Source organism: Azospirillum oleiclasticum (assembly GCF_013423485.1).
GTDB classification, from domain to species: domain Bacteria; phylum Pseudomonadota; class Alphaproteobacteria; order Azospirillales; family Azospirillaceae; genus Azospirillum; species Azospirillum oleiclasticum.
In genome coordinates, this window is the sequence record NZ_JABFFR010000054.1 from 1 (window position 1) to 56,422 (window position 56,422).

Below are 56,422 nucleotides of genomic sequence, written 5' to 3' on the forward strand. Positions count from 1 at the left end.
GAGCCCGAGGCCCTTGCGTTCCTCGACGCGCTGGCGCGTTCCTACCAGTTGCCCTTCACGCCGGAGGACGGCCAGCGCTTGGTGGCGGCGATCGGCTGGCCGCAGCCCTATTACCTCCAGCTCGCCTTCCAGAACATCCGGAGCCTGCACCGGGACGGCCAACCGGTCGGCGGGCTCATCGACACGGCCGTCGATGCCCTGATCCGGCCGGGCGCAGACAACGACCTCCACCATTGGGAAGAACGGCTCCACCTCCAGCTCGCTCCGGACGACGCGGCACTCGCCGTTGCTCTTCTAAATCTCGCCTGCCGCGAGCGGAGCGGCGCCACCGCCACCGCGCTGTTCGCGGAAACCCAGCGGCTCCGGCCCGCCCTCACCGAGGACCAGCAGAGGCGGGCCTTCACCCGCCTGCGTGACATCCTGATCCGCGACGCCTATTGGTGCGCCGACGATGCCACCGGCCCACGCCGCTACCGCTTTCTGCTCGAGCCGCTGCGCCGCTGGTGGGAGCGCAACGGCAGCCTGTGAGGACCCCGGCCATGACGCAGCCCGCCCCGTCCGCCGCCCCGCTCTTCTACAACCCCGACTGGGTCGGTGACGACCGGCTGGTGGCGGGCTTCGTCGCCCGGCTCGACCTCTACGCCTTCCTGCGCGGGGAGCTGGCGCGGACACCGCTGCACAGCACCGCCCAGCATGTGCTGCTGGTGGGGCCGCGCGGGGCCGGCAAGACCACCATGCTGAAACGGCTGGCGGTGGCGATCCGGAACGACGCCGACCTGTCCGGCCACCTGATCGCCCTGTCCTTCCAGGAGGAGCTGTACCAGCTCAAGAATCTCGCCGATTTCTGGTGGGCGGCCTGCGACGCCCTGTGCGACGAGCTGGAGCGGCAGGGCCGGCAGGCCGAGGCCGACGCGCTGGGCGACGCCATCGACCGCACCCGCCCCATGGGACCGCGCAGCGATCCGCAGGACGCGGCGGGGCTGCGGCTGCTGCTGGAGACCTGCGCGCGGCTGGAGCGGCGGCCGGTGCTGCTGGTCGACAACATCGACATGGTCATGCAGCGCATCGACACCCGCGGCCGCACCCGCAAGGACCCGCTGTCCCCCGCCTATTGGGCGCTGCGCGAGGCGCTGTCGACGGCCGTGTCGCCGGTGGTGATCGGCGGCGCGGTGCGGCTGGACGGCCCCTTCGCCGGCTACGACAAAGCCTTCTACGACTTCTTCGCGGTCCGGCGCCTGTCCAGCCTGTCGCTGGAGGAGGTGGAGGCGATCCTGGCCCGCCTCGCCCACGCCCACGGCACGCCGGATTGGGAAGCGCGGCTGCGGGCGCGGCGCGGGCGCATCCAGGCGCTCCACGAGATGACCGGCGGCAACCCCCGCGCGCTGGGCCTGCTGTTCGACCTGCTGCGCCAGGGCACCACCGGCCGCGCCGTGGAGGATTTCGAGCGGCTGATGGACCTCACCACCCCCTACTACAAGGCGCTGATGGAGGCGCTGTCGGAGCAGGCGCAGGTGATCGTGCACGCCATGGCCCAGCTCCGCCGCTGGATGCCGGCGGCCGACATCGCCCGCCAAGCCGGGCTGGAGACCCGCACCGTCTCCGCCCAGCTCGAGCTTCTCGCCAACGACGGGGTGGTGGAGAAGAAGCCGGGGAAGAAGACGCTCTACATCATCGCCGAACAGCTCTTCCGCATCTGGCTGCAGATGCGCAGCTCCCGCCGCCTGCGCCAGCGGGTGGCCTATCTGACCGAGTTCCTGGAGGCGCTCTACGACCGGGAGGAGCTGGACGGGCTGCTGGCCCCCGGCGGCGCCCTGGCGGAACGGCTGCGCACCGACGCCCTGCGCGACTTCGCGCTCGCCGAATGGCAGGGCGACGGCAGCGCCATCGCCCGCGCGCTGAAGGCCCGCGCCGCCCGCGCCCTGCTGGGCGGATCGGACGAAGCACCACCCTGCGGCCCCGGCGACTTCGACGTTGACCTGGAAGCCCTGGCCCATTGCCGCGCCGCGCTGGACGGCCACCGCAAGAACCTCGGCGGGCTGGACCCCGACCAGATCCTGGGTTCCCTCACCCTGAGCAGGGAGGAGCGCTGCGCCAGCGCCGACCGCCTGTGCAACCCCGCGACCGCCGCCGCCGAACGCGACCGCCTGCGGCCGATCCTGGCGGCGGAGCGGGCGGAACTGGAGCGGATCGGGCTGACCGGGGCGGAGATCGGGCGACTGTACGACCTGCGCGCCGGGGGATTGTGGCGGCTGCCAAGCCTGACGGTCGAGGAGGTGGAGGCGGAGGTGCGGCTCGACCCCGGCCGTGCGGCGCTGTATCGCCACCTTGCCTGGACGCTGCTGGGCGCCGGACGGATTGCCGTGCCTTTGGAGGGGGAGGCGCGGGGTTGGCTGACGTTCGGGCGGGAGCGGCTGGCGGGAGCGACGTCCGACGAGTGGGCCAAGGTTGCTAAAACTTTCCGCGACGGCGGTTTCCTTGAGGCGGCAACCGAAGCGGTGGGGGAAGCGCTTCGACGGGGAGACTCCTGCCGCGCATGGCGCGAGCAGGGCGTCTTGCTCACCGAACATTTCAAACGCTTCAGCGAAGCCGAAATCGCTTTCCGCAAAGCCATCGTTCTCGATCCGTCGGATGGTAGTTCCTGGTTCAACAGAGGGAGGCTGCTGACCAATCACCTCGCCCGTTTCGACGAGGCCGAGGCCGCTTTCCACAAGACAACCCGCCTCTATCCATCGATTGCCGAGCTTTGGTTTTTCTTGGGCGAGGTGCTTGCAGACCATCATGGCCGGATCGCTGAAGCCGAATCGGCGTTCCGTACGGCCATCATACTCGACCCATCCATGATCTTGGTTTGGCGTGATCTAGGAACATTGTTGGACCGCCCAGGACGTTCCGATGAAGCCGAAGCCGCTTTCCGAAGAGTGCTCGCCCTCGACCCGTCCGATGCCTGGTCCTGGACACGGCTCGGAACCCTTCTGGTGGCAGACCATGCGCGCTTCAACGAGGCCACGGCCGCCTTTCAAAAAGCCGTCTGTCTCGATCCATCAACAGGAAGGTCGTGGGCCGGTCTGGGCATTCCTCTGCTTTGGCTCAATCCCCTTGAAGCCCTGACCGTATACCGCCGGGCCTTCACCCTGGATCCCGATACCGCCGAATTTCGAGAGGCATGGAATGCCCTGCATTACCCACAACTCGCCGCCCCCGTCTCCCAAGCCATAGCCGCCGAGAACTGGGGCATCGTGCGCGAGCATCTGCAACGCTGGCTGGACGATCCGCAGCTCGGGGCGGAGCTGTGGAGCAGCATTGCGCTGGCCCGGCGTGTGGCGGGGCAGGCGGTGCGGCTCGGGCATGGGGAGAGGCTGCTGGGGATCCTGCGCGAGCTGGGGATCGACAAGCGGGCGCTGCCGCTGGTGCTGGCGCTGGAGGCGGCGGTGGCCGGCTCGCCCGACGGGCTCGCCACCGTCGAGCCGGAGGCGCGGGCGGCGGCGGAGCTCCTGTACCGGCGGATCATGGAGCCGCCCGCCCCCGTGACATCCCCGCCGCCGGCCCGTTGACAGGGGATACCCCCCTCAACAGCCGCGACGAGGCCCTCCCATGATGGCGCGCGCCATGATCGCCACCCACCCCGACGTGAAAGGGAGCGTCAACGACGCCCTGATCCGCTGCATCGAGGACTGCTATTCCTGCGCCCAGGCCTGCACGGCCTGCGCCGACGCCTGTCTGGCCGAGGACATGGTCGCCGAACTCCGCCAATGCATCCGCCTCAACCTCGACTGCGCGGACCTCTGCACGGCGACCGGTTCCATCGCCACCCGCCGCACCGGGTCGAACGAGGCGGTGATCCGCTTGACCGTCCAGGCCTGCACCGAGGCCTGCCGGATCTGCGCGGAGGAATGCGAACGCCACGCCGCCATGCATGAGCATTGCCGGATCTGCGCCGAGTCCTGCCGCCGCTGCGAGACGGCCTGCCGGGAGGCGCTGGACAGCTTGGCGTGAGGCTCAGAACACCTCCGACGCCGACAGGTGGCTGCTCTTTTCCAGTTCGGCGGTGCCGCGGAGCGCCCAGCCCAGCAGGGAGCGGCGGAAGCCGGTCCGGCGCTTGAAGGCGGGGTAGGGCAGGGCGGCGGGGTCGTAGCCCTCCTTCCACACGCGCTGCGGGCTGATGTAGCGCAGCACCGCGTGCTCGTAGACGACCGCCCGGCGGTTGGCGCCGCGGGCCAGCGGGTCGGCGGTGTTGGCGAGCAGCCGCACGCCGGCCTCCGCGCACTGCCGGCGGAGACCGGCCACCCCCGCCTCGTAGGCCGGCAGGGAGCGGGCCAGATCCTTGTCGGTGTAGGCGGTGTTGCCGAGATCGGTGATGATCGGGCGGATCTGGATGGTGCGCGGGCGGTAGGCGGCGAAGGCCGTCAGGATCTCCGGGATCTGGGCGACATTGTCGTTGTTGGCGGTGAAGTTCAGCCGCAGCGCCGGCCCCGCGGCATCTCCCTTGGCCCCTCCGGCCTCCCGCCGCACCGTCTCCAGCAGGGCGAGGTTGTCGTGCAGCCGCTGCCAGCGGGCACCCGTCATCAGCCGCTCGTAGGTGGCGGCGTCGGTGCCGTGGACGGAGACGGTGATCTCGTCGAGCCCGTACGCCACCAGCCGCTCCAGCTCCGGCCGGCGCAGGAGTTGGGCGTTGGTGACCAGCGACACGAAGGGCACGCCGCGCGCCTTCGCCATCTCCACGATGGCCGGGTAATCCTTCCACATGGTCGGCTCCGACCCGCAGCCGATGTAGAGCTGGAGCGCTTCCCCGAAGAAGGCGTCGGCGACGGCGCGGATCTGGTCGGGGGTGAAGCGCGGGCCGGCGTTGCCGGCGTACCAGTCCGGGTCGCTGTAGTAGCACATGGCGCAGCGCAGGTTGCAGGCGACCGCCGGGTCCAGCCGCACCACGCTGTAGCGCAGCCCCGCCAGATCGGCCGCCAGCACGCCCAGGAACTTGAGCCGGTTGCTGCGCACCAGCGCGTTCAGGGCGAGAAGGGTGGCGCTGTCGACCTTAAGCATCCTTAGGTCATCCCGTGCGGCGGCGGCGGCAGTCTAGGCAAGCGGCGGGGGCGGCACAACCACCGGTCTTTCGCGGGCCGGTCCTTCGAGGGTCGGTCATCGCTCCGTCACCATCCGCCACACGCGCTCCGCCACCACCTCCAGCCGGTAGTCGCGCTCGACCACGCGGCGGGCGGCGGCGGCCATGGCCGCCAGCTCGTCCGGGGCCAGAGCCAGGGCGCGGCGTATGGCGGCGCGGGCGCTCTGCGGGTCGGGGTCGAAGAGCAGGCCGGCGCCCTCGGCCTCCAGCCCGTCCCAGGCCATGCCGCGGTTGACCAGCGCCGGCCGCCCGGTGGCCATGCCCTCGATCACCGCATAGCCGAAATTCTCCCGCACCCCGCCCTCGCCCAGCCCCGAGGGCAGCACCACCAGGTCGCTGCGCGCCAGCGCGTCCAGCAGACCGGCGTGGTCGACATAGCCGCAAAGCTCCACGGCACCATCGGCGTCCGCGGCCAGCCGCTCCACCGCGGCGCCGTATTCCCCGCCGCCGGAGCCGGCGACGATCAGCCGGTCGCGCGGCCCCCGCTCCTCCAGCCACAGCCGCAGGAAGGGCAGGATGCCCTTTTCCGGCGACAGCCGGCCGATGTAGCAGAGCACCCGCCCGCCGTCGGGCGTGCGCGGCGGCAGCGGCGGCCAGTCCGCCGGGTCGAGCGCGTTGGGGATGTCGACCACCCGCGCGCCGGGCAGCAGCGCGCGCACCCCGTCCGCCTCCACCGCGGCGGTGGCGTGCACCGCGCGGGCGGCCCGCAGGCCGGGCAGGGTGATCAGCCGGTAGAACAGCCATTTCAACGGCTTGCGCCGGCGGATGTGGTCGACATGGCCGGGCATCAGCCCGCCATGCACCGCCACCGCATAAGGGCGCCCCAGCCACCGGCAGACCAGCACCGCCAGGCTGGTGGGCCAGGTGGCGACGCCGTTGACGTACACCCGCTCGGCGTCGCGGCAGGCGCGGTAGAGCGCCGGCAGCGCCCCCGGCCCGAAGCCCCAGCGCTTCCAGCCCCAGGCGCGGTAGAGATGGATCGGCACCTCCGCTTCCCCACCCGGCCCCCCGCCTGACGGCAGCCCCAGATGGCGCGCCACGGCCGCGGCGGTGAGGGACGGCCCCTCCGACCCGTCGCTGACGCACAGCGCGAAGGGGCGCCCGGCCGCCGCCCAGGCGCGCGCCAGCCGCGCCGTGTTCTCGGCGATGCCGCCCCAGCCGAGCGCCGGGGCCGTGTGGGTGGCGACGAGGCAGACGCGCGGTTCCTGCTGACCGTCGGGCATCATGCACCGCGATGTTGCGAAGTGTTGCGGGGAAGGGCCTGGATAAGTAGTTTCACGCCCCGGAATTTGCAACCATTCCGCCATGGGCCGGCAACGGCGGCAACATTCCGGGTTCGGCGACGGGGCCATCGGGCATGATCCGCAAACACCTTCCGGCGGTCCTTCTCTGCGGCCTGCTGACCGCCCTGGCCCTGCCCGCGATCCTGCTGGACATCCGGCTCGACACCGGGGTCGCCGCCGATTCCGTGCAGGTCCATGTGCCGCAGATGAATCTGTTCGTCGCGGACCCCTTCGCGCCGCTGGACCACAAGGCGTACGTCGCCTCGATTCCCCTCTACCACATGGCCTTCGCGGCGGCGGCGCGGGCGATGGGCATCGGCACGATCGAGCACGGCATGACCGGGCTGCGGCTGCTGAACGGGGGGCTGGGCCTGCTGCTCATCCTTTGCGCCGTCCGGCTGCTCGGCCGGACGGAGGACCCGCTGCGGCCGCTGCTGCTGCTGCCCCTGACGGTGTCCTGGTTCACCGTGCAATCGACCGCCTATTTCGGAACCGACGTGGCCGGGCTGCTGATGCTGGCGCTGTTCCTGCTGGCCGTCCGCAGCGGGCTGGCGGGACGCGGTCTGGCGGGGCGGGGGGCGGCGGGTCTGGCGATGGTCGGCACCCGGCACCTGCTGGCGCCGACCCTGTTCGCCCCCACCCTGGCCCGCGCCTTCACCCGCGACGGGCGCCGCTTCAGCCCTAGGGAGACCGCCGCCGAGCTGCTGCCAGCGCTCGCCCTGCTGGCGGTCCATGCCGTGGCCTGGGGCGGTCTGGTCCCGCCGGGGATCACGCCGGACATGAACGCCGCCGGGCTGTTCCCCGCCGCCGGGCTGCATGCGCTGGCCTATCTGGGTGTCATGGCCTTCATCTTCGGGCCGGTGCGCGCGGCCGACCTGCGCCGCTTCCTCGGCGGGGCGCAGACACGGCGGCTGGTCATCGCCGCGCTGGCCGCCGGTGCGGTGGTCTGGCTGGCGGTGCCCTCCTCCTTCGATCCGGCGGCGGGGCGCTGGGGATCGGTGGTCTGGTCCATCGCACGTTACAGCCCCAGCCTCCTGGACCGCTCGCTGCCGCTGCTGCCGCTGGTGCTGGCCGGGGCGCTGCTGGCCGCCTATGTGCTGGAGACGTGCCGGCGGATGGGCGGGATGCCGCTGGAGATCGCAGCACTCCTCTGCTGCCTGGGCGGGCTGGTCTTCGTCTCGCCGGCCTACCAGCGCTACCCCGAACCGGTGGCCCTGCTGACGCTCGCCCTGTTCTTCGGCCGCTTGCCAAGCCCGGAGTCGGGGCCAGATCGGGGGCGGGCGCCGGCCATCGGCTACCTGCCCCTGCTGCTGTTCTCCGCCGCCTACATCGCGGCCGATGCGGCGAAGCTGTATCTGTCGTAGCGGCGGACCGGCGTCACCAGTAGGCGGCGTTCTCCACCAGGGCGCAGCGCTCCGGCGTCTCCTCCGGCAGCGGGCGGACCCAGTGGGCGTTCATCAGGGGGGCGATGTGCGCCTCCGCCTCGAAGCGGCGGCCGCGGATGCCGAACAGCACCTGGGTCGCCCCGCCGGTGTGGATGCCGATGCGCCCCAGCGCCTTGGCGTGCGCGCACAGCGGAATCGACAACGCCCCGGCGCCGATCAGCGCCACGTCGAAGGGCTCCCGCTCCAGCCGCTCCTCCAGCATCGCGAGACGGGCGAACCAGTCGGGCTCGGCGGGCGGCACCAGCGCCGGGCCGAAGGGGACCTCCACCACCCGCAGGTCGAAGTCCGGCAGGACGCCGGCCCCGCCCCAGATCTCCCGGCCCCAAATCTCATGACGGCGGGCGTACTGGGCCAGCACCGTGCGCGGGAAGGGGGTGACCACCGCCACCCGCCGTCCGGCCAGCGCCCGCGTCCAGGGCCAGGCCAGCCGGTAGGGCTCCAGCGCCGCGAACTCGGTGAAGACGGCGGCCGGGCCGTGGGCGCGCAGGATGTCCGCCTCGCCCCGGTTGTGCCAGACCGCCAGCAGATCGACCGCCCGCAGCCGCTCCACCCACAGGGCGGCGGCCCGCGCCAGGGTGGCGTTGTCGGCGGGGAACAGGCCGGGGCCGACCATCGCCTCCTCGCGCAGCCAGCCGGGAAAGCGCGGTTCCCGCCCCCGCCGCGCCGCGCGCCACCAGCGGACCAGCAGCCGCAGCTCCGAATTGCCGATCTTGCCGACGGCGGACGGGGTGCCGTCCCCGATCCGCCGGGCGATGAGGGCGCCGGCCTCGGCCGCCGTCAGCACGCGGTGGGCGGCGCGGAAGCGCCGCGCCCGCAGCCGCTGCGGCAGGCGGCGCAGCCGCCGCCCGGGGTCCAGGACGTTGGCGAGCCGGCGCAGCCGGTTGCGCAGCCCGTTCCCCAACAGCGCGCGCGGCCCGTCCCCGCTCATCCACCGTCCCCCCAGCCATCGCCCCCGCCGGGCAGCGGCTGGACGGGCTGGAGCAGACGGCGCAGCCGCCAGACGGCGGCGTCCGGGTTGCAGCCCCATTTCAGGGCCCGCGCCGCCAGCCGCCGCAGCCCGTCGCCGGGGGCGGGCCCGCGGCCCATCAGCCGGGCGAACAGGCGGGCCTCGTCCTGCCGGTACTGCGCCTCCAGCCGGCCGGTGCCGGAGATGGAGCGGCCGTGCAGGGTGAAGACCGCCAGCGGCGCGTCGATGCGGGTGAAGCGCGCCCCGGCCAGCGCCAGCCCGGCCAGCAGCTCGCCATCCCAGCAGGTGCGGTTGGCCGGGTTGAAGCCGCCGGCCGCGCGCACCGCGGCGGTGCGGAAGAAGGTGCCCTGCTGCAGGGTGGCCACACCGCCGAAGGCGAGCGCCCAGGGCCGCACCGGCGGCCGGCTGACGTTCACCCGGTAGCGGTGCCCGCACCGCAGATCCTCGATGTAGCCGTGCCCGCAGGCGACGTCGGCCAGGGGATCGCGGGCGAAGGCGGCGGCGACGCGGGCCAGCGCCCCCGGCAGCAGCCGGTCGTCGGCGTTGATGTAGCCGAACAGCGTGCCGGTGGCGGCGGCCAGCCCGCGGTTCAGCCCGTCGGCCGGGCCGTCGTCGGGGTCCAGGATCACCCGCGCCAGCCGGTGGCGGTGGCGCTCGATGATGGCGCGGCTGCCGTCGGTGGAGCCGGGATCGACGACGATGTACTCCAGGTCGGGATGGTCCTGGTCGAGCACGGAGCGCATGGCCCGCTCCAGGAACTCCCCCTGGTCGAAGCTGAGGGTGACGATGCTGATCCTCACGGCAGCGCCCCCGGCCGCTCCCGGTGCGCGATCGGGGAATGGGGGGGCGGCCGGCGGGGGACAAGGTCGGCGCGGGTGCGGGCGTCAAGCCGCAGCACCGTCACCGCGACGACGATGGCGAAGCAGCCGAACACCCGGTTGCTCAGGCCGTAGGGGGAGAAGAAGACCGCCCACAGCAGGTTCATCAGGGTGAACACCAGCACCGGGTCGGCAACCGCACCGTTGCGCACCATGGCGACGAAGGCCCGCGCCAGCAGCAGCAGGACGTAGAACCAGAACAGCGCCCCGAAGACGCCGGCCTCCACCCAGGCACCCATCAGGTGCGAGTGCGAGGGGATCAGGTCGCTGGCCTCGAACGGGATGTCGTCCAGATGAAAGCCGGACATCTCCCAGATGCGGATGGCGTAATGCTCGTTGGCGGCCCAGGAGCCGTGACCGAGCAGGGGGCGCTCCATCACCGCCTCCAGCGCCACCGGGAACTCGGCCCGGCCGGACAGCAGCACCCCGCGCTCGTCCACCTGCTGGAAATACTTCTCCTGCTCCTCCAGGCCGAGCAGGCCGCTCTGCGCCGCCTCGGCGTAGAGCTCGATCATCCCGGCACCGCCCGCCGCCAGCACCGTGAAGATCACCACCACCTGGAGCGTCGAGGTGCCGCGGCTGCGCTCGCCGAGCAGCGTCGACAGGCCGAGCAGCAGCCCGGTCATCACCGCCATGCCCGCCATGCTGCGGAAACCCATGAACAGGTTCAGGATGCCGGCCAGCACGCAGATCCCGATGGCGACGGAGCGCATTCCCCAGGCCCAGGCCAGACCGGCAACGGCGACGATCAGCATGGTGGTGCCGCTGCCATAGCCGAACTTCCAGCTGTCGGCTTCGAAATAGTCGGACGGGTTGACACGGGCGCCGATCAGCAACCCCACGGCGAAGGCCAGATAGATGGCGTGCAGGTTGCGTGGCCGGTCCCCGGCCAAGGCGAAGAAACCCAGCAGCAGGAAGGCGGTGACGAGCGCGCGGGCGGCCCCGCGCAGCATGTTGTCCGCCGTGGTCTCGTTGGCGATGTCGCTGACGAACTGGGCGACCAGCCAGACCAGCGCCAGCACGATCAGCGTCCGCATCGGCCCGGCGAGCGCCGGCACACGCCCGTGCAGCAGCAGCACCGGCAGCAGCACCAGCACCACCAGCTCGGTGCCGGTGACGCGCCCGATCAGCTCGACATCCAGCCCGATGGGCAGGCCGGCCACGACGCAGGCCAGCAGGCCCGAACCGAACCGGTCGGCGGCGGCCGGACCCGGCGGGGAGGAGACGGCCGTCATGCCAGCGCCCCCCCGGCGGGTGCGGCCGGCGGCAACCCCAGCGCCCGGCGCAGGCCGCGCACATCCGCCTCGCAGTCCCAGCCGTCGATGATCTCGCGGCTGCGCCGTCCCATGCGCCGGGCACGTTCGGGATCGGCCAGGATCGCCGACAGGGCCGCGGCCAGCGCGCCCACATCCCCGGCGGGGACCACGAAGCCGTTCTCGCCATCGCGGACCAGATCGTACCCGCTGCCCACCTGATCGCTCACCACCACCGGCCGGCCCAGGTTCATCGCCTCGTTCACCACCAGCCCCCAGGGCTCGTGCACCGACGGCAGCACGAACACGTCGCACAGATCGTAGAATCGCCGCATCGCCCGCTGGCCCTGGAAGCCGGCGAAATGGACGCCGCCGAGCCCGGCGGCGGCGGCGCGCAGGGGGGCGGCCATCTCGCCCTCGCCCACGAAGACCAGATGCGGGTCGCGCGCCGCCGCCGCCGGGGACAGGCTCCGGAAGGCATCCAGCACCAGGTCGGGGAGCTTGCGCCGCTGCAGCCGCGAGGCGTAGAGGATCACCGGGCTGTCCGTCGGGATGCCGAGTTGCCGCCGCAGCTCCGCCGGCTTGGCCCCGTCGCGGACGTCGCCGTCGCGGACGTCCTCATCCCCGGCCTGGAAGAAGGCGTTGTCGACCGCCCAGGGGACCGGCACGATCTTGGCGTCGGAAATGCCGAGCTCGCGGTAATAGGCGGCGTTCAGCGTGCCGACGCTGAGGAAGCGGTCGGCCGCGCGGTCGAGCAGGGCGAAGTAGAGCGGCTTGACCGCGCGCTTGAACAACCCCCGCGGCCGGCTGATGGCGTTGGCCTCGTCGCGGATCATCACCCCGATCCCCCGCCGGCGGGCCTGCGCCATGGCCAGCCAGTGGGCCGGCCGGTTGTAGCCGTGCACCAGCAGCCAGTCGAACCGCCCCTCCGCCAGCCGCCGGCCGACCCCGTGGACGAAGGGCCACCAGAAGGACGTCTCCCGCGAGCGCCCCCAGGCCGGCAGCAGCTCGTGCCGGAAGCCGTCGAGCAGCGGCACGTCCCATTCGATGCGGGCGGCGAAGCCGGAATCATGGTGCGGGCGCACCGTGATGTCGGAGCCGAAGAAGGCGGTCAGCTCGATATCCGGCTCGCGCGCGATCCGGCGCAGCAGGGCGCAGCTGTAATGGACGGGGTGCGGGGCCAGCACCGCCAGCCGAACCGGTGCACCGGCATCGCCGGACCGCCGCCCCGCGTCGCGCGGGGAAGAGGCGTACGGCTGGGACGCGTACGGCGGCGGAGAGCGTGTCATGGGGCGTTTCGCAAGGGGTGCCGTTCCGCCTGCATAGCGGCGGGCGGAGCGGATTGCAAGGAACCGCCGTGCGTCCCCCCTGGGTTGCCGTTGCCGCAGCGCGCTCGCGCCATCTATAAGGGGCCGGGCAGCACCCGACTCCCCACCCGTGACATCGCCGGGACACGCCCTTGCGCATCGTCGTATCGACCCTCTCGCGCTTCAACCACATGGATCTCGCCCGCGAGCTCCAGACGCGCGGCGCGCTCGCCGCCGTGTTCAGCGGCTATCCCCTGTTCAAGCTGCGCGACACCGGCGTCGACCCCGCCATGATCCGCAGCTTCCCCTGGCTGCAGGCGCCCTACATGGCGCTGATGCGCTGGCCCTGGTTCAACGCGCACATGGACGACCTGTGGTCCAGCTGGGTGCAGCGCACGCTCGACGCGCACGTCGCCCGCAACCTGCCGGACTGCGACCTGGTGGTCGCGCAGTGCCGGATCGGGGTGGCGACCGGGGCGGAGGCGCGGCGGCGCGGCATCCCGCACGTGTGCGACCGCGGCTCCGCCCACATCCTGGTGCAGGACCGGCTGATGCGGGAGGAGTACGACCGGCTGGGGCTGCGTTGGCCCGGCACCGACGCCCGCGCCATCGGGCGGGAGCTGGAGGAGTACGCGCTGGCCGACGCCATCACCGTCCCTTCCGGCTTCGTGCGCGACAGCTTCCTGGAGCAGGGGGTGCCGGCGGAGAAGCTGATCCTGGCCCCCTACGGCGTCGACCTGCGCATCTTCCGGCGGTCGGAGCCGCGGGCGCCGGAGTTCCGCGTGCTGTTCGTCGGCCAGACCGGTGTGCGCAAGGGGCTGCACCACCTGCTCCAGGCCTTCCGGATGGCCGGGCTGCCGGGGGCCCGGCTGGTGGTGGTGGGGGTCGGTCCGCCGGTGGGGCGGGAGCTGCTGCGCCGCTTCCCGGTCGAGCCCATGGATCTGCTGGGGCACCTGCCGCTCTCCGGGCTGGTGCGCGAGATGTCGCGGGCCAGCGTGATGGTGCTGCCCTCCATCGAGGAGGGGCTGGCCCTGGTGCAGGCGATGGCCATGGCCTGCGGCTGCCCGGTGATCGCCTCGGAGCACACCGGATCGCGCGACCTGTTCACCGACGGGCGGGAGGGCTTCATCCTGCCGGTCGGCGACGTGGAGGGCATCGCCGACCGGCTGCGCCGGCTGCACGCCGACCGCGACCTGCTGGACGCGATGTCGGAGGCCGCCGTCGCGCGCACCCGCGCCATCGCCGGATGGGGCGCGTACGCGGAGCGGCTGATGGACGCGTACGCCCACCTGATCGCCCGCAAGGCGGGCGGGGCCACCTGATCGCCCGTTATCCGATGATCCGCTCCAGCAGGTGGCGGCGGACGAAGATCACGTCGCGCTCCACCGCGTGCGGCATGATGTGGCGCCCGTATTCCTGGAAGATCGCCGGGTGCAGGCCGGCCGCCGCCAGCAGCCCGGCGCAGGCGCCGAAGGACGGCTCCACCCCCGCATACTCCTCCACGAAGGACAGTTCGACGATCGCCACGTCGATGCGCGCCAGCAGGGCGGGCGCACCGGCCAGGGCCGCCGCCTCGTGCCCCTGCACGTCCACCTTCAGCACGCCCGTACGGCCATCCGTCCAGCCCGGCGACGGCCCCTCCGACAGCAGATCGTCCAGCCGCAGGGCGGGCACGGTCACCGCCGCGCGCCCGCCCTCCTCCGCCCCGTCCTGGCCGCGGAAGCCGGCGAAGGGGGCGGCGTAGTCGTGCAGGCTGGCCAGCGTGTCCTCGGCCCCGACCCGCATCACCACCGGGCCGGCACGATCCGACAGCGCCGCGTTGACCGGCCGCACGCGGGGGTCGCCGGCGAAGCGGCGGCTCAGCCGCTCGAAGGTCGCCGGCACCGGCTCCACCGCCAGCACCGTGGTGTCGGGGAACAGCGCCAGGAAGTCGGCCGCCCAGTCGCCCCGGTTGGCCCCGGCATCGACCAGGAACAGCGGCTGCTCCGGCCGCAGGAAGCGCAGGAAATCCACCAGATCCTCCGCCGCCGTCGGCCGGCGCAGCGCCCGCCGGGCCAGCCAGCCGGGCACCACGATCCCGTCCCCGGCGCAGCGCCGCAGCTCCAGCAGCAGGCGGGCGCGCTGGTGGACGGCGTTGCCGACGGCGGCCAGGGTCTTGAGCACGCGTGTCTTCAGCATGCGGGGCGTCCTGTGGTGGTGTGATGGCGCAAACGCCCGAGCAGCCATGCCCGCTGCCCGGTGTCGAGGACGGCGACCAGCAGCGGGACGGCGACCGCCGCCCACAGCGCCGCGAAGACGGCGAGCCCCGCCGGCCCCACCGGATCAATCACCAGGCCGACCAGGGCGCCGGCCAGCAGGGCGGCCAGCAGCCCGGCCAGGGCCGCCGCCCCGGCGCGCAGCGCCGGCCGCAGCACGGCCGCGCCGAACAGCCGGCCCGCCGCCCGCAGCACCCAGGGGCCGGAGACCAGCCCCTCGGCGACCGCGGCCGCCAGCGCGGCACCCGCCGCGCCCGCCCATGGGATCAGCGCCGGGGCAAGCAGCAGCAGGGCCGCCACCTCCCCCGCTTGCACCGCGGCCACCACCCCCGGCCGGTCGACCAGACGCAGCGTCGCGGCCGCCCCCTGCACCGGCGCCCGCAGCAGCAGCCCACCCAGCAGCAGCGCCGCCACCAGCGGGTCGAAGGGAGTCGTCCCGTGCGTCCACAGCGCGAAGACCGGCGGCCCGGCCACCCAGACCGCCCCCGCCAGCAGCCCGGTCGCGCAGCCCAGCGCCGCGGCGCTGCCGGCGTGCAGCCGGGCGGCCCCCGCAAGCTCGCCGCGGGCGCACAGCCGCGCCATCTCCAGCCCCAGCACCACCGCCACCTGCTGCACGCTCTGGCGGACCAGGCCGACGAGGGTGCGCAGCGTGGCGAAGGCCACCACGGCGGCCGGCGCCGCCAGCCAGCCCAGCAGCAGCACCGGGGCGTTGACCAGCACCAGCACGCCGCCCTGCTGCACGGCGTAGAGCGGTGCCGTCGCGGCGATGCGGCGCAGCTCGTCCCGCGTCGGCGGCAAGGGGCGGAGCTCCAGATCCGGGTAGCGCCGGCGCAGGCCCCGCAACAGCGGCAGCCAGCCCAGCAGCAGGGCGGCGGCGAGCTGCGCGGCGGCGGCCTGCGGCGGCCCGCCCCCGGCCAGCGCCGCCAGCATGGGGGCGCCCTGCAGCCCGGCCAGCGACAGGGTGAGCACCCCGACCTCGCGGTGGAACGCGCCGCGCGCGGAATGGACGGTCGCCACCAGCCCGCGCGGCAGCAGCAGCAGCGTGGCCGCCAGCAGCAGCAGCAGCGTCGCCCCGGCGCCGTCGGACCCCGCCACGCCCAGCAGGGCCGGCCCGTCCACGCCCAGCGCCGCCATGGCCAGCGCCGCCACCCCCACCAGCAGGGCCAGCCCGCCGGTCAGCGCCGCGTACACCCCCAGCCCGGATTGCAGGATGCGCCGCCCGCCCGCCTCGTCGCCGCGCGCCCAAGCCGCCCGCAGCGCGTTGCTGAGATGGCCGTGCAGCCCGAGATCGGCGAGCGCCAGCAGCCCCGCCGCCGCCGACAGCACCAGCCAGTCGGCGTAGGCGTCGGCCCCCCAGGCGCCCAGCAGCACCGGCACCGACAGGAGCTGGCCCGCCAGCAGCACGGCGCTGGCCAGCCCCTGCGCCCCGGCCCCGGCGGCGAGCCGGCGCAGAAGCCCCGCGGGCGGGGACGGGTCGGGAGGGGTGGTGGTCATCGGCGCTGCGGGCGGCCCCCCGTCGGACAGGCTGGTTCGGATGCCCTCGGCCGGTCAGGCCGGCACACCGCCGATCCGATAAAGGCTCGCACTCCGCATTGCAAGCGACGCGGGAACCGCCACCCGCGCCACCACCGGACCGCACCCCCGGCATCGGGTCACTGCAAAGAATCCAAGGCGGAGGGCAGGTCGGCCTGTGAAAAGTCCCTGCCCTTGAAAAGCAGGGGCTCACGGCGGGCCTTGGCCAGGGCGTAGGAAAAGCAGTCGCCGTAGTTGAGAGCGGCCGGATGACGCCCCTTTCCGAAACGCAGGAAGGCGTCGCGAGCGAGAGCGACCTGGACGGCATCGACCGGCACCACCTCGAAACCGTGATCGGCCATCCAGGCGGACAAGGTGGCATCGTTGCCGAAACGGGCGATCGATACGATCGAGCATTCCAGCGCCGTTGCCGCCGAGATAAGACAAGCATCGGCCTTTCCGATGGCGCGGGCATAATGCACGGCGTCGGGTTCGGCGAGCAGGATCGCCATGATGGCGGAGGTGTCGACCACCATCAGCGCGGCAACCCGTTCTCGTCGTAGCCGAGAATCTCGTCGGGCGACCGCGGATCGAGAACCGGTTGGGTGGCAAGCTCACGGTGCAACAACGCCAGACGGGCTTCGGCCTCGTCGGCGCTGCGGATCCGGCGCGCGCGCAATCGCGAAGCCTCCCGGCGCAGAAGCTCCAGAACGAGCTGCGATGTGCCCTTGCCGGTGGCCGCCTTCAGCTCCTCCAGCAGGGCCTCCGCTTCACGATTCTTGATGTTGATGGACATGGCGCCCCTGCGGAATGTTCATCGCCTTTCTGCATACAGAAGAGTAAGCGATGTTCCGTCCGCAGGAAAGCCCCCGCTACCCCACCGTCTCCAGCAGCCGGCGTTCCCAGGCCAGCGCGGTGGCGACGATGGTGTCGAGGTCGTCGAAGCGCGGGCGCCAGCCGAAGGTCCGGGTGATGCGGGCGATGCCGGCCACCAGCTCCGGCGGGTCGCCGGCGCGCCGGCCGTCGATGCGCACGGACAGCGGGGCTCCCGCCGCCCGTTCCACCGCGGCCACCACCTCGCGCACCGTGGAGCCGTGGCCGTAGCCGACGTTGAAGACGCCGCCCTCGCCGCCGCCCTCCAGGTGGCGGAGTGCCGCGACATGGGCGTCGGCGAGGTCGCTGACATGCACGTAGTCGCGCACGCAGGTGCCGTCGCGCGTGGGGTAGTCGTCGCCGAAGACCAGCAGCCCGGGGCGCCGGCCGACCGCCGCCTCGCAGGCGACCTTGATCAGGTGGGTGGCGGCGCGCGAGCACTGGCCGGCGCGGCCCGCGGGGTCGGCGCCGGCGACGTTGAAGTAGCGCAGCGCCACCACCTTCAGCCCGTGCGCCGCCGCCGCGTCGCGCAGCATCCACTCGGTCATCAGCTTGGAGCGGCCGTAGGGGTTGATCGGCCGGGTCGGCGCCTCCTCGTCCACCGGCAGCGTCCCGGGGATGCCGTAGACGGCGGCGGTGGAGGAGAAGACGAAGCGCCCGACCCCGGCCCGCAGGCAGGCCTCGACCAGCGCGTGGCTGGCCAGCGTGTTGTTGGCGTAGTAGGCGAGCGGCTTCTCCACCGACTCCGGCACCACGATGGAGCCGGCGAAATGCATCACCGTGCCGATGGGGTGGCGCTCCAGCACCTCGGCCAGCAGCGCAGGGTCGCCGGCGTCGCCCTCCACGAAGGGCACGTCCGCCGGAACCGCGGCGCGGCGCCCGGTTGACAGATCGTCCAGCACCACCGCCGGGATCCCGGCGTCCCGCAGCGCCAGCACGGCGTGCGACCCGATGTAGCCGGCGCCACCGGTGACCAGAACATGCCCGCGTTCCACCATGGTCCCTTTCACCGCTTCGGCCCACCGCTTCGACCCGCCGCTTCGATCCGGGGTCAGACGGCAGCCTACAACACCGGCGGCGGCGGGGATGATCCCTCTTCGGCCGCGGACGGCACGGGGAAAGCGTCTACTCCGAAAGTTGCGCAGGGAACAGCGGGCGGGGCGGGCGGAGCGCTTGGTTAAGGGTGCCTTGACGATTATTCTCTAGCGCTTTGCGGCGGGGCAGACGAAGCGGGGGGATATCGGTGCGGCCCGAGGAGGCGCTTCAAGGGATCGATGTGGTCGTGCTCGCCGGCGAGCTGGGCAGCCGCCTGCGCGGGGTGCCGGGCGACACGCCGAAGGTGCTGGCCCCGGTGGCGGGCCGGGCCTTCCTCGGCCATCTGCTCGACCATTTCGCGGGGTTCGGGGCGCGCCGCGTGGTGCTGTGCCTGGGCCACAGGGCCGACCGGGTGACCGCCTGGCTGGCGCAGGGGGGGGCGCGGCGCGGGCTGGAGGTCACCTGCTCGGTGGAGCCCAGGCCGCTCGGCACCGCCGGGGCGCTGCGCTTCGTGCGCGGCGAGCTGGGCAGCGACCCGGTGCTGGTCGCCAACGGCGAGACCTTCCTGGACGCCGACCTGCGCGCTTTCGTCGCGTCGCACCGGCTGTCCGGCGCGCAGGCCTCGGTGCTGTGCGCGGAGGTGCCGGACACCGGCCGCTACGGTCGGGTGGAGATCGGCCCCGACGGGCGGATCCGGCGCTTCGACGGGCGGCGGCCGGGGCACGGGGTGGTCGGCGCCGGCATTTACCTGTTCTCCGCCGCCTTCCTCGACCGGCTGGCGGCGTCGGACGCCGCGTCGCTGGAGCGCGACGTGCTGGAGGCGGCCGCCCCCGGCGCGCTGCACGCCCACGTCTCGCGCGCCCGGCTGCTCGACATCGGCGCCCCCGAGGATCATGCCGGGGATCATGCCGGCGACCGGGACGACGACGACCGGGGCGGGCCGTGACGGCCGCGGATCCGGGCGGCGGCGGGGAGGGGGCCAGCGGGGAGAAGACCGGCACCATCGACCTGTCGGTGGTGCTGTACCACCCCGACGGCCGCGTGCTGGCCGAGGCGCTGGCGAGCATCACCGCCGCCGCCGCGGTGCTGCGCGCCGCCACCGGCTGGGACACCGCCCTGTGGCTGGTCGATAACGCCGAGACCGGGGGGGAGGAACCCGGGGGGGAGGAACAAGGGGAAGAGGCGCGCCTCCGCGGGATCGTGGCGGAGTCCGGCGTCGCCGCGGCCATGCCGGTGACGCTGCTGTCCGGGCACGGCAACGTCGGCTACGGCGCCGGCCACAACCGCGCCATCCGGCAGGGGCGGGGAGCCTTCCACCTCGTGCTCAACCACGACATCCTGCTCGACCCGCAAGCTTTGCTTGAAGGATTTCATTTCATGAAATCCAATCCGGGCGTGGTGCTGCTCAGCCCGCGCGTGTCCAACGAAGCGGGCGGGCAGGAGTTCATCTGCAAGCGCACCCCCACCCTGCTGGATCTGGGCCTGCGCGGCTTCGCGCCGGGCTTCCTGAAACGCCGCTTCGCCGGCCGCCTCGCCCGCTACGAGATGCGCGACCTGACGGGGGAGGAGCCGGTGCACGGGGTGGAATATGCCGGCGGCGCCTTCATGCTGTTCCGGCGCGACGCGCTGGAGACGCTGGGCGGCTTCGACGAGCGCTTCTTCCTGTATTTCGAGGATTTCGACCTGTCCAAGCGGGCGGCGGCTCTGGGCACCGTCGCCTATGTGCCGGCGGTGCGCATCGTGCATTACGGCGGCAAGGCGGCCCGCAAGGGCTGGCTCCACATCCGCCTGTTCGCCGCCTCGGCCCTGCGCTACTTCGCCAAGCACGGCTGGCGGCTGGCGTGAGAGCGCCGCTGCTCACTGCCTGAGCTTCACCTTGATGGGGTTCCAGGTCATCGCCCGCATCAGATCCAGCACGGAAATGCAACGCCCGTGCTGGATGGAGCGGCGCTGGCGCACCGCGTGGCGGACGCCCAGGATCGCGTCACGGATGGCACGGCGCGCGGTGCGGGCGCGCTGGGCGCGCCAGCGGAAGGCCAGCAGATAGGCGAGCGCCAGCCCATGCAGCGGCAGGGTCAGCAGGATGACCGGAAAGGGGACGTTCTTCACCATGGTCCAGAACAGGTTCCGGATGCCGTGGTAGAGCGCGAAGTCGCCGTACTGCTTGGACACGCCGGAGCTGACATGGTGCACCACCGCGTCGCCGATCTGGTAGGCGCACCCGCCGGCGAGACGGATGCGGAAGCCCAGATCCACGTCCTCGCAGTAGCAGAAGAAGGCCTCGTCGAAGCCGCCGACCCGCTCGAAGACATCGCGCCGGTACATCGCCGCCGCGGCGCAGGGTGAGAACACCTCGCCGGTGTAGTAGGGCGCCACCCCCGGGCGGCCGTAATTGACCCGCCAGGCCAGCCCGAAGATCGAATAGCGGTCGCCCTCCCCATCGACCATCGAGGGGTCGTCGGCGAAAAGCTGGGTGGAGCCGAACATCGCCGCGTCCGGATGGCGGCGGGCGGCGGCCATCAGGATCTCCAGCCAGTCCGGCCGCGGGAAGGCGTCGGGGTTGAGGGTGACGATCCAGGGGGCGGTGGCACCGGCCGCCGCCAAATTGTTGGCGGCGGCGAAGCCCAGATTGCGGTCGAGGCGGACCAAGCGGAAGCGCGGGTCGTCCGGCAGCCGGATGGCGTCGACGTCGGTCGAGGCGTTGTCGGCGATCACCACCTCGAAGCGCTGCTCGGTCTGCACCAGCAGGCTGTCGATGCAGCGGTTGACGTAGCCGGCGGAGTTGTAGTTGACGATGACGATGCGCGCCAGCGGGTCCGTCGTCGGGGTCTGGTCGGTGTGAACCTGCATGCGGACTCGAGGGATCGGGGCCGGACGGGAGCGGGATCGGCCCGGCCGTTTTGCGGTGCGAACTATACCGGGGCACTCCAGGCTTTGGAACCGGCCGTTTGGTCGCCGCGCGATCCGGTTGCCCGCCGGGCCGCCGCCGTGCCATGAGAGGGACGGTCGGACGGACGGAGGAGCATATGACGGTGGTACCCGGAACCCCCCCGGTGCTGGGCGTGATCGGCGGCAGCGGCGTCTATGAGATCGACGGTCTGGTGAACCGGCGCTGGGTCCGTGTGGACAGCCCCTTCGGCGAGCCGTCGGACGAGCTGCTGATGGGCGAGCTGGACGGGCAAAAGCTGGTCTTCCTGCCGCGCCACGGCCGCGGCCACCGCATCCCGCCGTCGGAGATCAACTTCCGCGCCAACATCGACGCGCTGAAGCGCGCGGGCGTCACCGAGATCCTGTCGGTGTCGGCGGTGGGGTCGCTGCGCGCGCATCTGCCGCCCGGCACCTTCGTGGTGGCCGACCAGTTCATCGACCGCACCTTCGCGCGGGAGAAGTCCTTCTTCGGCACCGGCATGGTGGCGCATGTGGCGCTGGGGCACCCGGTCTGCGGACGCATGGGCGACGCCATCCGGCAATCGCTGGAAGCGCTCGCCATCCCGCACCAGCGCGGCGGCACCTATCTGGTTATGGAGGGGCCGCAATTCTCCACCGTCGCCGAGTCCAACCTCTACCGGAGCTGGGGCTGCGACGTGATCGGCATGACCAACATGCCGGAGGCCAAGCTGGCCCGCGAGGCGGAGCTCTGCTACGCCACCGTCGCCATGGTCACCGACTACGACTGCTGGCACCCCGACCACGACCATGTGACGGTCGACGCCATCATCAAGGTGCTGGTGGAGAACGCCGCCAAGGCCCGCGCCCTGGTGACGGATCTCGCCCCGCGCCTGCGCCACCGCGACGCCTGCTGCCGGCAGGGCTGCCACACCGCGCTCGACAACGCGCTGATCACGGCGCCGGAGAAGCGCGACCCGGCGCTGCTGGCGAAGCTGGACGCGGTCGCCGGCCGCGTGCTGGGCCCGCGCGGCTGATCCCCGTGGCGGCGCGCGCCCTGCTGCTCGACCGCGACGGCGTGGTCAACGTCGATCACGGCTATGTCGGCACGGTCGAACGCTTCGCGTTCATGGACGGCATCCTGCCGCTGGCCCGCCGGGCGGTCGACCTCGGCTACCGGATCGCCATCGCAACGAACCAGTCCGGCATTGCCCGCGACCGCTATGGGGAGGCGGAGTTCCAGGCGCTCACCGGCTGGATGGCGGAACGCTTCGCGGCGGCGGGCGCGCCGCTCGCCGCGGTCTTCCACTGCCCCTACCTGCCGGGCGCCGCCGTTCCCGCCTACGACCGCGACAGCGTCTGGCGCAAGCCGTCACCAGGCATGATTTTGGAAGCGGAACGACGTCTCGGCCTCGATCTCGCGCGCTCGGTCTTCATCGGCGACCAGCCCACCGACATGGCGGCGGCGCGTGCGGCGGGGGTGGGGCTGCGGCTCCTGCTCGACCACAGCGCCCCACCTTGCGTCGACGCCCATGCCGTCATAAGCACCCTTGCGGAAGCGGAACGGTTCTTGACACCGCCCGCCGCGTCCCGTCCGGCCTGAAAGGACCCGCCATGCCCGCCGCCCCCTCCCACGGCCGCCGGATCTCCGTCATCGGGCTCGGCTATGTCGGGCTGCCGGTGGCCGTCGCCTTCGGGCGCACGGGCGCGCCGGTGGTGGGCTTCGACATCAGCGAGCGGCGCGTGGCCGAGCTCAGGGCCGGCCACGACCACACCGGCGAGGTGGCGGCGGCCGACCTCGCCGCCGCCCGCCTCGCCCTCGGCACCGACCCGGCGACGCTGCAGGGGGCCGACCTCCACATCGTCACCGTTCCCACCCCCATCGACGACGCCAAGCAGCCCGACCTGCGCCCGCTGATCGCCGCCACCCGCACGGTGGGGCGGCAGCTCAAGCGGGGCGACATCGTGGTCTACGAGTCGACCGTCTATCCCGGAGCCACCGAACGCGATTGCGTGCCGGTGCTGGAGGCGGAATCCGGGCTGCGGCTGGGGCGGGACTTCGCTGTCGGCTACAGCCCGGAGCGCATCAACCCTGGCGACCGCACCCACCGTTTCGAAACGATCACCAAGGTCGTTTCGGGATCGGATCAAGCCGCTCTCGAAACGATTGCGGCCGTCTATGGCAGCGTGGTGACGGCCGGCGTGCACCGCGCGCCCTCCATCGCCGTGGCGGAGGCCGCCAAGGTCATCGAGAACACCCAGCGCGACCTCAACATCGCGCTGATGAACGAGCTGTCGATGATCTTCCACCGGCTCGGCATCGACACCCAGGACGTGCTGGCCGCCGCCCGCACCAAATGGAACTTCCTGCCCTTCGTGCCGGGGCTGGTGGGCGGCCACTGCATCGGCGTCGACCCCTACTACCTGACCCACCGCGCCGAGCAGGCCGGCCACCACGCCGAGGTGATCCTGGCCGGCCGGCGCATCAACGACACCATGGGCCATTACGTGGCGCGGGAGACGGTGAAGGCGCTGATGCGCGGCGGGCTGCCGCCGGAGCCGCGCGTCACCGTGCTGGGCCTGACCTTCAAGGAGGACGTGCCGGACCTGCGCAACACCCGCGTGGTCGACCTCGTGCGCGAGGTGGAAGGCTTCGGCATCCCGGTCGCCGTGCACGACGCGCTGGCCGACGCGGCGGAATCCTTGGCCGAATACGGCCTCGCCCTGCACGGTCTCGACGCCCTGCCGCCGGCCGACGCGGTGGTGCTGGCGGTCCCCCACGCCGCCTACCGCGAGGGCGGCTGGCCGCTGGTCACCGGCCTGCTGAAGGAGGGCCGCGGCCTCGTCATCGACCTCAAGGGCACGCTCGACCGCAACGCCGTGCCGGACGGCGTGCGGCTGTGGCGGCTGTAGGGCAGGGTTTACGGCATCCCGTCGGCCGGCTCCAGGTCGATGACGAGGCGGTGGCCGGAGTTCCCCTCCGGCGGCAGGCGCATCACGTGGCGGAGGGCGAGCGGCCGGGCCGCGTGCAGCACGAAGCGGCCGGCGGCACCCGCCCCCTCCACCTCGTAGCCGGTGAGCAGGGCCGCCGGGCCACCCTTCCAGCTCCGCGGCGCCGTCCAGCCCACCCCCTCCAGCGCCAGCGTCAGCCCCCGTCCGTCGGACGCCAGCCGCGGCTGGGCCGGCAGCCGGCCGGAGGATTCCAGCACCATCCGCACAAAGCCGGGGTGCCGGCCGAAGCGCACGGCCTGCACCACCGTTCCCGTCTCCGCCACGGAGGCGGCCGGCACGGGCGCCGGTGCCGGTAGCGGAGCCGGGGCGGTTTCGGGCAGGGCGGCTTCGGGCGGGGCGTGCGGCGGCTCCGCCGCCGGCGGGCGGGGCTTGACCGGGGGAAGGGGCACCAGGGCGACCGCCACCGGAGCCGGGATCGGCGGCGGAAGCGTCACCGCCGCCGGCACCAGCGCCGGCACTGGCGCCGGGGGTGCCGCGGCGGGAGGAGCCGCGGACGGCTTGGCCACCGGAGCCGGGGCTGGGACCGGGGCGGGAGCCGGCACCGGTGGCGTCCCCGCCGCGACCGCGGACGGCGATCCCGGCAGGCCGCCGCGCCGTCCCTCCCGCTCGCCGATCCGATGGTAATGCTCGTAGCCGCTGCGGAAGGTGCCGGTGCGGACGGCGACGGCCACGTCGGGGTTGGCGGCCAGATAGGCGCGCTCCTGCCAGCCGGGTGGCGGGGCGAACTCGTCGGACGGCGGGGGTGGCGGCTCATGCCGCGGCCGGGAGAACCACGCCCCGACCACGCTGGTCAGGCCGAAGCTGTGCGCCAGCAACGACGACGCCGCCGGGAACAGCAGCAACCCGCCCAGCAGGATCAGGCTCCGCAGATACCGGGCCGCTTCGATCCGCAAGACCCTGAAACCTCCTTCCGCCGGCCCTTACAACGCCTTCAGCTTCTTCCAGGCGAAGACCACCATGCGCGCCAGCAGGACCCCGTGGCGGAAGCGCGAGATCTGCGTGGTGCCGTAGGTGCGGTCGGCGTAGCGCACCGGCACCTCGGTGATCTTCAGGTTCAGCTTGGCCGCCCCGAAGATCAGGTCGAAGTCGCCGAAGGGGTCGAAATCACCGAAATAATGCCGGTTCGCCACGATCCGCTCGTAATCGCGGCGCCACAGCACCTTGGTGCCGCACAGCGTGTCGGTGAAGCGCTGGTTGAGCAGGAAGGAGAAGATGCGGGCGAAGGCGCGGTTGGCGATGTGGTTGAGGAAACGCATGGCGCGGTCCTCCATGGGATAGACCAGCCGCGTGCCGTTGATGAACTCGCCGAGGCCGGAGGCGATGGCGCGGTGGAACTTGGGCAGCGCCTCCGGCGGCACGGTCAGGTCGGCGTCCAGGATCATCAGGATGTCGCCGCGCGCCGCCGCGAAGCCGCAGCGCACCGCGTCGCCCTTGCCCTTGCCCGGCTGGCGCAGGACCTTGATGTCCCGGTCCGGGTAGGCGTCGCGCACCCGCAGGCATTCCTCGAAGGTGCCGTCGCGGCTGTGCCCCTCCACGAAGATCACCTCCATGTCGGCGGCGAAGGGGGGCAGGCGGCGGATGGCGTTCTCGATGTTGCCGCGCTCGTTGCGGCAGGGCACCAGCACGGTGACCGACGGCGCGGCCCCCGCGCGTCCGTCGCCGGCCGGCCGCGGCGCCGGGCGTCCGACCACGTAGTTGCGCAGGCAGAGCTGCCGGATCCCCGGCAGGGGCGCCAGCCAGCGGTTGACCAGGCTGCCCAGACCCAGCAGCCGGCGCGGCAGGAGCTGGCGCCATTCCCGCTTCACCGGTTCCCAGCCCGCCAGTTCCATCAGGCTCATGATGTCGTCGGTGGACAGCCAGTTCTGCTCCCCCTGCGGCATCTTCAGCCCCAGCCGCTCGGCCGCCCACAGCACCGGCTCCCAGGCCCGCGAATGGTAGCTGACCACCAGCCGTGTGCGCGGCGTCGCGAAGCGGTGCAGCAGCCGCAGCGTCTCCTCGCAATCCTCCAGCACGCCGATGGTGTCGGACAGCAGGATGACGTCGAAGGGGCCCTCGATGCCGGCCAGCGTCTCCGGATCCTCGGCGTCGGCGAGATGGATCTCGAGATGGGGGTGGCGGTCGCGGGCCAGCGCCGCCATGGCGGCGCTCATCTCCACCCCGACCCCGCGCGACGGCTCCAGCGCCGCCAGCAGCGCCCCGTCGCCGCAGCCGATCTCCAGCACCGAGGAGCCGGCCGGCACCAGGAAGCGCAGATAGGCGGTGTCGGCCGCGTGGAAATAGCGGTTGCGCGCCCGCCAGCGGTCGAGCGCCGGGGCATTCGCGTCCGCCCGGTCGCGCACCGCCCGCCGGTAGCGCGAGCGCGGGAAGGGTGCCGGCTCCGCCGCCGCTTCCCCGGCCGGCCCGACACCCGATCCGGCCCCCGCGCCGGTCACCCCCTGCCGCTCGACGGTCTGCACGCTGCTCGCTGTCATGATCGCCCGTATCCCAGCACCCGGTCCTACGCCCTGCCGGTTATATGGCCATGGCCCCGGCCGCACAACGCCGGCAGCAACCCCGGCACTTGTACGGAGGGCATACCCCGGGCGTTCGGGCGGCCCGTCACAGGATGAAGTCGTAGGCGGTGAAGCTGTAGTTGGCGATGTTCACCTGGACGCGCAGGTCGGCGGTGAGGGTGGCGTCGACGTTGGCCTCGATCAGGGTGACGGTGCCCGACGCCTGGTAGCGGACCTGGCCGGCGGCGGAGAAGGCGTCGGTGCCGATGAAGGTGAAGGTGCCGTTGCCGCTGGCGAGTATGCTGGCGTCGATCTCCGACAGGTCGATGCGGTCGCCCTCCGCCCCGCGCGTGGCGTAGGAGGCGAGCCCCAGCAACGCCGCCGCCGCCACCGCGTCGCCGTTGAAGTTGACGATGACGTCGGGGGCGGCGGTCGTGGATTCGTTGAGGTTGGCGATGATGAAGCGGTCGGCGCCGGTGCCGCCATCCAGCAGGTCGGCGCCGGCCCCGCCGTGCAGCACGTCGTTGCCCGCCCCGCCCGCCAGCACGTCGTCCATCAGGTCGGTGGCGGTGGTCAGGATCGTGATGCTGCGGTCGGAATAGACGTCGCCGTACAGGATGTCCGCCCCGTCGCCGCCGCGCAGCAGATCGGCGCCGTAGCCGCCGTAGAGCGTGTCCGCCTCGGTCCCGCCGTCCAGCACGTCGTTTCCGTTGCCGGCGTCCAGGATGTCGTCGCCGGCCCCGCCCAGCAGCGTGTCGTTGCCGGTGATGCCGATGGGGTCGCCGGTCAGCCGGTCGTTGCCGAAGCCGCCATAGAGCCGGTCGTTGCCGGCCCCGCCGGACAGGCTGTCGTTGCCGTCCTCCCCGTGCAGCCGGTCGTTGCCCTCGTGGCCCAGCATGGTGTCGTTGCCGAAGCCGCCGGCCAGGATGTCGTTGCCGAGCCCGCCGCCCAGCACGTCGGCGCGGTCGGTGCCCGCCAGCACGTCGTCGCCGCTGGTCGCCGTGGTGGTGAAGGTGAGGCCGGTGAAGGTCGGCTCGGTCGGGACGATCAGGGTGGAGACGGGACGGGTCCCGTCGGTCGCCTGCAGCAGTTCCACCCCCGACAGCACGTCGGTGCCGTCGGGGCCGCTGACCACCACGCGCCCGCTGCCGTCGAGCGTGAAGCCGTAGAGGGCGATGGCGCCGGTCAGCACGAAGCTGTCGATGCCGGCCAGCCCCAGCACCAGGTCGGTCTGGCTGTCGCCCAGCGCGTCGGTGGCGGGGTTGCCGGTCAGCGTGTCGTTGCCGGTGGTGCCGGTGATGGTGCTGACCAGCCTGGCAACGACGGCGTCCCCGGCTTCCGGCTCCACCGCCTCAATCAGCGATGGCGTCATCGCCGACGTCAGCGTCGCAGCCGGCAATGCCGCCCCCGTGCGCAGCGGGCGGCCTTCCCGCCAGCCGAACAGCAGGTAATGGCGGGTGGCGGCCGTGGTGTCGGTGCCGAAGGCCGCGGCCACGTCGGGGTTGGCGGCGAGGTAGGCGCGCGCGTCGAAGCTGGTGCTCCGCCCCTCCAGCCGGCCGTTGCGGATGTAGTGGGCGGCGAGCAGGGCCGTGTCGGCACCGAAGGCGGCCGCCAGATCCGGGTTGGCGGCACCATAGGCCAGCGCGTCGAAGCTGGTGCTCCGCCCCTCCAGCCGGCCGTTGCGGACATAGTGGGTGGCGAGCAGGGCCGCGTCGGTGCCGAAGGCCGCCGCCAGATCCGGGTTGGCCGCGCCGTAGGCCAGCGCGTCGAAACCCGTGGCGCGGCGCTCGTTGCGGCCCCAGGCGGCGTAGTGGGCGGTGGCGGCGACGAGGTTCAGGCCGACCGCCCCCGCCACGTCGGGGTTGGCGGCGAGGTAGGAGAGCCCGTCGAAGGCCACGGCGGCGATGGCGCTGGTCTGGCCGGCAAGCGTCACCGTCTCGACATTGACCAGCGTGTCCATGGCGCCGTCGGCCGACATCGCGCCGTAGACGCCGGGAGCCAGCGCCACGATGACCGGCACCGCCGCGCGGTAGGCGCCGTCGCGCCAGACGTAGCGCCGGGTGTCGGCACCGTAGATGGCGCGGTCGCCGCCGTTCCCGCCGTCGAAGCGGCGCCCCACCGCAACCCCCATGTAGAAGCTGTCGTCGCCGTCGCCGCCGATCACCGTATCGACCGCGGCGAACAGCTCCGCCCCCAGCCGGTCGAGCGCGTTCGATCCCAGCGCGATGTCGAGCCCGGCGATGCGGTAGCGCACGGCGCCGGTGGGGTCATGGTCGGTGAAGCCGGTGAAGCGGGCGTCGACGGTGCCGCCGGCACCCGCTTGGCCGGCATAATCGAGCACCGTGCGGTGCCAGCGCCAGGCGGTTTGCCCCACCAGCGACAGCGCACCGGCCCCGGTGGCGAGCACGTTGCCGGAGGCGTCCAGCCGGAAGCCGTCGAGCAGATAGCCGCCCGCCGCACGGTCTTCCGTGAAGTCCAGGGCGAACCCCGCCCCGGCCACAAGCTGCGCCATGCCCCACACTCCGCGCCTTCAGCGTCCCATCGGGGCGATTTTGGGGGGCGAGGGATTAACGAGGGGTTGTTTCCACCACCGGCCGGCCATCCACCAGGTGCACGGTGATGAGCTGGTCGTGCCGGGCGCCGATCGCCTCCACCCAGAAGGCGGCGTACTCGGCCTGGGTCATGGTCCAGCGCTTGGTCGTCCCGTCGAAGCGGGCGCGCGGGGCGGCCCGGCGGCGGGCCTGGAGAAGGGGCGGGCAAGGGGTGAAGGACAGCTCGACGGCCATGATCCTCTCCGGACGCGTCTCACGAGTCGCCGGAATCATGACACAAGAGCTTGAATCACCGAATCAAAATCTTGGGGTCAGCCCGTGACCTTTCGGCTGTCCCCGAAGCTCCGACCGCGGGCGCCGTCCGGCAGTGCCCGCTTGGCGGACCCGGCCCGCCCGATACCGCCGGCCGGATCCTGCCCGAAGGTCAGATCGCCTGCAGATAGGCGGGGTCGAGCGCGCCGTGGCGGAAGGGGATCCAGTCCTTGTGGTCGGTGCGGTACTGCAGACCGTAGGGGTTCTTGAAGAAGATCTTCTGCAGCGGCTGCCCACCCTCGGCCCGGGTGCGGTCGTGGTCGATCAGGGGGGAGGGGGCGAAGATCTTTTCCCACAGCTCGGCGTTGTCAACGTCGCGGCCGGCGTTCTTCACATAGTCGCGCGCCGTGTCGCTGAGCTGCCAGGCCTCTTCGACCATCGCGTAGTAATCGGGAACACCGTCGGCCATGACCCAAAGCTCCAAACGATCGTGATGGCGCTGAATAGCGCATTTCGCGCCCCGAGGAAACCGTCAGCGCGGAACGGGATCGCCGATGTCCCCGCCGCGGGATGCGGCCCCGGCCCCCACACCGGACCCGGCGCCGGCCCCGACACCGGGAATGGCCGCCGCCAGCAGCCCGCGGCCGGACGCCCACAGGCGGCGGCCCGCCAGCGCCAGCCCCGGCAGGATGCCGGCGGCCAGCAGCAGCAGCCCCTCGCCGCCGCCCACCGCCAGCCCGGCGGCGGCCAGTCCGCCGACGGCCGTCACGGCCAGCGCCAGCCGGCCGGCCGCCGGTGCGGTGCCGGGGGCGAGCCGCCCGAACAGCAGCAGCAGCAGCAGCAGATCCACGCCGGTGCGTGCCGTCCAGGCGATGGCGGCCCCGAGCGGCCCATAGGCGCCGACCAGCAGCCACAGCGCTCCCAGATAGACCGGCAGCTCGGCGAGCTGGAGCCAGGCCGTCACGTCCATGCGGCCGGTTCCGTGGATCAGCGCGTAGGGGACATAGGCCATCGCGTTGAACAGCACACCCAGCGCCAGCACCGCCAGCACCGGCCCGCCCTGGGCGGCGAAGGCGGGCCCCAGCCACAGATCCAACGCCGGCCCGCCCAGCAGCACCGCCGCCGCCAGCACCGGCAGGAAGACCCCGGCGATCGCCGCCACGCCGAGATCCAGGATGCGGCGCAGCGCGGCCGGCTCCTGCCGGAACAGCCCGGCGGCGGTGGGAAACAGCACCCCCGACAGCGCGGCGGGGATGAACAGCAGCCGCACCACCAGCTCGAAGGGCGTGGTGTAGAAGGCCACCGCCGCCACCGGCACCAGCCCCGCCAGCACGAAGCGGTCGGCGTAGGTCATCAGCGGGCCGAGCAGGTTGTTGAGCGTCATCCAGGCGCCCAGCGTGAAGAGCGGGCGCAGCGGCTCGCGCGGGCCGCGGGGGCGCGAGGCCAACCCCGGCACCACGCGCAGGCACAGCCAGCCATAGGCCGCCGCCCCCGCCAGCCGCCCGGCGGCGATGGCGGCGATCACCGCGGCCAGGCTGTCGGTGAAGGGCAGCACCGCCACCGGGCTCAGATAGTTGAGCACCCCCACCGTCATCTTGACGAGGTTGACCCGGCGGAACTCCTGGTGCGCTTCCAGCACGCCGCGCAGGGCGGCCGAGACCAGGGCGACCGGGACGATGGCGGCGACGATGAACAGGGTGGTGCGCAGCTCCCCCGCCACCAGCGCCGAGCCGTGCGCCAGCCAGCCGGCGAGCGGCCCGGACGCCGCAGCCACCACGGCCCCGCCGGCCACACCCACCAGCCCCATCAGCGCCAGCGCCGGACGGACGATGCCCGCCACCCCGGCGCCGTCGCGCCGGCCGCGCCGCTCGGCGACCGTCTGGATCAGCGCGCGCGCCAGCCCCAGATCGAGCACCATCAGCCAGCCCAGCAGAGCCCACACCAGCGTGAGCGCGCCGAACCGCTCCAGCCCGATGCCGCCGACCAGCAGCGGGATCGACAACAGGGCGGCCAGCATCGGCAGTCCCTCGCCGAGCAGGTTCCAGATCGTGTTGCGGAGCACCTCGGGGATCCGTCTCGGGGTGGGGGTGCCGAGGAGAGAGTCTCGGGCGAACCGATTACTTAAGGCATAGTTCGGACGATAACAATGCGGGCCGTGCCGCTCATGCGCACCAACGGACGATCACCCCCCCAGCACCTCGGCTAGCGCCGCCGCCACCCGGTCCACGTCGCCGTCGGCCATGGCCGGGAACAGCGGCAGGGACAGGGCGCGGTCGTAGAAGGCGTCCGCACCCGGCAGGGACAGGCGGCCGTAGCGCCGCACCCAGAAGGGCTGGCGGTGCACGGGGATGTAGTGCACCTGGGTGCCGATCCCGCGGGCGCGGAGATCGGCCATGACGGCCGCGCGCTCCCGCCCGGCGGCGGCGAAGTCGATCAGCGCCACCATCAGATGCCAGGCCGGGCGGCACCAGGGCACATGGGCGAGCGGCCGCACCAGGGGACCAAGCGGCGCCAGCGCTCGGCCGTAGAGACCGACGAGGTGCCGCCGCCGCCCGGCGAAGCGGTCGAGCTTGCCGAGCTGGCTCAGCGCCAGCGCCGCCTGCAGGTCGGTCAGCCGGTAATTGAAGGCCGGCTCCGCCATCTCGTAATACCAGGGGTTGGGCGTGCCGGCGGCGGCGAAGCCGGCCTCCCGGTCGGCGAAATCCTCCGGCTCGCGCAGCATGCCGTGGTTGCGCAGCCGCTTCAGGCGGTGGGCCAGCGCCGCGTCATCGACGGTCACCGCCCCGCCTTCGCCGGCGGCGATGGTCTTGACGGGGTGGAAGGAGAAGGCGGCCATGCCCCCCGCGGCGCCATTCCCGACGGGCTGGACGCCGCCGCCGCGCTCATCGACGCTGCCGATGGCGTGGCAGGCGTCCTCCACCAGGGTCAGCCCGCGCGCCGCGGCGAGGCGGCCCAGCGCGTCCAGGTCGGCGGTCTGGCCGGCGTAATGCACCGGGGCCAGCGCCCGCACCCGCCAGCCGGCGGCCTCCGCCCGCGCCAGGGCGGCGGCGGCGGTCTCCGCGGTCATCAGGCCGGTGTCCGGATCCACGTCGGCGAAGGCGACCTCGCCGCCGGCGTGGCGCACCGTGCTGGCGGTGGCGAGGAAGGTGACGGCCGGCACCACCACCGCCTCGCCGGGGGCGAGGTCGAGCGCCAGGAAGGCCAGATGCAGCGCCGCCGTGCCGTTGGCGCAGGCCACCGCGTGCGCCGCCCCCGTCCGCTCCGCCAGGGCGTGTTCGAAGGCTTCCACGGCCGGCCCCTGGGTCAGCCAGTCGCCGCGCAGCACCGCCGCCACCGCGGCGATGTCGTCCTCGTCGATGCTCTGCCGGCCATAGGGCAGGAAGGACAGACCCATGGCGGGGTTCAGGCCGCCCCGGCCAGCAGCCGGGCCAGCCGTTCGCCTTCCAGCCAGTCCGTGTTGGTGTCGCTGGCGTAGCGGAAGCCGTCGGGCACCGGCCGCGCGCCCAGCCGCTCGTAGGGCTCGTGCGTCCAGAAGGCGAAGGCCGGCTCGATGACGTAGCGGTCGGGCAGTTCCACCGTCTGGCGGCTGTCGTCCTCGGTGACCATCACCTCGTGCAGCTTCTCGCCGGGGCGGATGCCGACCAGCTCCTGCGGCAGCCGCGGGGCGATGGCGCGGGCGAGGTCGACCACCCGCAGGCTGGGGATCTTGGGCACGAAGATCTCGCCGCCCTGCATCAGCGCCACACAGGACGCCACGAAATCGACCCCCTGCTGCAGCGTGATCCAGAAGCGGGTCATGCGCTCGTCGGTGATCGGCAGGCGCTCCGCCCCTTCCGCCACCAGCCGCTGGAACAGCGGGACGACGCTGCCGCGCGACCCCGCCACGTTGCCGTAGCGGACCACCGAGAAGCGCACGTCGCGACCGCCGGCCAGATTGTTGGCGGCGATGAAGATCTTGTCGGAGGCGAGCTTGCTGGCACCATAGAGGTTGATCGGGTTGGCCGCCTTGTCGGTGGACAGCGCCACCACCCGGCGCACCCCGGTGCGCAGCGCCGCGCGCACCACGTTCTCCGCACCGTAGACGTTGGTGTGGATGCACTCCATCGGGTTGTACTCGGCCGCCGGCACATGCTTCAGCGCGGCGGCGTGGATGCACACATCGACGTCGCGCATCGCCAGCTCCAGCCGCTCGCAGTCGCGCACGTCGCCGATGAAGAAGCGCAGCCGGCTGTCGCCCTTCGCCCCGAACTGCTGCTGCATCTCGTACTGCTTGAACTCGTCGCGGGAGAAGACGATGACACGCCGGGGCTTGGCACGGCGTAGCAGCGTCTCCACGAAGCGCCGCCCGAAGGAACCGGAGCCGCCGGTGATCAGCACCGACTGCCCGTCGAACTCGTTGAATCCATCGACCGCCAGGCGGTTCATCCTGTGCTCCTTGCGGGGATCCTGTGTCATCACGATCCGGTTGCGCCTGCGCTCTGCCGGGACGGCCGATCCTCCACCCTAGGAGGCACCCGCTACCAGCCGGTTAATGATCCTTGCGCACCGCAGCCGGCACGCGACAAGCGAAACCGTGGCCGGCATGCGCGATGCGGTGACGGCGCCGCCCGTCCGCTCGCCGTCGGGGTTGAACGCGTCCGGTTTCCATGTCTAGCTGGAATAGCGGAACGGCACCACGCGGTCCAGGCCGGGCAGGGGCGCCGTCCGCGCCGCCGACAGCCGCCGTCCGGATCACTCAGCACCATGCCGTCCCTTCCCGAATGCGCCGGATTCGCGCTCGCCATGGCGGCCTCGACGGTGGCCGCGGCCTCCCCCGTTCCCTTCTTCCGGGAGGTGGGGAGCGTGGGCGTCCTGTGCGCGGTCGCGGCACCGCAAGACCTGCTGGACGAGGGCCGGCTGTGCGGCTGGGCGGCGGCGGAGCTGGCCGCCGGCATGCCGGCCGGCGGCCCGGCGGTGGTGGCGCTGGTCCGCAACGACCCGCGGCTGGCCGATCCTGGGCTGCTGCTGGTGACGCTCCACGCCCATCTCGTACCGGCCGGACCGGATGGCCCGGCGCTGCTGGCGCTCGCCGCCGGGCTGCATCGCGCGCGCACCGACCTCGGACCGCCGCCCCTCTTCACCGCCCCGCCCGAGGCCCTGCCGGTTCCCGGCGGGACACCGCCGGAAGCGGCCGTGCGCTCCGCCCTCCGGCGCCTTCTGGGAACGGCCGTCACCGGCCGTCTTCCGCGTTCACCTTGACCACCCTCTGATCACCGGAGCGTGCCGGCATGCCACTCGACGACACCACCACCCCGCGTTGCGGTTGCGCCCTCTGTTCCGGCCTGATGCAGGACACCGGCATCGGACGCGCGACCACGGGAAGCACGCTCACCGGAAGCACGTCCGTCGAGGCACAGGGCGCCACCGCCTATTACATCGCCGCCCTGCTGCCGTCGGGCGCGCCGAAATGGGGTTCCTCCACCGCCGGCACCAGCGCCACCGTCACCTACAGCTTCATGACGGTGGCGCCCTCCTACGCCACCAGCAGCGACCGCTCCGGCTTCGCCACCATGACCGAGGCGCAGAAGACGGCGGTGCGCGCCGCCCTGGCCACCTGGGCGGAGGTGGCCAACATCACCTTCACCGAGGTGTCGGACAGCGGCTCCGGCGGATCGCTGCGTTTCGGCACCAACGACCAGAACGGCGTGTCCGCCGGCTACGCCTACTACCCCAGCACCAGCGCACTGGGCGGCGACGTCTATCTGGCCAACGACCAGACGAGCAACGTCTCCCCGACCGCCGGCACCTACGGCTATCTCACCATCCTGCACGAGATCGGGCACGCCATCGGGCTCAAGCACCCCGGCAACTACAACGCCGGCGGCGGCGGCACCGACGGGCCGTACCTGCCGTCGGCGGAGGACAGCTACCAATACTCGCTGATGTCCTACTACAGCCACCCGAGCCTCGGCTACAACGGGCTGGCGACCGGGCCGGCGCTCTACGACATCGCCGCGATCCAGTATCTCTACGGCGCCAACACCAGCACCCGCACCGGCAACGACACCTACAGCTTCAACGACACCACGACCGCGACGAGCCGGGCCATCTGGGACGCCGGCGGCACCGACACCATCGACGCCTCCGGCCAGACCGCCGCGGTGACCATCAGCCTGGTCGCCGGAAGCTTCAGCTCCATCGGCCCGAACGGGTCGGGCGGGCGGGCCGCCAACAACATCGCCATCGCCTATGGCGCCACCATCGAGAACGCCACCGGCGGCAGCGGCAACGACACGCTGACCGGCAACGGCGGCGTCAACATCCTGACCGGCGGGGCCGGTGACGACACGCTGACCGGCGGGACCGGCAACGACACGCTGGTCGGCGGCACCGGGACCGACGTGGCGGTGTTTTCCGGAAACCGCGGCGCCTACACGGTCACCGGCTCCGGCACCAGCCTCACCATCACCGGAAGCGACGGCACCGACACGCTGGGCGACATCGAATTCGCCCAGTTCGCCGACAGCCGCGTCAGCCTGAGCCCGCCCACCATCACCGGCGCCGCCGCGGCCGCACGGACGGTGATCGCCGGCACGACGGTCGCGGCCTCGACCCTGTTCACCGCCACCGCGCCCGCCGAGTCCACAATCACTCGGTACGAGCTGCGCGACGACACCGCCACCGCCACCAGCGGTTATCTCACCCTGTCCGGCGTGACGCAGACGGCGGGCAGCTCCTTCCTCGTCGGCAGCCTGGGCAGCGTCGGATTCGTGGGCGGCTCGGCGGACGGCGCCGACAGCCTGGCGGTGCGGGCCTACAATGGCACGCTGTGGAGCGACTGGACCACCATCACCGTCACCACCCTGACCAACCGTTCGCCCACGGTCCAGGCCAGCAAGTCCCTCACCGTCCAGGAGGGGGCCCCGGCCACCGGCCTTGGACTCACCCAGCCCAGCGACCTCGACGGGGATGCGCTGACCATCACCCTGCAGGCCCTGCCGTCGGGCGGCACGATCCGGCTGGCCGGCGGCACGGAGGTCACCTCCGGCACCGCGCTGTCCGCGACCGACATCGCCGGGCTGACCTTCACCCCGACCACGGGCTTCAGCGGCAGCGCCGGCAGCCTGTCCTACACGGTGTCGGACGGGCGGGGCGGCACGGCGTCACAGACGGTGGGCCTGCAGGTGGCATCGCTCGCCGGGCAGCTCGCCGCGTTCAATGCGCTGGCCTATCTGGCTGATTACAGCGATCTCGCCGCCGCCTTCGGCACCGACCAGGCCGCGGCGCGCCAGCACTTCATCAGCGCCGGCCGTTTCGAGGGGCGCGGCACCGGCAGCTTCGACGCCATCGCCTACATCGCGGTCAACACCGACCTCGCCGCCGCCTTCGGCACGAACCAGACCGTGGCGACCGAGCATTACATCCGCTATGGCCGCAACGAGGGGCGGCAGACCACCGGCTTCAACGCGCTCGCCTATCTCGCCGGCAACACCGACCTCGTCACCGCCTTCGGCACCGACCAGACCGCGGCGCTCCAGCACTACATCAGCTTCGGCCGCACGGAAGGGCGCAGCCAGCTCGACGCCACGTCCTATCTGGCGGCCAACGGCGACCTGATCGGCGCCTTCGGGCTCGACATATCCCAGGCATCCCGGCACTACATCGTCAACGGCCGCACCGAAGGCCGATCGACCAGCTTCGACGCCGCCGCCTACATGCAGGCCAACCCCGATGTCGCCGCCGCATTCGCCGGAAACCTGGCCGGGGCGACCGAGCACTATGTGCTGCACGGCTATTACGAGGGGCGGCTGACGCGGCCCGCCGGTTCCGGAATGCTGGCCGCCTGAACGGGGGCCGGCCGGGGGCCGGCACCGGGGGCGTCCGATGCCGCCGCGTTGCCGTCCAGCGCGTGGGCGAGCGCGGTCCAGGCCCACAGCAGGTTGCGGTGATCCGCCGCACCCCTGCGGTGCTCGTCCCAGCGCGCCGCCAGCCAGGCGGGGTCGAGCCCGATGCGCGACGCGGCCTCCGCCGGCGGGGCGGGCAGGTGGCGCAGCCAGCGGCCGAGCGGGATGCCGAAGCCCTTCTTGCGGCGCTCCAGCACGCCGGCCGGCACCAGCGGCGCCAGCGCCTTCCTCAGGATCCATTTGCGGGTGCCGCCGACCACCCCCAGGGTGCGGCCGTGCAGCTTCACCGCGGCCGGCAGCCGCCGCACGTAGTCCACCACGTCGCGGTCGAGGAAGGGCGAGCGCACCTCCAGCGAGGTCAGCATGCTCGCCCGGTCGATCTTGGTCAGCATGTTCTCGCCAAGATAATAGCGGCCGTAGAACTCCAGGCTGCGGTCGATGTCGTCGCGGCTGGCCGAGGCGTGCCACAGCGCCTCGGCCTCCTCGTAGACCTCCGCCGCGGCCTGCGGCGCGCCGAACAGCCCGGCCAGCTCGCCCACCGCCGCCGGCCCCAGCCAGGACGGCATCCAGTGGGCCGGCGCCTCGCCCAGCCCGCGCAGCGCGCGCCGGAGCTTGAAGTCGAAGCTCATGTTGCGGTCGGAGCGCGGCAACCGGGCGGCGGCGGCCTCGGCCAGCCGGTGCAGCGGACGCGGCACCAGCCCGTGGTAGAGCCGCGCCGCCCCCAGCGCGTCGAAGGTGTCGTAGCCGGCGAACAGCTCGTCGCTGCCGTCGCCGGACAGCGCCACCGTCACCCGCTCGCGCGCGAAGACCGACAGCAGATGGGTGGGCAGCAGCGAGGGGTCGGCGATGGGGTCGTCGATGCGGCGCAGGAGATCCGGGATCAGCGCCGCGGCGGTGTCCAGGTCCAGCACCTTGCAGCGGTGCTCGGTGCCGTAATGGCGGGCGGCGTCCTCGGCGAAGCCGCTCTCGTCGAAGCTGGGCTCCCGGAAGCCGATGGTGAAGGTCTTCAGCGCGGCCCCGCCCATCCGGCGCGCCGCCAGCGCCACCACCGCGGTGGAATCGACGCCGCCCGACAGGAAGAAGCCCAGCGGCACGTCGCTCATCAGCCGCCGCTCCACCGCGCGGTCGAGCAGGCCGCGCAGATCCTCCGCCCAGCGCTCCGGCCCGCCCGGCGGCGGGTCGTCCGGCACCATGCGGTAGGCCCAGTACTCGCGCACCTCGCCACGCGCCGCGGCCAGGTCCCAGACCATGGTGCAGCCGCCGGGCAGCTTGCGGATGGCCCGGTGGATGGTCCGCGGCCCGGGCACGAAGCCGTAGGCGAAATATTTGATCAGCGCCGTGTGGTCGAGATCGCCGGACACCGCCGGGTGGCGCAGCAGGGCGCGCGCCTCCGACGCGAAGGCGAGGCCGCCCGGCGTCTCGGCGTAGAAGAGCGGCTTCTTGCCGAAGCGGTCGCGCGCCAGGAACAGCCGGCCGCGCCGGCGGTCGAGCAGCGCGAAGGCGAACATGCCGTTCAGCCGCTCCACCATCCCCTCGCCCCATTCGCGGTAGGCGTGCAGCAGCGCCTCGGTGTCGGAATGGTCAGTGCGGAAGCGGTGGCCGGCCTGCTCCAGCGCGGTGCGCAGCTCCGGCGCGTTGTAGATCTCGCCGTTGAAGACGATCACCAGATCGCCGTCGGCGGTCTCCATCGGCTGGTGCCCGCCCTCCAGATCGATGATGGCGAGGCGGCGGAAGCCGAGCCGGACTGGAATGTTGTCGCGACCACCGGTGGGGAGCGTGCCGGCCCAGACACCAGCGTCGTCCGGACCGCGGTGGAGCAGCGCGTCGCGCATGCCCACGAGATCCGCGTCGGTGCCCGGACCGACGAAACCGGCGATGCCGCACATGCGAGGAAACCTTTTCGGTGGCGCGTCCGGCCCCACCCTAGCAAGCCGGCGGCAGCGGATCACGCGCTTCCGGGCCGGCGGTTTTCGGCGGGGAAGCGGCCGGACGGAGGCGGGGGCGTTTGGAGTCTTGTCGCAGCCCCCGGAAGCACCCGACAGCGGGCGATCCGCCCGTGCGTCAGCGCGTGATCTGGTGGATCTTGCGCTCGGGAATCGGCGGCGGGGAAGGGTGCAGGACGAGGCCCAGCTCGTCCACCTCCACCCGCGCGTCGGGATAGACGGCGAGCGCCAGTTGCAGCGCTTCCACGAAGCGCTTGCGGAAGTCGCGCAGGCGGCTGTAGCCGGCGCCGAACTGCTCGAACACCGCGGGCCAGGTGATCGGCATCGGCCGCGACAGGCTGTGCAGCCGGTAGGCCAGCCAGATGTAAATGTCGATGGAGGAGCTGTTGTTCTGGATGTGGCGCAGCGCCGGTTCCCAAATGGGCACGGGGTGCGCCTTCAGTTCGCGGAAGAAGGCTTCGGAGAGCAGAACCCGGTCTTCCCACAGCATCGCCTGCTGGTTGCCGGGGATGGAGGAGAAATGGATGCCGCCCTTGACGATCGAATCCTTCTCGAACCCGATGCTGTGGGCGTCCTCCCACGCGAAGGTCAGGTTGCAGGCGGCGATGCGCGAGGCCTGCTCGCGGATGTCACGGTAGGTCTGGCCGCCCACCGACAGGCCCATGCGGTCCAGCCATTCGTGCATGCTGCGGCCCAGCTCGACCTCGCGGCTGTCGGTCTGGAGCGCGCGGGTCTGCAAGTAGAGCAGGATCATCCGGGCCCGGCTGCCGTAGGGCACGCCGTAGAGCTTGAATCCTCCGCCGCGCACCGGCAGTCGACCGGGCTCGATGAGAAGGCGGATGCGGTGTCCCTTGCGCTCCCACGGCTGGTCGTCGGGCAGACGACGGTGCGGCAGGGCGGTCAACGCAAAGCCCGAATACGTGATGCCGAGGTCCTGGCGCTCCTCCTCCAGCACAGCCGCGGCAATATCGACCAGCGAGCGCTGGTCGGGATCTGTCTGGAGGGCCTTCGCCTGCTCGCGTCCCATCTGGGTGATCAGGTGGTGGAGCTGTCCCATGGCTCTGTCGTCTCGGCTTCGACTGTGATGCGGTTGTATATCACGGGGTCTGCACAGCAGCAATTTGGAGTCTTGTCGCGCAGACTATTTGTAGGATTATTTGAATCACCTACTTGTTTGAGCGACAAGACTCCAGTAGAGACTCGCGAGTCGCGCGACAAAACTCCAGATTGCGTGCGACAAGACTCCAGCGGATAGCTTGCTCCGTCTGTGGATGGTGGATTCGACGCGACAAGACTCCAGCCGAAAACTTTGTCCGGCAAGGCGAATCGGAGTCGAACCGGTGGATCCCGGCGACTCGGATGCGAATCGGTGGGGCGGGTGGAGCAGCCCCCGCGTGGCTGTGACCAGGGCCGGGCCGCCCTCCGGAGGGCGCGACAAGACTCCAAACCCGACGGCCCGTTCCTTGTCCCCGTCCGCTCCCGCCCCCCGCCTTGTGGCGGGGCGGGAGCGCGGTCTATAAGGGCCGCGCGGCATGATGGTGGTGGCATGAACAACTCGTCCCCGGAGCGCAAGATCCTTCCCGTCCTGTTGTCCGGCGGGTCCGGATCCCGGCTGTGGCCGATGTCGCGGGAGCTCTACCCCAAGCAGCTCCTGAACCTCTGCTCCGACCGCTCGATGATCCAGGACACGGCCGCCCGCGTCGCCGATTCCGCACGCTTCGCGCCGCCGCTGGTGGTCTGCAACCAGGAGCACCGCTTCGTCATCGCCGAGCAGTTCCGCGCCATCGGCTGCCCGCCCCGCGCCATCGTGCTGGAGCCGTTCGGCCGCAACACCGCCGCGGCCTGCGCGGTGGCGGCACTGATGGCGGCGGCCGACGACCCGGACGCGCTGCTGCTGGTGCTGCCGGCCGACCATCTGATCCAGGACACCGGCGCCTTCCGCCGCGCCGTCGACCGCGCCGCCCTGGCCGCGGCGGCGGGCCGGCTGGTCACCTTCGGCATCACCCCGACCGCACCGGAGACCGGCTACGGCTACATCCGCCGCGGCGGCGCGCTGACCGGACCGGAGGGGGCCGGACCGGAGGGGGCGGGGCTGGAGGGCGTCTTCGAGGTCGCCGCCTTCGTGGAGAAGCCGAACCGCGCGGTGGCGGAGGGGTATCTGGCCGACGGCGGCTACGCCTGGAACAGCGGCATGTTCCTGTTCCCCGCCGCGGTCCTGCTGGCCGAGCTGGAGCGCCACGCCCCGGCGGTGCTGGAGGCGGCGCGCGCAGCGCTGGCCGCCGGCAGCGCCGACCTCGACTTCTTCCGCCTGGACCCCGCGGCCTTCGGCCGTGCCCCCGACCTGGCCATCGACGTGGCGGTCATGGAGCGCACGGACCGCGCGGCCGTCGTTCCCTGCGAGCTGGGCTGGACCGACGTCGGCGTCTGGTCCGCCCTGTGGGAGGTCGGGGCCAGGGACGCCGCCGGCAACGTGCTGCTGGGCGACGTGGTGGCGGAGGGGGCGTCCGGCTGCTACGTGCGCAGCGAGCACCACCTGACCGCCCTCGTCGGCATCGAGGACGCCGTCGTCGTGGTCACCGACGACGCCGTGCTGGTCGCCGCCAAGGACCGCGCCCAGGACGTCAAGAAGGTCGTCGACCGGCTGAAGAAGGCCGGCCGGTCCGAGCCGGTCAGCCACCGCAAGGTGCACCGCCCCTGGGGCTCCTACCGGTCGGTGCACGCGGGCGAGCGTTTCCAGGTGAAGGAGCTGTCGGTCGCCCCCGGCGCGCGGCTGTCGCTGCAGCGCCATCACCACCGCGCCGAACATTGGGTGGTGGTGAACGGCACCGCGCTGGTCACCCGCGGCGAGGAGCAGGTCTTCGTCTACGAGAACCAGTCCATCTACATCCCCATCGGCGCCGTGCACCGGCTGGAGAATCCCGGCAAGGTGCCGCTGACCATCATCGAGGTGCAGTCGGGCTCCTACCTCGGCGAGGACGACATCGTCCGCCTCGACGATTCCTACGGCCGCGGCTGAGGCGGCGCGCCGGGGAGGGAGCCGGGGAAGGGAGACGGGCGGTGCGGGTCGGCGACACCGTGCGCAAGGCGCTGAAGCTGCTCCGGCTGCTGCCGGAGCCGCTGTTCCGGCGCGGGCTGGCGCACGGGGTGGCGGCGGCGGTGGAGCACCGGGCGGCCCTGGCCGGGCTGGCCCCGGCCACGGTGATCGACGTCGGCGCCCACCGCGGCCAGTTCTCGCTGCTGGCGGCGGCGCTCTTCCCCGACGCCGCCATCCACGCCCTGGAGCCGCAGCCGGAGGCCGCCGACGCCTATGCCCGGCTGTTCGCCGGCAACCCGCGGGTGCGGCTGCACCGGGTCGCCGCCGCCGAGCGGGCGGGGGAGGCGGTGCTGCACTTGGCGCGCCGCAGCGACTGTTCCTCCCTGCTGCCGATCGGGGCCGGTCAGCTCCGCTTCGCGCCGGACAGCGCCCCGGCGGGGACGCGGAGCGTGCCGGTCGCCACGCTGGACGGGCTGTTCCCGGCCGACACCATCGCCCGGCCCTGCCTGCTCAAGCTCGATGTGCAGGGCGGCGAGCTGGCGGCACTGCGCGGCGCCGGGCGGCTGCTGGGCGCGGTCGACCATGTCTACGCCGAGCTGTCCTTCCGGCCGCTCTACGACGGCCAGCCGCTCGCCCACGAGCTGGTGGCCCACCTCGCCGCCCAGGGCTTCGGGCTGGCCGGGGTGGGGGTGGCGACGCGCGACGCCGCGGGTGCCTGCGTGCAGGCCGACCTGCTGTTCCGCCAGGTGGCCAGTGGGCGGGTGGAAGGCGGGCGGGTGGACGGCGGGTCGGGATGAACGCGGTCGGGGCATTGCCGGAGGAGCCGCTGGCCGTTTCCTTCGTGCCCGGCATCGGCCGCATCGATAGCGCGGAGTGGGACGCCTGCGCCGGCACCGCCGATCCCTTCGTGACCCACGCCGTCCTGGCGGCCTTCGAGGAGGGGGGCGTGGTGCGGCCGGAGACCGGATGGCAGCCCCTGCACGCCACGGTGCGCGACGCCGCCGGACGGCTGGTGGGGGCGGCCCCGGTCTACGCCAAGGGGAACGCGGCCGGCGATTTCTGGCCGGAGCGGCCATGGGCCGACGCCTTCGCGACGGTGGGCGGGCGCTATTACCCGAAGCTGCTGGTCGGCGTCCCCTTCACCCCGGTGGCCGGCCCCCGCCTGCTGCTGCGCCCCGGCGCCCCGCCGCACACCGCCCGCACTCTGGTGGCGGGGCTGGAGACGCTGGCGCGGGAGAACCGCCTGTCCTCCATCCACGCCGCCTTCCTGGAGGAGGTCGACCGGAGGCGCCTGTCGGAGGCCGGCTGGCTGCCGCGCCAGGGCGTGCAGTACCGCTGGGACAACCCCGGCTACCGCTCCTTCGACGACTTCCTGGCCGCCCTCACGCCCAAGCGCCGCGGCAACGTCCTGCGCGAGCGGCGCGCGGTGGCCGCCAGCGGCGTGCGTGTGCGCATCCTGCCCGGCGATCGCATCCGGCCGGCGGACTGGGACGGCTTCATGCGGCTGTACGAGGCCACCCACCGCCGCCGCGCCACGCCGCCGCCCCTGACCCCCGGCTTCTTCCGGCGGCTGGGGGAGGCCATCCCCGGGCGGCTGCTGATGATCGTGGTGGAGGAGGACGGCGTTGCGGCCGGCGCCGCCGTCCGCGTGCTGGGCGACGGTATCCTGCACATGCGTCACTGGGGCGGTGACGGAGCCCACCGCTTCCTGCATTTCGAGGTCTCGCTCTACCGCACCATCGAGTACGCCATCGAGCAGGGCTACGCCGCCATCGACGGCGGCCATGGCGGGCCGCACAAGGGACAGCGCGGCTTCCGTCCGGCGCTGGTGCACGGGATGCACTGGTTCGCCGACCCGCGCCTGCGTGACGGCGTCGCCCGCTTCCTGGAGGTGGAGCGCGCCAATGTCCGGCAGCACCGGGAGGCGCTGGCGGCCCGCTCGCCCTACCGCGCCCGGCCGATGACCGGTGCCGGACAAGGGGGTGCCGGACAGGGGGGGCCGGACGCAGGCCTCGGCCCGCCGTCCTAGGGCGTCCGGTCGCGTTGGCGCGGGGTGGCGATTTCCTGTAGGGTTCCGGAGCCCTTCAACCGAAGGACGTCGGCAACGTCCAATTTTCAGCGACCCGGCATGACCCAGACCAGCGACACGCCCCCCGACCACGCGATCCCCGAACTCTTCGCCGACGGCGTGCTCGACGTCGGTTTCGGCAACGGGATGGTGCGGATCGACCTGTTCAGCCTGTCGGCGGTGCGCCGCGACGCCAACGGCCAGCCCCTGCCGGCGCTCCGCCAGCGGGTGGTGATGAGCCTGCCGGGCTTCCTGTCGGCGCTCCAGGCGATGGAGGGGATGCGCCGCCAGCTCGAGCAGGCCGGCGTGCTGCCACCGCCCGCCGCCCGCGCCGCAACCCCGGCCGAGACGCCGTCCACCGTTCAGCCGCCGGCTCCGCCGCGCTCCCCGAACTTCGGCTGAGGCGGCACCCGGCCGCCGCCGGAACGATCCCCGGAACGATCCGTCGCCGGAAAGCCCCATGTCCGAAGCCGTCCTTCCCTTCCCCCGGCCGCCCGAGGCGGCTCCCCCCGCGCCTCCCAAGCCGGCGCCCGACACCGGGCTGACCTGCCTCGTCATGGTCGGGCTGCACCACGGGCTGCGGCTGTCGGTGGAGGCGCTGCGCCACCGCTTCACCCTGCCGGCCGGCGAGCCGGCGGCGGACGAACTGCGGCGGGTGGCGAAGGGCAGCGGCTTCAAGGCGGAGCTGCGCAGCCTCGGCTGGGACGATCTGGTGGCGCTGCCGCACGTCTTCCCGCTGCTGGCGCGGCTCGCCAACGGCAACACCGTGGTGCTGGTCGGCATCAACCGTGCCGGGGCGGAGCCCAGGGTGGGGGTGGTGGACCCGCTGGCCGACCGGCCGGGCGTGATCGAGCTGGACCGCGAGCGCTTCACCCGGACCTGGACCGGCGAGATCCTCTTCCTGAAGCCGGTCTTCGGCATCACCGATCCGGACCAGCCCTTCGGCATCGCGTGGTTCATCCCGGAGGTGCTGCGCCAGGGCCGCGCCTTCCGCGACGTGGCGGTGGCCGCCATCGTGCTGCACCTGCTGGCGCTGGCGGTGCCGGTCTATTTCCAGATCGTGATCGACAAGGTCCTGGTGCACCAGGCCGTGACCACGCTGGAGGTGCTGACGGTCGGCGTGCTGGCCGCGCTCGCCTTCGAGTCGGTGTTCCGCTTCCTGCGCCAGTTCATCCTGCTGGCCGCCGCCAACCGCATCGACATAAGGCTGCTCAACCGCACCTTCGGCCATCTGCTGGACCTGCCCGTCGGCTTCTTCGAGGCGCATCCGGCCGGCGTCACCGTGCGCCACATGCAGCAGGTCGAGCGCATCCGCGAGTTCCTGACCGGGCATCTGCTGTCCACCGTGCTGGACAGCCTGGTGTTGCTGGTCTTCCTGCCCTTCCTGTTCTTCTACAGCGTCAAGCTGACGCTGATCGTGCTGGGCTTCGCGGCGCTGATCGCGCTGGTGGTGGTGGCGCTGGTGCCGGCCTACCGCTCCCGCCTCCAGGATCTCTACACCGCCGACGCCGAGCGGCAGGCCATGCTGGTGGAGACCATCCACGGCATGCGCACGGTGAAGTCGGCGGCGGCCGAGCCGGTGCAGCGCCGGCTGTGGGACCGCCGGGCGGCGCGCGCGGTCGGCATGCACTACCGCGTCGGCAAGCTGTCGCTGACCGCCCGCGCGCTGACCGAGTTCCTGGAGAAGGCCATGATGGTCGCCGTGGTGGCGGCCGGCGCCTTCGATGTTTTCGATCGCGAATTGACCGTCGGTGCGCTCATCGCCTTCCAGATGCTGTCGGGCCGGGTGGTGACGCCGCTGGTGCAGATCGTCGGCATCGTCCACCAGTACCAGGAGACGCTGCTGTCCGTGCGCATGCTGGGCACGGTGATGAACCAGCGGCCGGAGCCGCGGCGCGAGGGCACGGGCGCCGCCCCCACCTTGCGCGGGGCCATCGAGATCGACTCCGTAACGTTCCGCTACCGGCCCGACCGGCCGCCGGCGTTGGACGGGGTGTCGCTCGCCGTCCGGCCCGGCGCCGTGGTCGGCATCGTCGGCAAGAGCGGATCCGGCAAGAGCACGCTGATGCGCCTGCTCCAGGGCTTCCACCCCCTGCAGGAAGGGCGCATCCGTTTCGACGGGGTGGACATCCGCGAGCTGGACCTGTCGCACCTGCGCCGCTCCATCGGGGTGGTGCTGCAGGACAATTTCCTGTTCCGCGGCTCCATCCGCGAGAACATCGCGCTGACCCGTCCCGACGCCCCGCAGGAGGCGATCATCGAGGCCGCAAGGCTGGCCGGCGCCGACGAGTTCATCGAGCGCCTGCCCGAGGGCTACGACACGCTGGTGGAGGAGGGGGCGAGCAACCTGTCCGGCGGCCAGAAGCAGCGCCTCGCCATCGCCCGCGCCCTGCTGACCCAGCCGCGCATCCTGATCCTGGACGAGGCGACCAGCGCGCTCGACCCCGACAGCGAGGCGATCGTCATGACCAACCTCGCCCGCATCGCCCGCGGCCGCACCGTGCTGATCGTCACCCACCGGCTGTCGACCCTGACCGGCTGCGACACCATCGCCGTCCTCGACCAGGGCCGCCTCGCCGACCTCGCCCCCCACGCCACCCTGCTGGAGCGCTGCGCGCTCTACCGCCACCTCTGGCAGCAGCAGAACCGCGGGCGGTGAGGGGGGTGTGGTATGATGGCGACGATGGAGTCACGAGGGAGACGGCCATGACGCTGCGGATCGCCGACCCCGGGCTGGTCGCCAAGATCGACCGGCTGGCCCGGATGACCGGGCTCGGCCCCGCCCAGGCCGTCGAGACGGCGGTCGACCAGATGCTCGCCGGTCGGGAGTCCGAAGCCGGGGACGACGCTGTCTGGGAACAGGCGACCGCCATCCTGGCCGAACTCGACCGGATTCCGGATCGGCCCGGAACGGCACCCGCGTCAGCGGACGCGTGGCTTACGGAGAACCAGGAGGCGTTGGAAAGCTCCAACGCCTATGTGGAGGCGCGTGGAATGCCGCTGGCCAACTCCCGCCGCTTCTGATGGTCGCCCTATCGCTGCATCCCAAGTGGGTTCTCGTCAAAATCCCAATTCCGCTTGGCGAATAGCTGGTGTTTGAGCTATGAGCTGCGAGACAGGAGTTATGCAGTCGTAAGCGGGTTCAAAAATTCTTACAATATGTTGCGCGCTCTCGAGCAATGAGTGAAGCTTGTTTGCCGGATTATTGCTTGGTATTCCCAACCTCCTTACCTTGGCAGGCGTTTTCTGAAATGATCTATTGAACAGCCTGTCATGATGGCTGCATATGTTTCTTAGATCTATCAAAGAATTAATCCAACTCGTAAGAATTTCTCTATCGGGCAATGAAAATTGCCTTGCAATGGCATTCGCCAAGATTGGCGATAGATTACCGTAAAAATAATTTGCATCTCCAAATGTCCATAGATCTTTCATCGTCCATATAGGAGGCAACATGGGAGGATTGTATGTATCAAAATAGTGCTTTGCGCGCGGATCAGCCGATTTTTTCTTCAAGTATATGGTCATCAAGCTATGAAGGATGTTCTTTTGTAGGTTCTGATTTGCAAACACGCTCAGATCAAAATAAGGGTGAGCGCCATACTGGGCACTCAGATATTCAGATATTACATTTCGGAATATTATCTCAACGCGAGCGCAGACCTGGAAACAGACAAGTCGCAGCTTTCCGTCAAAATCATAGATTTCGATGATATCATCAAATGTAACGCCTGATTCAAACGGCCGTCCCGGAGCTGAGATATGTCGTCGACTCAGAAAGTATATACGCAGGCGATTATACCCAAATTGCTCGATAGCACGTGCGGCTCTTGCGGGATCGGAAATATGAAGCCCCTTGGCCGTAAGGTGCGCTATGTGGTCTGCGGTGGAGCAATGTAGCTTTGTGTATGGTTGATGAGTCATGGCTATTTGAAAATAGAAGGGCTGCCCTTTTGCGCTTCAATCCCAAAGGCCATTACAGCTTCTGAGAAGAGAGGCGTGGGCAGCCCATGACCATATGACTATGAGAAGCCTTGCCCATAATTGCAACAGTCAAGCGCAACCTATTTCAGGGCCATGCTAGGCAACACCAGTTATGCAACTGGTGTTGCCTAGCATGGCCCTGCATAAAAGTCAAGGGCAAATCACGTATTGATTTTCAATGGATTGGCTCATACCATATGCCCTATGTCTGTTGCAAAAAAGATATTTGAAACGAATATGGCGCCTCTCGCTTCAATCGAATCGGAATTGCTACGGCGGCTTTCGGAGATAGAGTCGCAGATCGCGGATTTGGAAGCCGAGCGCAATGCGCTGCAAAGGCTGATCGCAAAAGTAAGATTGGAAGAATCAGGCAATAAAGATGTTAAGCGCCGAAACAGCTTGTCTCGGATAATTGTTGAAGGGAAAATTTTGGAACTTCTTAAGTCATCTTCCGGCCCTGTTTCAGGAAATGTATTGTACAAGTCAACGCTTTCAGTAGTGCCTAGCCTTAAAGATGTCACCTTCCGATCGTATCTTCATCGCATGAAGGAAAAAGGATTGATTGAACCGGCCAAAGGGATTGGGTTTTGGCGGATGCCGAAGACTCAATAGGAGGCGCATTGGTCAGGCGATGACCCCGCTTGTCGGGCTACCCATGGTTCCAGCCTTGCCAGACCATCGCTTGTAGTGTAGGATTTTGTTCATTAGACGCCTCACCCGACCCTCCGGCGCAGTGTGAACTGAACATGCTCTGCACAATATTTCATGGCGTTTCAAATGTTCCATCCGCGGCTCCGGGGGCGGTGACGGCCTAGGAATGGATACCGCAGCCGACAGCCCCGCCCCGCCTCCCCGCCGCCTTCTACCACGCCTCGGCTTCCGCCGCGGCGCCCCCGCCTTCGCGGTGGAGTTCCTGCCGGACGGGGAGGCGATCGAGCGGGCGCCGATGCCGTGGCTGGCGCGCTCCACCCTCTACGCCCTGACGGCCCTGCTGGCCGCCGTCGTGCTGTGGGCGGCGCTGGCACAGGTCGACCGCACGGTGTCGGCGGGCGGACGGCTGGTCACCACGGCCCCGCTGGTGGTGGCGCAGCCGCTGGAGACGGCGGTCGTGCGGTCGGTGGCGGTGGAGGCGGGCGACGCGGTGAGGGCCGGCGACCTGCTGGCGACGCTCGACCCCACCTTCGCCGCCGCCGATCTGGCCGACCTGTCGGCGCGGCTGGCCGCGGTGCAGGCGCAGATCGGCCGGCTGGAGGCGGAGCTTGGCGGCCCCCCCTTCGACGCCGCGGCGGCCGGGGCGGACGGGCCGGTGCAGGCCGCCATCCTCGAGCGCCGCCGGGCCGAGCACCGCGCCCGGCTCGACGCCATGGACGAGCGCGCCGCCCAGCTCCGCGCCGAGATCGCCACCAGCCAGAGCGCCCGCAAGGGTCTGGCCGAGCGGGTGGCGCTGATGGCGGAGGTGGAGGACATCCGCCGCCAGCTCGTCGAGAAGCAGACCGGCTCCCGCCTGTCCTGGCTGGACGCGCGGTCGGAGCGGATGCGGCTGCGCGACGAGCTGGAGTCCATGGCCAACCGCGAGCGCGAGTCCGGGCACGAGCTGGCCCGCGTCGCCGCCGAGCGCGCCGCCTTCACCGACGAATGGCGGCGCAAGGCGGCGGAGGAACTGGTCGAGCAGCGCCGGCAGCGCGCCACCCTGGTCGAGCAGATCACCAAGGCCGAGCGGCGCCGCTCGCTGGTCACCCTGACCGCCCCGGTGGACGCGGTGGTGCTGGAGGTCGCCAAGCGCTCGGTCGGGTCCGTCGTGCGCGAGGCCGAGCCACTGGTCACCCTGGTCCCCGCCGGCGTGCCGCTGGAGGTGGAGGCCGAGATCCCGTCGGCCGACATCGGGCTGGTGCGGGCGGGCGACACCGTGCGCGTCAAGCTCGACGCCTTCCCCTTCCAGCGCCACGGCACCCTGACCGGCGAGGTGCGCACGATCAGCGCCGACGCCTTCCAGCGCGGGGCCTGGGGAGCTGGGGCCGGCGGGGCGGGCGGGGAGGGTGCGGCGAACGGTCCGCCCGGCCCGCGCGATGGGGCCGCCGTCTTCCGCGCCCGCATCCGCCTGACCGGGACGGCGCTGGAGGGGGTGCCGGCGGGCACCCGCCTCAGCCCCGGCATGGTCGCCACCGCGGAGATCCGCATCGGCACCCGCTCGGTCCTGTCCTACTTCCTCTACCCCGTCATCCGCGCCTTCGACGAAAGCATCCGCGAGCCGTGAGCCGTCCATGACCCTGCCGACCCTTGAACGTCCGGACGCCGTCCCGCGCGACGCCGCCACCTTCGCCCTGCCGGGCTCGCCGCGGATCGCGGTGCTGATCCCCTGCTACAACGAGGAGCCGTCCATCGCCGCGGTGGTGCGCGATTTCCGCGCGGCGCTGCCGGGGGCCGTGGTGTACGTCTACGACAACAACTCCCGCGACCAGACGGTGGAGCGGGCGCGCGACGCCGGGGCGGTGGTGCGGCACGAGCCCCTGCAGGGCAAGGGCAACGTGGTGCGCCGCATGTTCGCCGACGTGGAGGCGGACGTGTATGTGTTGGTCGACGGCGACGACACCTACCACGCCGCCTCCGCCCCGCTGCTGGTGCGACGGCTGTGGGAGGACCGGCTGGACATGGTGAACGCGGCGCGTACGGGGGGTGGTGCGGCCGCCTACCGCCCCGGCCACCGCGCCGGCAACCGCCTGCTGACCGGGCTCGCCGCGCGCATCTTCGGCAAGCGCGTCAACGACATGCTGTCGGGCTACCGGGTCTTTTCCCGGCGCTTCGTGAAGAGCTTCCCGGCGCTGTCCACCGGCTTCGAGACGGAGACCGAGCTGACCGTGCACGCGCTGGAGCTGCGCATGCCGGTGGCCGAGCTGGCCACCCCCTACAAGGAGCGCCCACCCGGTTCGAGCTCGAAGCTCAACACCATCCGCGACGGCGTGCGCATTCTCAGGACCATCGCCGTGCTGGTGAAGGAGGAGCGGCCGCTGCCCTTCTTCGCCGGCTTCGCCCTGCTGTTCGCCCTGCTCTCGGTCGGGCTGGCCGGGCCGGTGGTGGGCGACTGGCTGGAGACCGGGCTGGTGCCGCGGCTGCCCACGGCGGTGCTGTGCACCGGGCTGATGCTGCTGGCCTTCCTGTCGCTGGCCTGCGGGCTGGTGCTGGACACCGTCACCCGCGGCCGGCGCGAGATGAAGCGCATGCGGTATCTCGCCGTCCGCGGCCCCGGCGTGGAGCCCGGTGTGGAGAAGACGGGGTGAGGCCGCTCTACCGACCGGCGAAGCCGCTCCAGCCGAGATCGCGCAGCATCGCGGCGCGGGCGCGCACAGCCCCGGCGTCGGGATAGATCAGCATCAGGCACGCGTCGGGCGCGCTGTCCGCGGCGGGCAGGCAGGCCAGCCCGGCGGCGAGCTGGCCGGAGCGGGCGTCGAGGTAGGGCCGGCTCTGCCAGCCGGCCAGCAGCAGCAGCCCCGTCACCACCGCCGCCAGCCCGGCCCCGGCCACGCGTGGCAGGACCCGGCCCGGCAGGCGGCGCAGCGCCAGGATGCCCAGCGCGATGGCCGACAGGGCGAAGAGCTGGCCGAGCGTCACGTAGCGGCTGCCCAGCGCCTGGGCCACCCCGAAGACCACGCGCCCCAACCCGGTGACCAGCGCGTTGGCGCCGGTGAAGGCGGCCAGCGCCAGCCAGGGCAGCAGCCGGGCGCGCTCGTGCCAGCCGGTGGCCAGAAGCCAGCCCGCGCAGCCCAGCACCGCCGCGAGCATCAGGAACCCGTACAGGTCGGGGGTGAGGCCGAGCAGGTCGCCGCGCACCAGCGGGCTGACGAGATAGCTGGCGATGTAGGCCAGCAGCGGTCCGGGGTTCGCCAGCACCTCCAGCGGCGGGACGGAGCCGGGGATCACCGGCCGGAACCAGCCCGCGAAGAACACGGCGCAGCTCGCCACCGCCACCACCACCCAGGCCGCGGCCAGGGGCAGCCGCCGGGGGCGCGGGTGCAGCAGGATCATCAGCAGCCCGGCGGGCCACAGCATGATGCCGCTGGCGACGCTGAACTGCACCACGCCGGCCGCCGCCGCCGCCCCGGCCAGCGCCGGCCAGGGGTTGCGCGCCGCCAGCGCGCGGTCGAGCAGCAGCACCGTGCCCAGCGTCGCCAGCAGGCTGAGGAACCATTGAATCTGCCAGCCCCACAGCCAGTTCTCCCACTGCGTCAGCGAGAACAGCAGCAGCGACAGCACGAAGGGCGTCCACAGCCGCAGCGCCGTCCCGGCCCCCGCCAGCAGTGGCCGGAGCATCGCCAGTGCCACCCCCAGCGCCGCCAGCGCCAGCGCGAGGCTGACCGCCAGCTCGGCTCGGATGTCCCAGCCGGTCAGCGGCGCCAGCCCCACCATGATCAGGTTCGGGAAGAACATCCGGTGTTCGTTGTGCTGGTGGAGCAGATCGGCGAGCGCCAGCGTCCCGTCCCGCTGCTTCACCAGCAGCGGCACCAGCTCCCACTGGTCCCAGAAGGGAACGTTCACCCCATAGGCGAAGATGACGGCGGCGGTCACGGCGACCGGCAGGGCGGCGAGGAGGATCTGGAGCGGGCGGATCATCGGATGCGGGCAGGGGGCGGGGAGGACGGGGTGGGGAGGAAGGCGCGGTGACCGCGCGCGGGACGGGGTGCCGGCACCTTAGCGGTCCCGTCCAGCCGAAACCAGCCGGATCCCGTCGGATGGTCCCCGTCCCGGGACGGGCTGCGACCTTTCGGCCCGCCGCCCCCGCCCCTTCGGATGCCCCCTTCGCTCCCGCCGGCGGCGCGGGCGGCGGGCCGGGTCCGGCCGGGCTACCCCATCGCCGGTGATTGGTCGGGCCGTGAGTGCGTCGATAGCGTGTTTCCGGTCACTCCCGAACGGCACGCTCGACCTTCCCGCTCCACGCCTGCCGCCGCCGCAACCGGTGCGGTGCCGCCGTCGCTGCCGGCTTCCCGCCCACAGGACAGGACCCAGCCCCATGCGCGGATCGCTCACCAGCACCGGTCTTCCGTTCGCCCGGAACGGGCGGGGTTTCCTGAAGCAGGCGGAGACCGTCGCGGTCGTCACCGCCGCGCTGTTCGCCGCCGGTGCCGCGCTGGCCGGCATCCTTCTGGGCATGGACGAGTTCTTGGCCCTGCTGGGCCGGCTCAGCCCCTGGCTGATCGGCGGGATGCTGGCGCTGTCGCTGGTCAATTACGGGCTCCGGGCGTGGCGCTGGCACCTGTTCGGCCGCAAGCTCGGGGTGGAGGTGCCGTTCGGGCGCACGGTGCTCTACTACGCCGCCGGCTTCGCCCTGACCACCACCCCCGGCAAGCTGGGGGAGCTGCTGCGGCTGTGGCTGCTGGAGCGCGGGCATGGCTATCCCTACCAGCGCACCACGCCGCTGTTCATCGGCGACCGGGTGGGCGACGCCAACGCCATCCTGCTGCTCTGCCTCGCCGGGCTGGGTGCCTTCGGCGGCCATGTCTGGGTGACGGCGGGGGCGCTGCTGCTGGTGGGGGCGGGGACGCTGCTGCTGCTGAAGCCGCGGCTGCTGGCGCGGCCGCTGCTGCTCGCCTATGGGGTGGTGGGGCGCTGGCCGCGGCTGTTCGCCGGGGTGCGCACCAGCCTGCGCCACACCGCCCGCTTCTTCACCCCGCGGCTCTACCTGGCGGCGCTGCTGCTCGGCACCGCCGGCTGGCTGGCCGAATGCCTGGCCTTCCACATGGTGCTGGAGGCGCTGGGGGCGGCGGTGAGCTTCCAGCAGGCGGTGTTCGTCTTCGCCTTCTCGATGCTGGTGGGGGCCGCCTCGATGCTGCCGGGCGGGCTGGGCTCGACCGAGGCGGTCATGGTCGGGCTGCTGGCCGCCATCGGCGTGGAGATCCACACCGCCGTCGCCGCCGTGGTCATCCGCGCCACCACCCTGTGGTTCGCGGTGGGGCTGGGGCTGGCCGCCCTGCCGGTGGCTTTGGGCCGCGCCCGCCGGGTGGCGGTGGCGCGGGGGTAGGGCGTCCCGCTCACGCTGTCTTGCGGCGGGCGAAGCTGAAATGCTTGTGGCCGAGGTAGCTGGTGAAGACCGGGATGACCACGCCGATGGCGTGCGCCACGGCCTCCGGGTGGAAGGTGAAACCGACCGCCGGGAAGGCGTATTCCGCCAGCCCCACCGAGACCAGCCAGACCTGCGCCGCGGCGACCAGATTGACCAGCCCGAAGCGCAGGAACTCCTCCCGCCGGGAGCGGCCGGAGGCCTGGAAGACGAACAGGCGCGACAGGATCCAGGCGGTGGTCATGCCGCAGAGATAGGCGGCGATCACCGCCCAGCGGTAGTCCATCACCGCGCTGAAGCCGAAGCGGCTGCCCAGATTGACCAGGGCGGCCAGCCCGCCGGTCACCAGGAAGCGGGCGAACTCGTTCCCCGCCAGCCGTTCCAGCACGGCCTTCACGCCACCCGCTCCGCCATCTCGCGGGCGATCCGCACGCTCTCGGAAATGCCGCGGTCCTCGGGGTAGTAGACGGAGGTGTCGGCGATCTGCAACCCGCGCACGGCGCTGACCACCGGCGGCAGGCTGTCGAGGAAGCCCGGCGGGCAGACGGGCTGGGCGTGTTTCAGCCGCCCGACCGCCGAGTCGAGGCGGTCGTCCTCCGTCAGCTCCGGGTTGATCGTCCGCAGATAGCCGAAGGACTCACTTATGAACGCCTCGTCGTCCCGCGCGAAGCTCGGGTTGGTCACCGGCATGTAGTAGGGGACATAGACGATGTGGTCGGCGCCGAGCGGCCGCAGGTTGGAGAACTCCACGATGCCCGGCACCGCCATGCGCCGGTCGTTGATGTTCAGCCAGAAGTTCCTCGTCACCGCGCGCCGCAGCTTGTGGATGACGCAGACCACGCCGATGTTGCGCTGCGCCGCGTAGCCGGCCTTCGCATCGGCCGGCAGGCCGGGGATCATGCGCGGCACCAGCGGCAGCGGCACCGTGCTGATGACGGCACCGAAGGGCCGGCGCTCGCCTCCGGCGGTGACGCCGGTGACCGCACCCTCCTCCACATGCACCTCGCCCACCGGGCAGCCCAGCCGGATCTCCCCGCCCATGGCCGTGATGCGGTCCACCAGGGCCCGGACCAGCGTCTCCGACCCGCCCTCGATGTAGCCCAGCTCCTCCTGCATCAGGCTGCGGCGGGAGGTGCCGACGCGCTTGATGCGGGTCCACAGCCAGGCGGCGGAGATGTCGTGGCTGTGCTCGAAGAACTTCAGCGTGAACAGCTTCTCCCACAGCACCGACCACACCCGCTCGCCCCCCCAGGCGCGCACCCAGTCGTCGGCGGCGATGCGGTCGAGCTTTTTCCAGTCCGACCGCTTGGTGGAGGTGAACATCTGCGCCCCGTAGCGCAGCTTGGAGACGATATCCAGGTGCGGGAAGCGCAGCAGTGAGACCGGGTCGCCCCAGGGGTGCAGCTCGCCCTCGTAGAAATAGCCCATGGAGGTCGGGCGCCAGCGCATGGCTTGGCCGATCCCCAGCTCGTCCATCAGCTCGAAGGTCGGGCGGTCGGCCTTGCAGACGAAGTGGTAGAAGCGCTCCAGGCTCAGCCCGCCGAAGTCGAAATGGGCGGCCATGCCGCCCGCCACGGAATCCGCCTCAAAGAGGGTGACCCGGTGCCCGGCCTTCAGCAGATGGTAGGCGGCGGCGAGCCCCATGGAGCCAGCACCGATCACGGCGACGTCGGTCATGCGCGTCAGAACTCCAGACTTCAGACTTCCAGGCCTCAGAATTCCAGGATCACGTCGGCGTAGGGGCCGGGCCCGTAGGTGCGGCGCACCGCCTCCTCGAAGGGCGTGGCGGGCACCTGGAAGATGTCCCACCAGGGGATCAGCTCGAACTCGTCGGGGGTGACGAGGGCCTTGAGCTGCTTGGTGGTGAAGGGGGTGTTGGGGTTGGCCAGCCCGGCCAGCTTCAGCATCGCCCAGAAGCTCCAGTAGGGGATGCGCAGGATGGGGGTGCGGGCGCCGACGGTGCGCTTGATGGTGCGGATGATGTCGATGTAGTCCACCCGCTCCCGCCCGGTGATGTTGTAGGCGCCGGTGGCGCGCGTCTTCAGGCAGGACAGGATGATCCGGCAGAAGTCGATGGCGTAGAGCGGCTGGCGCATGTAGCGGCCGGAGCCCGGCACCGGGAACACCGGCACCCGCCGCATGAAGCGCGACAGCCAGCCCAGATGCTTGCGGTCGAACCAGCCGAACATCAGCGTCGGGCGCAGGGTGCAGTGGGGGATGCCGCTGGCGTCGACGATCGCCTCCTGCGCCTTCTTGGTCTCGGTGTACCAGTCGCGCGCCATGGAGTTGACGACCGAGGAGCTGATGTGGACGAGGTAGGGCACGCCGTGCGCCTTGCAGGCG

At 71.8% G+C, this 56,422-nt stretch carries 49 protein-coding genes (1 of these 49 cut by a window edge); 22 read left to right on the top strand and 27 right to left on the bottom strand.

The window, feature by feature from the left end; all coding sequences use genetic code 11:
* From HL658_RS33665 to HL658_RS33675, 3 genes are all read left to right on the top strand, one after another.
* The coding region (locus HL658_RS33665) for a hypothetical protein (protein WP_180287715.1) at window positions 1-528 on the top strand (528 nt) is incomplete at its 5' end.
* A gap of 11 nt (window positions 529-539) precedes the next feature.
* The gene (locus HL658_RS33670; protein ID WP_180286400.1) at window positions 540-3,551 is read left to right on the top strand and encodes a tetratricopeptide repeat protein; all 3,012 of its coding nucleotides are present in this window, start codon (window positions 540-542) and stop codon (window positions 3,549-3,551) included.
* 40 nt (window positions 3,552-3,591) lie between these two features.
* Complete coding sequence (locus tag HL658_RS33675; RefSeq protein ID WP_180286401.1) at window positions 3,592-3,993, top strand: four-helix bundle copper-binding protein; 402 nt, start codon at window positions 3,592-3,594, stop codon at window positions 3,991-3,993.
* A gap of 3 nt (window positions 3,994-3,996) precedes the next feature.
* On the opposite strand, the gene HL658_RS33680 is transcribed toward HL658_RS33675, so the two are convergent.
* Window positions 3,997-5,037 carry a radical SAM protein gene (locus tag HL658_RS33680; protein WP_180286402.1) on the bottom strand — a complete coding sequence of 347 codons (1,041 nt, stop codon included), beginning with the start codon at window positions 5,035-5,037 and terminating at the stop codon, window positions 3,997-3,999.
* Between the two features lie 96 nt (window positions 5,038-5,133).
* The gene (locus tag HL658_RS33685; RefSeq protein WP_180286403.1) at window positions 5,134-6,342 is read right to left on the bottom strand and encodes a glycosyltransferase; all 1,209 of its coding nucleotides are present in this window, start codon (window positions 6,340-6,342) and stop codon (window positions 5,134-5,136) included.
* 131 nt (window positions 6,343-6,473) lie between these two features.
* Between HL658_RS33685 and HL658_RS33690 the strand changes: the two genes are divergently transcribed.
* Window positions 6,474-7,763, top strand: a complete 1,290-nt coding sequence (locus HL658_RS33690) for a hypothetical protein (protein ID WP_180286404.1) — start codon at window positions 6,474-6,476, stop codon at window positions 7,761-7,763.
* A 13-nt stretch (window positions 7,764-7,776) separates the two neighbouring features.
* Here HL658_RS33690 and HL658_RS33695 read toward each other — a convergent pair whose 3' ends face one another.
* Genes HL658_RS33695 through HL658_RS33710 form a run of 4 tightly spaced genes read right to left on the bottom strand, consistent with a single transcriptional unit; the run spans window position 7,777 to window position 12,231 of the window.
* Window positions 7,777-8,772 carry a hypothetical protein gene (locus tag HL658_RS33695; protein WP_180286405.1) on the bottom strand — a complete coding sequence of 332 codons (996 nt, stop codon included), beginning with the start codon at window positions 8,770-8,772 and terminating at the stop codon, window positions 7,777-7,779.
* Window positions 8,769-9,611, bottom strand: a complete 843-nt coding sequence (locus HL658_RS33700) for a glycosyltransferase (protein WP_180286406.1) — start codon at window positions 9,609-9,611, stop codon at window positions 8,769-8,771. The genes HL658_RS33695 and HL658_RS33700 overlap by 4 nt, the downstream gene beginning before the upstream one ends.
* Window positions 9,608-10,924, bottom strand: coding sequence for a hypothetical protein (locus tag HL658_RS33705; protein ID WP_180286407.1), 1,317 nt, complete (start codon window positions 10,922-10,924; stop codon window positions 9,608-9,610). The genes HL658_RS33700 and HL658_RS33705 overlap by 4 nt, the downstream gene beginning before the upstream one ends.
* Window positions 10,921-12,231: a glycosyltransferase family 4 protein gene (locus HL658_RS33710; protein WP_180286408.1), complete on the bottom strand. Its 1,311-nt coding sequence runs from the start codon at window positions 12,229-12,231 to the stop codon at window positions 10,921-10,923. Before HL658_RS33710 ends, HL658_RS33705 begins: the two co-directional genes overlap by 4 nt.
* A 170-nt stretch (window positions 12,232-12,401) precedes the next feature.
* On the opposite strand from HL658_RS33710, the gene HL658_RS33715 reads away from it, so the two are divergent.
* Window positions 12,402-13,571: a glycosyltransferase family 4 protein gene (locus HL658_RS33715; protein ID WP_180286409.1), complete on the top strand. Its 1,170-nt coding sequence runs from the start codon at window positions 12,402-12,404 to the stop codon at window positions 13,569-13,571.
* Window positions 13,572-13,578: 7 nt separating this feature from the next.
* Here the strand turns inward: HL658_RS33715 and HL658_RS33720 are convergent, their stop codons facing one another.
* From HL658_RS33720 to galE, 5 genes are all read right to left on the bottom strand, one after another.
* Window positions 13,579-14,427 (bottom strand): FkbM family methyltransferase, encoded by an 849-nt coding sequence (locus HL658_RS33720; RefSeq protein ID WP_180286410.1) that lies wholly within the window; start codon window positions 14,425-14,427, stop codon window positions 13,579-13,581.
* Window positions 14,421-15,998: a hypothetical protein gene (locus HL658_RS33725; RefSeq protein ID WP_180286411.1), complete on the bottom strand. Its 1,578-nt coding sequence runs from the start codon at window positions 15,996-15,998 to the stop codon at window positions 14,421-14,423. The genes HL658_RS33720 and HL658_RS33725 overlap by 7 nt, the downstream gene beginning before the upstream one ends.
* Before the next feature lie 158 nt (window positions 15,999-16,156).
* On the bottom strand, window positions 16,157-16,552 hold the full coding sequence (locus HL658_RS33730) for a PIN domain-containing protein (protein WP_180286412.1): 396 nt from the start codon (window positions 16,550-16,552) through the stop codon (window positions 16,157-16,159).
* Entirely contained in the window at window positions 16,552-16,812 is a 261-nt protein-coding gene (locus HL658_RS33735) for a type II toxin-antitoxin system VapB family antitoxin (RefSeq protein ID WP_180286413.1), read from the bottom strand. Before HL658_RS33735 ends, HL658_RS33730 begins: the two co-directional genes overlap by 1 nt.
* A 76-nt stretch (window positions 16,813-16,888) precedes the next feature.
* A complete protein-coding gene (gene galE / locus HL658_RS33740) occupies window positions 16,889-17,887 on the bottom strand; it encodes a UDP-glucose 4-epimerase GalE (protein WP_180286414.1) in 999 nt (332 codons plus the stop codon).
* A gap of 245 nt (window positions 17,888-18,132) precedes the next feature.
* On the opposite strand from galE, the gene HL658_RS33745 reads away from it, so the two are divergent.
* Window positions 18,133-18,870: a sugar phosphate nucleotidyltransferase gene (locus tag HL658_RS33745; RefSeq protein WP_180286415.1), complete on the top strand. Its 738-nt coding sequence runs from the start codon at window positions 18,133-18,135 to the stop codon at window positions 18,868-18,870.
* On the top strand, window positions 18,867-19,769 hold the full coding sequence (locus HL658_RS33750) for a glycosyltransferase (RefSeq protein WP_343055415.1): 903 nt from the start codon (window positions 18,867-18,869) through the stop codon (window positions 19,767-19,769). The genes HL658_RS33745 and HL658_RS33750 overlap by 4 nt, the downstream gene beginning before the upstream one ends.
* A 12-nt stretch (window positions 19,770-19,781) precedes the next feature.
* On the opposite strand, the gene HL658_RS33755 is transcribed toward HL658_RS33750, so the two are convergent.
* Entirely contained in the window at window positions 19,782-20,774 is a 993-nt protein-coding gene (locus HL658_RS33755; RefSeq protein ID WP_180286416.1) for a glycosyltransferase family 2 protein, read from the bottom strand.
* A 176-nt stretch (window positions 20,775-20,950) separates the two neighbouring features.
* Here HL658_RS33755 and HL658_RS33760 point away from each other — a divergent pair, with 176 nt between their 5' ends.
* The 3 genes from HL658_RS33760 to HL658_RS33770 are packed head-to-tail and all read left to right on the top strand — an operon-like array spanning window position 20,951 to window position 23,723.
* Entirely contained in the window at window positions 20,951-21,847 is an 897-nt protein-coding gene (locus HL658_RS33760) for an S-methyl-5'-thioadenosine phosphorylase (protein ID WP_180286417.1), read from the top strand.
* A gap of 5 nt (window positions 21,848-21,852) precedes the next feature.
* The gene (locus tag HL658_RS33765; protein WP_180286418.1) at window positions 21,853-22,413 is read left to right on the top strand and encodes an HAD-IIIA family hydrolase; all 561 of its coding nucleotides are present in this window, start codon (window positions 21,853-21,855) and stop codon (window positions 22,411-22,413) included.
* An 11-nt stretch (window positions 22,414-22,424) separates the two neighbouring features.
* Complete coding sequence (locus HL658_RS33770; protein ID WP_180286419.1) at window positions 22,425-23,723, top strand: nucleotide sugar dehydrogenase; 1,299 nt, start codon at window positions 22,425-22,427, stop codon at window positions 23,721-23,723.
* Window positions 23,724-23,731: 8 nt separating this feature from the next.
* Here the strand turns inward: HL658_RS33770 and HL658_RS33775 are convergent, their stop codons facing one another.
* The 8 genes from HL658_RS33775 to pseB all read right to left on the bottom strand — a co-directional run bounded on the left by HL658_RS33775 (window position 23,732) and on the right by pseB (window position 33,543).
* Window positions 23,732-24,715 carry a hypothetical protein gene (locus tag HL658_RS33775; RefSeq protein WP_180286420.1) on the bottom strand — a complete coding sequence of 328 codons (984 nt, stop codon included), beginning with the start codon at window positions 24,713-24,715 and terminating at the stop codon, window positions 23,732-23,734.
* Between the two features lie 27 nt (window positions 24,716-24,742).
* Window positions 24,743-26,293 (bottom strand): glycosyltransferase, encoded by a 1,551-nt coding sequence (locus HL658_RS33780; RefSeq protein ID WP_180286421.1) that lies wholly within the window; start codon window positions 26,291-26,293, stop codon window positions 24,743-24,745.
* Between the two features lie 127 nt (window positions 26,294-26,420).
* Entirely contained in the window at window positions 26,421-28,826 is a 2,406-nt protein-coding gene (locus tag HL658_RS33785; RefSeq protein ID WP_180286422.1) for a calcium-binding protein, read from the bottom strand.
* Between the two features lie 55 nt (window positions 28,827-28,881).
* Window positions 28,882-29,100 carry a hypothetical protein gene (locus HL658_RS33790; RefSeq protein WP_180286423.1) on the bottom strand — a complete coding sequence of 73 codons (219 nt, stop codon included), beginning with the start codon at window positions 29,098-29,100 and terminating at the stop codon, window positions 28,882-28,884.
* A 190-nt stretch (window positions 29,101-29,290) separates the two neighbouring features.
* Entirely contained in the window at window positions 29,291-29,587 is a 297-nt protein-coding gene (locus HL658_RS33795; protein WP_180286424.1) for a hypothetical protein, read from the bottom strand.
* 63 nt (window positions 29,588-29,650) lie between these two features.
* Entirely contained in the window at window positions 29,651-31,180 is a 1,530-nt protein-coding gene (locus HL658_RS33800; RefSeq protein ID WP_180286425.1) for an oligosaccharide flippase family protein, read from the bottom strand.
* Window positions 31,181-31,300: 120 nt separating this feature from the next.
* A complete protein-coding gene (gene pseC, locus HL658_RS33805) occupies window positions 31,301-32,512 on the bottom strand; it encodes a UDP-4-amino-4,6-dideoxy-N-acetyl-beta-L-altrosamine transaminase (protein ID WP_180286426.1) in 1,212 nt (403 codons plus the stop codon).
* Window positions 32,513-32,520: 8 nt separating this feature from the next.
* The gene (gene pseB / locus HL658_RS33810; protein ID WP_180286427.1) at window positions 32,521-33,543 is read right to left on the bottom strand and encodes a UDP-N-acetylglucosamine 4,6-dehydratase (inverting); all 1,023 of its coding nucleotides are present in this window, start codon (window positions 33,541-33,543) and stop codon (window positions 32,521-32,523) included.
* A 318-nt stretch (window positions 33,544-33,861) separates the two neighbouring features.
* Between pseB and HL658_RS33815 the strand changes: the two genes are divergently transcribed.
* On the top strand, window positions 33,862-34,356 hold the full coding sequence (locus tag HL658_RS33815) for a hypothetical protein (RefSeq protein ID WP_180286428.1): 495 nt from the start codon (window positions 33,862-33,864) through the stop codon (window positions 34,354-34,356).
* Window positions 34,357-34,385: 29 nt separating this feature from the next.
* Complete coding sequence (locus HL658_RS37910) at window positions 34,386-36,944, top strand: M10 family metallopeptidase C-terminal domain-containing protein (RefSeq protein WP_180286429.1); 2,559 nt, start codon at window positions 34,386-34,388, stop codon at window positions 36,942-36,944.
* Here HL658_RS37910 and asnB read toward each other — a convergent pair.
* Window positions 36,893-38,887: an asparagine synthase (glutamine-hydrolyzing) gene (asnB, locus tag HL658_RS33825; protein ID WP_180286430.1), complete on the bottom strand. Its 1,995-nt coding sequence runs from the start codon at window positions 38,885-38,887 to the stop codon at window positions 36,893-36,895. The genes HL658_RS37910 and asnB overlap by 52 nt on opposite strands.
* A 175-nt stretch (window positions 38,888-39,062) precedes the next feature.
* Window positions 39,063-40,001 carry a replication protein RepA gene (locus HL658_RS33830; protein WP_180286431.1) on the bottom strand — a complete coding sequence of 313 codons (939 nt, stop codon included), beginning with the start codon at window positions 39,999-40,001 and terminating at the stop codon, window positions 39,063-39,065.
* A gap of 489 nt (window positions 40,002-40,490) precedes the next feature.
* Between HL658_RS33830 and HL658_RS33835 the strand changes: the two genes are divergently transcribed.
* The 6 genes from HL658_RS33835 (at window position 40,491) to HL658_RS33860 (ending at window position 47,070) form a co-directional block, all read left to right on the top strand.
* On the top strand, window positions 40,491-41,960 hold the full coding sequence (locus tag HL658_RS33835; RefSeq protein WP_180286432.1) for a mannose-1-phosphate guanylyltransferase/mannose-6-phosphate isomerase: 1,470 nt from the start codon (window positions 40,491-40,493) through the stop codon (window positions 41,958-41,960).
* A 41-nt stretch (window positions 41,961-42,001) separates the two neighbouring features.
* Window positions 42,002-42,775: an FkbM family methyltransferase gene (locus HL658_RS33840; RefSeq protein ID WP_180286433.1), complete on the top strand. Its 774-nt coding sequence runs from the start codon at window positions 42,002-42,004 to the stop codon at window positions 42,773-42,775.
* On the top strand, window positions 42,772-44,007 hold the full coding sequence (locus HL658_RS33845) for a GNAT family N-acetyltransferase (protein ID WP_180286434.1): 1,236 nt from the start codon (window positions 42,772-42,774) through the stop codon (window positions 44,005-44,007). Before HL658_RS33840 ends, HL658_RS33845 begins: the two co-directional genes overlap by 4 nt.
* Before the next feature lie 99 nt (window positions 44,008-44,106).
* Window positions 44,107-44,448, top strand: coding sequence for a hypothetical protein (locus HL658_RS33850; RefSeq protein WP_180286435.1), 342 nt, complete (start codon window positions 44,107-44,109; stop codon window positions 44,446-44,448).
* Between the two features lie 58 nt (window positions 44,449-44,506).
* Window positions 44,507-46,705: a peptidase domain-containing ABC transporter gene (locus HL658_RS33855; protein ID WP_180286436.1), complete on the top strand. Its 2,199-nt coding sequence runs from the start codon at window positions 44,507-44,509 to the stop codon at window positions 46,703-46,705.
* A 47-nt stretch (window positions 46,706-46,752) separates the two neighbouring features.
* Window positions 46,753-47,070 carry a type II toxin-antitoxin system VapB family antitoxin gene (locus HL658_RS33860; RefSeq protein WP_180286437.1) on the top strand — a complete coding sequence of 106 codons (318 nt, stop codon included), beginning with the start codon at window positions 46,753-46,755 and terminating at the stop codon, window positions 47,068-47,070.
* Between the two features lie 36 nt (window positions 47,071-47,106).
* Here the strand turns inward: HL658_RS33860 and HL658_RS33865 are convergent, their stop codons facing one another.
* Window positions 47,107-47,970 carry an Abi family protein gene (locus HL658_RS33865; RefSeq protein ID WP_180286438.1) on the bottom strand — a complete coding sequence of 288 codons (864 nt, stop codon included), beginning with the start codon at window positions 47,968-47,970 and terminating at the stop codon, window positions 47,107-47,109.
* A 297-nt stretch (window positions 47,971-48,267) separates the two neighbouring features.
* On the opposite strand from HL658_RS33865, the gene HL658_RS33870 reads away from it, so the two are divergent.
* The 3 genes from HL658_RS33870 (at window position 48,268) to HL658_RS33880 (ending at window position 51,305) form a co-directional block, all read left to right on the top strand.
* Window positions 48,268-48,642: a hypothetical protein gene (locus HL658_RS33870; protein ID WP_180286439.1), complete on the top strand. Its 375-nt coding sequence runs from the start codon at window positions 48,268-48,270 to the stop codon at window positions 48,640-48,642.
* 205 nt (window positions 48,643-48,847) lie between these two features.
* Window positions 48,848-50,284, top strand: coding sequence for an HlyD family type I secretion periplasmic adaptor subunit (locus HL658_RS33875; RefSeq protein ID WP_180286440.1), 1,437 nt, complete (start codon window positions 48,848-48,850; stop codon window positions 50,282-50,284).
* 7 nt (window positions 50,285-50,291) lie between these two features.
* Window positions 50,292-51,305, top strand: a complete 1,014-nt coding sequence (locus tag HL658_RS33880; RefSeq protein ID WP_180286441.1) for a glycosyltransferase family 2 protein — start codon at window positions 50,292-50,294, stop codon at window positions 51,303-51,305.
* 7 nt (window positions 51,306-51,312) lie between these two features.
* Here HL658_RS33880 and HL658_RS33885 read toward each other — a convergent pair whose 3' ends face one another.
* The gene (locus HL658_RS33885; protein ID WP_180286442.1) at window positions 51,313-52,635 is read right to left on the bottom strand and encodes a hypothetical protein; all 1,323 of its coding nucleotides are present in this window, start codon (window positions 52,633-52,635) and stop codon (window positions 51,313-51,315) included.
* A gap of 397 nt (window positions 52,636-53,032) precedes the next feature.
* Between HL658_RS33885 and HL658_RS33890 the strand changes: the two genes are divergently transcribed.
* Window positions 53,033-54,040: a lysylphosphatidylglycerol synthase transmembrane domain-containing protein gene (locus HL658_RS33890; protein ID WP_180287716.1), complete on the top strand. Its 1,008-nt coding sequence runs from the start codon at window positions 53,033-53,035 to the stop codon at window positions 54,038-54,040.
* 10 nt (window positions 54,041-54,050) lie between these two features.
* Here HL658_RS33890 and HL658_RS33895 read toward each other — a convergent pair whose 3' ends face one another.
* The 3 genes in view from HL658_RS33895 to HL658_RS33905 are tightly spaced (at most 35 nt apart) and all read right to left on the bottom strand, a layout consistent with a single transcriptional unit that may run on beyond the window.
* Window positions 54,051-54,476 carry a GtrA family protein gene (locus HL658_RS33895; protein WP_343055416.1) on the bottom strand — a complete coding sequence of 142 codons (426 nt, stop codon included), beginning with the start codon at window positions 54,474-54,476 and terminating at the stop codon, window positions 54,051-54,053.
* Entirely contained in the window at window positions 54,473-55,756 is a 1,284-nt protein-coding gene (locus tag HL658_RS33900; protein WP_180286444.1) for an NAD(P)/FAD-dependent oxidoreductase, read from the bottom strand. The genes HL658_RS33895 and HL658_RS33900 overlap by 4 nt, the downstream gene beginning before the upstream one ends.
* Window positions 55,757-55,791: 35 nt before the next feature.
* Window positions 55,792-56,422: the 3' portion of an NAD-dependent epimerase/dehydratase family protein gene (locus HL658_RS33905; protein ID WP_180286445.1), read on the bottom strand. Its footprint extends 311 nt past the window's final position; only the last 631 of its 942 coding nucleotides appear in the window; the start codon falls outside the window, past its right edge; its stop codon occupies window positions 55,792-55,794.

What these genes read in the sequence shown, in the direction of transcription:
- HL658_RS33670 (WP_180286400.1), top strand. Translation starts at nt 540, where the DNA reads ATGACGCAGCCCGCCCCGTCCGCCGCCCCGCTCTTCTACAACCCCGAC.
- HL658_RS33675 (WP_180286401.1), top strand. Translation starts at nt 3,592, where the DNA reads ATGATGGCGCGCGCCATGATCGCCACCCACCCCGACGTGAAAGGGAGC.
- HL658_RS33680 (WP_180286402.1), bottom strand. Translation starts at nt 5,037, where the DNA reads ATGCTTAAGGTCGACAGCGCCACCCTTCTCGCCCTGAACGCGCTGGTG.
- HL658_RS33685 (WP_180286403.1), bottom strand. Translation starts at nt 6,342, where the DNA reads ATGATGCCCGACGGTCAGCAGGAACCGCGCGTCTGCCTCGTCGCCACC.
- HL658_RS33690 (WP_180286404.1), top strand. Translation starts at nt 6,474, where the DNA reads ATGATCCGCAAACACCTTCCGGCGGTCCTTCTCTGCGGCCTGCTGACC.
- HL658_RS33695 (WP_180286405.1), bottom strand. Translation starts at nt 8,772, where the DNA reads ATGAGCGGGGACGGGCCGCGCGCGCTGTTGGGGAACGGGCTGCGCAAC.
- HL658_RS33705 (WP_180286407.1), bottom strand. Translation starts at nt 10,924, where the DNA reads ATGACGGCCGTCTCCTCCCCGCCGGGTCCGGCCGCCGCCGACCGGTTC.
- HL658_RS33710 (WP_180286408.1), bottom strand. Translation starts at nt 12,231, where the DNA reads ATGACACGCTCTCCGCCGCCGTACGCGTCCCAGCCGTACGCCTCTTCC.
- HL658_RS33720 (WP_180286410.1), bottom strand. Translation starts at nt 14,427, where the DNA reads ATGCTGAAGACACGCGTGCTCAAGACCCTGGCCGCCGTCGGCAACGCC.
- HL658_RS33725 (WP_180286411.1), bottom strand. Translation starts at nt 15,998, where the DNA reads ATGACCACCACCCCTCCCGACCCGTCCCCGCCCGCGGGGCTTCTGCGC.
- HL658_RS33730 (WP_180286412.1), bottom strand. Translation starts at nt 16,552, where the DNA reads ATGGTGGTCGACACCTCCGCCATCATGGCGATCCTGCTCGCCGAACCC.
- HL658_RS33735 (WP_180286413.1), bottom strand. Translation starts at nt 16,812, where the DNA reads ATGTCCATCAACATCAAGAATCGTGAAGCGGAGGCCCTGCTGGAGGAG.
- galE (WP_180286414.1), bottom strand. Translation starts at nt 17,887, where the DNA reads ATGGTGGAACGCGGGCATGTTCTGGTCACCGGTGGCGCCGGCTACATC.
- HL658_RS33755 (WP_180286416.1), bottom strand. Translation starts at nt 20,774, where the DNA reads ATGCAGGTTCACACCGACCAGACCCCGACGACGGACCCGCTGGCGCGC.
- HL658_RS33760 (WP_180286417.1), top strand. Translation starts at nt 20,951, where the DNA reads ATGACGGTGGTACCCGGAACCCCCCCGGTGCTGGGCGTGATCGGCGGC.
- HL658_RS33770 (WP_180286419.1), top strand. Translation starts at nt 22,425, where the DNA reads ATGCCCGCCGCCCCCTCCCACGGCCGCCGGATCTCCGTCATCGGGCTC.
- HL658_RS33780 (WP_180286421.1), bottom strand. Translation starts at nt 26,293, where the DNA reads ATGACAGCGAGCAGCGTGCAGACCGTCGAGCGGCAGGGGGTGACCGGC.
- HL658_RS33785 (WP_180286422.1), bottom strand. Translation starts at nt 28,826, where the DNA reads ATGGCGCAGCTTGTGGCCGGGGCGGGGTTCGCCCTGGACTTCACGGAA.
- HL658_RS33790 (WP_180286423.1), bottom strand. Translation starts at nt 29,100, where the DNA reads ATGGCCGTCGAGCTGTCCTTCACCCCTTGCCCGCCCCTTCTCCAGGCC.
- HL658_RS33795 (WP_180286424.1), bottom strand. Translation starts at nt 29,587, where the DNA reads ATGGCCGACGGTGTTCCCGATTACTACGCGATGGTCGAAGAGGCCTGG.
- pseC (WP_180286426.1), bottom strand. Translation starts at nt 32,512, where the DNA reads ATGGGTCTGTCCTTCCTGCCCTATGGCCGGCAGAGCATCGACGAGGAC.
- pseB (WP_180286427.1), bottom strand. Translation starts at nt 33,543, where the DNA reads ATGAACCGCCTGGCGGTCGATGGATTCAACGAGTTCGACGGGCAGTCG.
- HL658_RS33815 (WP_180286428.1), top strand. Translation starts at nt 33,862, where the DNA reads ATGCCGTCCCTTCCCGAATGCGCCGGATTCGCGCTCGCCATGGCGGCC.
- HL658_RS37910 (WP_180286429.1), top strand. Translation starts at nt 34,386, where the DNA reads ATGCCACTCGACGACACCACCACCCCGCGTTGCGGTTGCGCCCTCTGT.
- asnB (WP_180286430.1), bottom strand. Translation starts at nt 38,887, where the DNA reads ATGTGCGGCATCGCCGGTTTCGTCGGTCCGGGCACCGACGCGGATCTC.
- HL658_RS33830 (WP_180286431.1), bottom strand. Translation starts at nt 40,001, where the DNA reads ATGGGACAGCTCCACCACCTGATCACCCAGATGGGACGCGAGCAGGCG.
- HL658_RS33835 (WP_180286432.1), top strand. Translation starts at nt 40,491, where the DNA reads ATGAACAACTCGTCCCCGGAGCGCAAGATCCTTCCCGTCCTGTTGTCC.
- HL658_RS33845 (WP_180286434.1), top strand. Translation starts at nt 42,772, where the DNA reads ATGAACGCGGTCGGGGCATTGCCGGAGGAGCCGCTGGCCGTTTCCTTC.
- HL658_RS33850 (WP_180286435.1), top strand. Translation starts at nt 44,107, where the DNA reads ATGACCCAGACCAGCGACACGCCCCCCGACCACGCGATCCCCGAACTC.
- HL658_RS33855 (WP_180286436.1), top strand. Translation starts at nt 44,507, where the DNA reads ATGTCCGAAGCCGTCCTTCCCTTCCCCCGGCCGCCCGAGGCGGCTCCC.
- HL658_RS33860 (WP_180286437.1), top strand. Translation starts at nt 46,753, where the DNA reads ATGACGCTGCGGATCGCCGACCCCGGGCTGGTCGCCAAGATCGACCGG.
- HL658_RS33865 (WP_180286438.1), bottom strand. Translation starts at nt 47,970, where the DNA reads ATGACTCATCAACCATACACAAAGCTACATTGCTCCACCGCAGACCAC.
- HL658_RS33870 (WP_180286439.1), top strand. Translation starts at nt 48,268, where the DNA reads ATGGCGCCTCTCGCTTCAATCGAATCGGAATTGCTACGGCGGCTTTCG.
- HL658_RS33875 (WP_180286440.1), top strand. Translation starts at nt 48,848, where the DNA reads ATGGATACCGCAGCCGACAGCCCCGCCCCGCCTCCCCGCCGCCTTCTA.
- HL658_RS33880 (WP_180286441.1), top strand. Translation starts at nt 50,292, where the DNA reads ATGACCCTGCCGACCCTTGAACGTCCGGACGCCGTCCCGCGCGACGCC.
- HL658_RS33885 (WP_180286442.1), bottom strand. Translation starts at nt 52,635, where the DNA reads ATGATCCGCCCGCTCCAGATCCTCCTCGCCGCCCTGCCGGTCGCCGTG.
- HL658_RS33890 (WP_180287716.1), top strand. Translation starts at nt 53,033, where the DNA reads ATGCGCGGATCGCTCACCAGCACCGGTCTTCCGTTCGCCCGGAACGGG.
- HL658_RS33900 (WP_180286444.1), bottom strand. Translation starts at nt 55,756, where the DNA reads ATGACCGACGTCGCCGTGATCGGTGCTGGCTCCATGGGGCTCGCCGCC.